This window comes from Dyadobacter sandarakinus (assembly GCF_016894445.1).
Taxonomy (GTDB): domain Bacteria; phylum Bacteroidota; class Bacteroidia; order Cytophagales; family Spirosomataceae; genus Dyadobacter; species Dyadobacter sandarakinus.
This window is the reverse complement of sequence record NZ_CP056775.1, coordinates 115,343-173,013: the sequence shown is the minus strand read 5'-3', so window position 1 is coordinate 173,013 and position 57,671 is coordinate 115,343. Positions and strand designations below refer to the sequence as shown.

Genomic DNA, 57,671 nt, shown 5'->3' with positions numbered 1-57,671 from the left:
GTACGTGCGCTATGACATGACCATCGATTGCGCCGATAAGCTGCTGAACATCCGCATCAGCAACCTCGACGGTGTGTCGACCACGCACAGCCCCGAGAAGCTCGGCGTGAAAGACAATGACCTGATTACGGCCCGTGAGCAGGCGTTGAAGATTGAGTCCGGCCGCAGAAAAAAGTCGGATATCGAGGATGAAATAAAAGCGCTGAAAGCTGATAACGAATCTGTTAACAATGCGATGTACAAGCTGCTTGCCGATCTCAAGCTATATGTCAGCGAGGGCGAAACGCACTAAAGTCCTTTCCATTTTTCGGCCAGCATACGTGCGATCACTTCATAACCCTTGTCGGAAGGATGCAGGCCGTCGTAGGTCATATTCACGGCATCGGCAGGATACGGGTACTCATCTTTTTCCGGATCAAATGGTACGTCAATGTAGCCGGGATAGCGGTAGTTTTCGTAGCTGCCAGTCCCCGGCTGCCGCAGCCTCTTAAAGTTGACCATATTATCCTGCGTGATGCCGCTATCGTGGTAAAGATCCACGATTCCGAGCTTTTCATGCCTGCCAATTTCCACAACAGCATTGACGAACTCTTCGAGTGTCCTGCCGTTTTTAGGCTTGTATGAGCCAAATGCATTATTTCTGAAGTTATTTATATATACAAAATCACCCCGCTGCATGGGCGTGATCAGGATTACTTGTGCTTTTTTATTGAGTGTTTTAAGTTTATCCAGAATAATCCTGAAAGAGCCATGTACAGTGCCTGTACCCGTATTTTCCTCAAAATCGCGGATTGTGCCCAGCGTTTTTCCCTGCCACCAGTCATTGGTACCCAAAAAAACCGTATATACATCCGCCTGAACCAGACCGATGGAATCAATGCGTGTGGCAATGTTCACCGATGTCCACCCATTATGCCCCTGATTGATGTATTGCACATTCGGGTGCTGCCTGGTGATGCGCGTAAGATAACCTTCGGTCACGCGGTTGCCCGTTTCGTCCTGGTGATCATTGAGATAGGTTATGGAGTCGCCGATCGCTACCCAGGTTACTTTTCGCGGAGCCGGTGCGAGGGCTGTCAGGAGCAGCAATAATAATGGAATGAACTTGCGGAAACGGTGCGGCATGGGGCTGTCAGGTTATATCCTGCAAAGGGCACCGCAGGCTCATTCTAACCACAGTCCAATGGATTCGGCAAGAAAACTGGCATTATTGTTGATCGGAAAAGGGAATTTGAAGCATTATGCCGGAAGGTCCATCTATTGTCATACTTCGCGAAGCTGTTGAGAAGCTGCACCTGGAAGGTCAGCTGATCCGGCTTGTGGAGGGTAATACCACAGTTGATACGAACGAATTGACCACTCACCCGGTACGGGAGTTCAGGTCATGGGGCAAGCATTTTCTGGTGTGCTTTGATGATTTCACGCTGCGGATCCATTTTATGCTTTTTGGCAGCCACCTGATCAATGAGCAGAAAAAGTCACCGCCACGCCTGAGCCTGATCTTTGACGATGCCGAGCTCAACTTCTATTCGTGCTCCGTCAAGATCCTCGACGCACCTGCGGAATCGATTTACGACTGGTCTGCCGACATCATGTCGGAGCAATGGGATGGACAAAAAGCCTTCGAAAAGCTAAAACAAAATCCGAAAATGCTGGTGTGCGATGCATTGCTGGATCAGAACATCTTTTCAGGCAGTGGTAATATTTTTAAAAATGAGGTACTATTCCGCACCCACGTACACCCACTCTCGCGATTGGGCGACCTACCTGATGAAAAGCTGCACGAACTGGTGGAGGGTGAGCGCATGTACGCTTTCGATTTCCTGAAGTGGAAAAAGGAATTGACCTTAAAGCAGCATTGGGAGGCACATACAAAGAAAATCTGTCCACGCTGCCTGGTTCCATTCCACAAGGAATACCTCGGCAAGACAAAGCGAAGAAGCTACTTCTGCATCCACTGCCAGCACCTATACTAACCTGAAAAAACACTCACTCACTCACTCACTCACTCACTCACTCACTCACTCACTCACTCACTCACTCACTCACTCACTCACTCACTCACTCACTAATTCAGTCATTCAGTCATTCACTCATTCAATCATTAACTATTCCCCTCCCCTAAACACCCACTCACTCCCCATCCCTGCCTCCTGGCGCAAAAGCAGGTTAAGCTGCGCCGCATGGTGCTGTACGTGCCGCAGGTTGTAGATCAGGATTTCGAGTGCGGCATAATCCATCTCGCCGCCCGGCTCAATCCAACGCTCACTGATGTTTTCCTCAGATAGCCCGAAGATGGTCTCCCGGCATTTCGCCCGGACTTCCTCTACATACCCGAGCATTTCGGGCTGGGTGTAATGCTTATCGGGCACCATATCCCCTACAACACCGTCCGGAATTTCGTCAGGCTCAGTAAAGGAAAATGGTAAAATGGCATGAAATGTTTCCGGTGCAGGGATGGTCAGATAGTATTCAGCAAGGATCAGCGCATGATAGGCAATGTAGAAAAAGCGCTTTTTCGTATTCCACAATTGCTGCGGACACCGTTCTATGGCATTGCCCAGCGTAATAAGCCCCGCTTCAAATTGCTGAAAGAGGCTGGTTTGGATGGTCGTGATGAGCTGGGGATTGTTGTTGGACATTGGATATTGTGCTAATTAGTTTGAGATGGTACAGGGTATCAAACATCAACCCTCTGGTAATATGAAGCGACAATCCTGCAAAGCCAAATAGAAGAGAGAAAAAACATCGTCAGTAAATCCACATGAAAGCAATTTCAAAAGGAACGTCAAGCAATTCACTCACTCACTCAATCAATCATTCAGTCATTCAATCATTCAATCATTAATCCCTGCCCCTCTTCTCCTGAAAGAAAAACAGCAAATCCCGAAAAGACCAGAATACATCGGCAGTCTGGGCATTGTAGCCGAGTTCTTTCTGGGCAAGCACGTAGCCGCCGTACATGGCCCAGAGATGCTCACACCAGGTATCGGCCGGGCTGGCACTCAGCAACTCCTTGACCTGCCGGCCATAAGCGAGAATTTCCGCATCGTCGGACCGGGCGTCGGCAGAGTCGGCTTCGGTTGTTTGATTGTACATAAAACGCGTTTTTTGGGATGGATAAAAAAATAAATGCCCTGTCTTAGGTGTCCCGCGCTCGCGTAAGCGCCTTGGGGCTTTCGCCTGATCCACACCATAACAGGGCAATACTTCTGAGCTTTTTCATTTTACGCGCATTTTTTGGGAATGCGCATATTCGGGAGAAATGTTTTTCGATGCAAATGGGGATGGGGGTATTTTTCAGGACTGTAACGACTATCTGAAAAATTCAATAAAGATGGCTGCTTAAACATGAGTTGCCCGAAAATATCGGACAACTCATGTTTTGCATTTCATTTACAGATCATACCAAACTCAGGTGATAATCTGGTGCATTGAGGGAGTAACTGCGGGAGTAAACGAAGGAGTAAAAGGTATTCCGGTAGACAAAATGACTCAGATCCTTTTATGTGAGAAAATTCATTTTAACTAACCATGCACATCAGATACCTCTCCTTTGCGGCTCTGCTGGCTTTAACTGCCAGCTGCAACTCCAAGCCTGAAACCGGCACCACATCCCAACCACAAACCCTCGCCGGTACCTGGTTCCTGCATTCCAGCCAGATCATCGAAAAAGGTGATACCGTTGACACTTTTCCGGTGAAGGACGAGGAAATGATCAAGACGTTCACCGACACGCATTTCACTTTCATGAAACACGACACCCGGCAGGGAAAAGGCGATTCAGCGGTATTTTCTGCGGGTGCGGGGACTTACACCTTAAAAGGAGAAGATTACACCGAAAAGCTGCAGTACTGCAACTACCGGGAATGGGAAAACCATGACTTTCAATTCAAGCTTCGCATGCATGGAGATACCATCATCCAGACGGGCGAGGAGAAGATCGACAGCCTCGGCATCAACCGAGAGATCCGGGAGGTATATGTGAGAAAATAACCCGCAACAAAAAAGCCCGCTGCCAGAAAAATCCGCAGCGGGCCACTATCGACACTATTCTCGTCACTCTCCCTTCCTCCTTTTCCTCCTACTCCCTTCTCCCCTCAATCCACTTCCTGGCATTCACAAATGCCTCCATCCACGGACTTACTTCGTCCTTGCGGCCAGCCGGGTAATGCGGCCAGTGCCACTGGAAGAGCGAACGCTCGATGTGCGGCATGGTTACGAGGTGACGGCCGGTTTTGTCACAAAGCATAGCCGCCAGGAAGTCTGATCCATTGGGAGCAGCCGGGTAGGTATGGTATGCATATTTGGCTACAATGCCGTAATCCTCCTCTTCGTGAGGCAGGTAAAAACGTCCTTCTCCATGCGATACCCAAACGCCCAGCGTACTTCCCGCCAGGGTCGACAGCATGACGGAATTATTTTCCTGAACAACCAGCGAGGTAAAGATACTCTCGTGCTTCCCGCTCTCATTGTGCAGCATTTTGGACGGATATTCGTGCTCGGGATTGATCAGGTTAAGCTCTATAAACAGCTGACAACCATTGCATATCCCTACCGAAAGGGTATCGTCCCGCTTGAAGAAATTTTCCAGCGCTACTCTTGCCTTTTCATTGTACAAAAACGCGCCCGCCCAACCCTTGGCTGACCCGAGTACATCGGAGTTGGAAAACCCTCCTACTGCACCCAGAAACTGGATATCTTCCAACGTCTCACGTCCGGAAATAAGGTCAGTCATGTGCACGTCTTTCACATCAAAACCTGCCAGGTACATGGCATTGGCCAGTTCCCGCTCGGAGTTGCTGCCTTTTTCACGAAGGATTGCAGCTTTCGGGCGTGCATTGGTTTCGCTGATCTGAGGTCTTGCTCCGTCGAAATGCGCCGGGAAGTTATATTTCAGCAGGTGATTTTTGTAGTTATCATAGCGTTCCTTGGCCAGCACATCGCCACTCTGTTTTTTATCCAGCAGGTACGATGTCTTAAACCAGATATCGCGTAGCTTCTCTATGTCGAAAGCCCACTCTTCGGAGCCATCTTTAAGCTTAAACTCCGCGGTCGTAAGTACATTTCCCAGTTTATGAAACTCAATTTCCTTTTCGGTCAGCAGGGCTTCAATGTCGCTTCCGGCCTGGAATACGATGCCGATGTTTTCCGCAAAAAGCTTCGTGATCGTATCTGCGCTGCCCAATGTGGTCAGATCCACTTCAAGGCCAAGTTCCCTGTCTGCAAAGCACATTTCGAGCAAGGTAGTAACCAGTCCGCCGCTGCCGATATCGTGTCCGGCCTGAATCTGACCATTTTTGATCAGGTCCTGAATGGCGTTGAATGTTATTTTAAACTTCGCGGCATCGATCACATCCGGTGTTTCCGATCCTATTTTATTGACGATCTGTCCCAGGGACGAACCGCCCAGTTTATAGCTGTCGCCGGATAGATTGATGTAGTAAACCGCGCCTCCGTCTTTTTGCAAAACCGGCTCTACCACAGCCCTGATGTTATCGCAATGTCCGGCAGCCGAAATAATGACGGTTCCCGGTGCAATCACCTCGTCGCCCTTGTACTTCTGCTTCATGGAAAGCGAATCCTTTCCTGTCGGGATATTGATGCCCAGACTAATCGCAAAATCGGAGCAGGCCTGAACGGCCTGGTATAAACGTGCGTCTTCACCTTCATTTTTACACGCCCACATCCAGTTGGCCGACAATGACACACTTTCCAGGCCATCTTTCAAAGGAGCCCAGATAATGTTGGAGAGTGCCTCTGCGATGGCGTTGCGGCTACCTGCCGCAGGGTCGATCAATGCAGAAAGCGGCGCATGCCCGATAGATGTGGCAATACCATCCTTTCCCCGGAAGTCAAGGGCCATCACACCTACATTGTTCAGCGGTAACTGAAGAGGTCCCACGCATTGCTGCTTGGCCACGTGGCCACCAACGCAACGGTCAACCTTGTTGGTAAGCCAGTCTTTACAGGCGACGGCTTCCAGCTGCAATACGTTTTCCAGAAATTCATTGACCTGCGTCGGCAGGTAAATGATGGCTGCATATTCCTGTTTTACCGTTTTATCCTGCATAATAACCTTGGGCGAGCTCCCGAACATGTCGCTCAGATCCAGGTCCATGGGCTTTACGCCGGTACTTGCCGATTCAAAAGTAAAACGGTGATCCCCCGTAACCTCTCCCACGGTATACAGGGGAGCGCGCTCGCGATCAGCTATGCGTTTGAGTGTTTCAAGGTTTTCAGCACTGATCACCAGTCCCATACGTTCCTGGGATTCATTGCCGATGATTTCTTTGGCAGAAAGTGTGGGATCACCAACCGGCAGCTTGTCCAGGTCGATCTTGCCGCCTGTTTCCTCCACCAGCTCCGACAAGCAGTTCAGGTGCCCGCCTGCACCGTGATCGTGGATGGATATAATTGTATTATTATCGCTTTCAACCAGTGCACGTACGGCATTGGCCACGCGCTTCTGCATTTCAGGATTAGAGCGCTGGATCGCATTCAGTTCGATACCCGATCCCAATGCCCCGGTATCGGCTGATGATACGGCCGCGCCGCCCATCCCGATCCTGTAATTCTCGCCTCCCATCACTACAATCTGGTCTCCGGGTTGAGGCGAAAGTTTTTTGGCCTGATCGGCTTTGCCGTAACCAATGCCGCCTGCCTGCATAATTACTTTATCGTAACCCAGCTTGCGGCCATTTTCTTCATGTTCAAATGTGAGTACGGAACCGGCAATCAGCGGCTGACCAAATTTGTTACCGAAGTCTGTCGCACCATTGGACGCCTTGATCAGGATGTCCATCGGTGTTTGATAGAGCCACTTACGCTCCGCCATGCCCCGCTCCCAGTGCCGGTCATTAGTGAGGCGCGAAAGGGCTGTCATGTATACGGCTGTTCCGGCCAGCGGTACAGAACCCTGGCCTCCCGCCAGCCGGTCGCGGATTTCACCGCCGGACCCTGTGGCAGCACCATTGAAAGGCTCTACAGTAGTAGGGAAATTGTGGGTTTCCGCTTTCAGGGACAATACCGATTCAAATTCCTTTTTTGCATAAAAATCGGGAACATCAGCGCGTTTGGGCGCAAATTGCTCCACAACCGGACCTTTCACAAATGCCACGTTGTCCTTATATGCAGAAACAATGGAATTGGGATTGGTCTCGGAAGTTTTCCGGATCAGCTTAAAGAGCGACAATGGCTTTTCTTCCCCGTCAATTACAAATGTGCCGTTGAATATCTTGTGCCTGCAATGTTCCGAGTTAACCTGGGAGAAGCCGAAAACCTCCGAGTCGGTAAGCTTACGGCCGATTTTTTGTGAAAGGTTGTTGAGGTAGTCCACCTCGTCCTTGCTCAGGGACAATCCTTCCAGCCTGTTATAAGCGCCGATATCGGCGATTTTCTGGATCGGCTCCGGCTTGATATCGATGGTAAAGATCTCCTGGTTAAGCTCGCTGTACTTCTGCGAGAGCATCGGATCAAACTCATCGTAAGTGAAGTTCACCCGCCTGAACTGCTCTATCCGGATCACACCCTGAATGTCCATATTCTGGGTGATCTCTACGGCATTGGTGCTCCATGGCGTGACCATGGCAGCACGGGGACCAACAAAAAACTCCGTGATGACAGTCTCATCCCGGAGTTCAGCGCCGCCAAAAAGCCATGTAAGTTTCGACGTGTCTGTGGCAGTTAGCGTTCGTTCTATTTGGAGTGCAAAAACAGTATCCTGTTCGTCAGCAAAGAAGTAAATCATAGTATCGAATTATGGTGCAAAGTTAATTCAAAAAATGCTCGATGCCGAGCTACACCATGTAATTTGTGGTTTTTCAATACGCAAGCAGCCTTCCGCAGGCAATTACAGCAATCCAGGCGGTCAGGGAAATTACAGCGAAAATCTTTGCAGCGGCGGGAACATTCCCGGCATGCATGGCTTCCGCTTTTTTAGAAATAACCTGGTGAAAAACGGCTGCATTGATCCCGGCTAGTACGATGAGCAGCAGCTTGGTCCAGAACACCGGGTCATTTCCGAGCGATTGTGCATTGGTAATAAAAAGCAGCAGGCCCGAAGGAACGATCAAAATCAGTCCGCGCGCCGACCATGGCAGCACATGCCTTGCAAGTGCAGTTACCGGGATGTTCCGGGAGTAGCCCAGCAGGCGAAGGTCAAACAGGAAAGCGGCGCCAGCCAGCATGACAATACCGAGTATATGGACGATCTCCAATGCCGGGTACAGCCAGAGTGACTGCCTGATGCCCACTGCCCAGGACGACTTTTCGAGCCAGGTGAGCAGCTCGGCTTCCACTACCGGAGTTCGTATTTGTTGCCGTCGACAAATATGCGTTCGGCCCGCATTTCATTTTTGTCGGTTTTATGAGGATATGCAACAAGGCGCACAGAGGTCCCTTTTTTGATCATATCAGCAGTTAAGCCCCGGTCAGACATGCGGCTGGTGGGTGCAAGAAAGACGGTAACTGTCTCTTTTTTGTACTTCACTTTGGCCAGTACATGCGGATTTTCATAAACCGATTCGTCAATTTTTGTTTTGAAATCAATGGGCTTGGTTTGATCGTAATCGGCCCAACCGTGGTGCAAAGCGGTGAATGATCCCAGCAACAGAACCGCAGCTACCAGTGAAAGTTTCTTTAAGGAATTCATATTCAGCCGTTTTTGATGATCATGTAAGTTAACCAAATCCGTAAGCCTAGCAAACTAAAACAATGGTAACAAACGCCTGAAAACAACAAAAGGTCCTATCAGGACCATTTGCTGTCTTTTCCCACATAACTCTTTACCTCGGTATCCTATATAGTATAAATTTCGCGCCTAACTGATGTAATTCTACAAGAAAATATTCAGATGTAACCTGTAAGTTGCTGATGCTTACCTGCGGAATAAGTTTTTTTTTAATAAATATTTAAAAATGCAGTATCTGCCAACCAAAATGGTCTAATAGTTAAAAGATGCCTGTTTATGCAAAAACCTAACCTGTTTATGAGAGAATTCTCCCTGCCCTTTTCATTATTACTGCTTTGTATTGCCTCGTTCGGTGTAATTGCACAGCCTGCTGTTCAATGGGACAAAACCATTGGAGGAGATTACTCTGATATTCTGAGATCAGTCATTCAGACCCGGGACGGAGGATACATCCTCGGCGGAAGTTCAGAAAGCTCCATTTCGGGTAATAAAACGGCTCCATACAAGGGCCGTTTTGACTATTGGATTGTAAAGGTAGCACCCGATGGCTCCAAAAAATGGGACAGATCGCTGGGTGGAACCAATGAAGAAACGCTCTATGCTGTTAAAGAGGCGGCTGACGGCAGCTTTTTTGTGGCGGGACAATCATTCTCCACCGTCAATAGAGATAAAACGGTACCTAGCAAGGGTCTGGGAGATATCTGGATCGTTAAGCTGAGTGCCTCAGGACAGATCAACTGGCAAAAAACGATTGGCACAAGAGCCAATGAGACCATGAGCACCATGGAAATTACGCCCGATGGCGGATTGGCTATTGCCGGTACAACTTCCCCACCCGATCAGTACGGCACTCCTACCAACAGAGGGTGGTTTTTGAAACTGGATTCCCTGGCAGAGTTACAATGGAGCAAAGACATATTTGTCGATGGAAAAACACCCAGCCTTAATACAGTAACACTTACACCCGACGGAGGATATTTGCTCGGCGTAGGTACCGGAACATTACAGGACTCAGGAGGCACCTATTACCTGGTAAGATTGACATCCGCAGGCAATGTACTCTGGACCCGGGAGTTTAAGGGCACTTATAATAGCAGCGTCTTACAGTCGGTGATTGCTACCCCGGATGGCGGATATGTATTGGGCGGAACCACTAATGCCGCCGCAGGTTTCGACAAATCCGAAGAAAGCATTGGTTTCGACTATTGGATCATCAAAATCACCTCCAATGGAATAAAGGAGTGGGAAAATACCATCCAGGGTTCTGACAATGATCATTTTGCAGGGATGCAGCTTACGAAAGACGGAGGTTATCTGATTGCGGGCAGTTCCTTGTCCGAAACGGGCCTGGATAAAACGGTAGCTAATAACGGATATTCAAATATCTGGCTGGTAAAACTTTCAGCAACCGGAAGCATTGTCTGGAATGACGTGATCGGAAGCAACAACCGGGAATATGGCGATAGAGCTTCGGATATCATTGCAACCCGTGATGGCGGCTACCTGCTTGCAGCGACCTCAAGCTCCCTGACTGGCGGAGATAAAACCGAAACTTCACGCGGCCAGGAGGACTACTGGATCGTCAAGCTTGCCCCTGAAAGTGCAGCACTCCCGAAAATGCCCATCCGGATCAATGCAGGCGGGCCGGCTTTCACGACTGCTACCGGGAAATTGTTTACTGCGGATCAATATTACGCCGGCATTGAACGGCCAAGTACAGTTGCTACCGGCGACATTCTCAATACAACCAATGATGTGCTTTACCGCTCGGGCCGGATCTCGCCTTCTTTCAGCTACAATATCCCGATTATGAGCGGAGAAGTGAATGTAACCCTGCATTTTGCCGAAACCTACTTTGGTACACCCGGTAAAAAGGGAGGAGCAGGCAGCAGGCAGTTTCATGTAAACATGGAAGGCAGCCGCAAGCTGACCAACTATGACATCTTCGTTGCTGCCGGGGGAGCCATGCGCGCAGTTCAGGTAACCTTTCCTGTCACGGTTACGGATGGTTTACTGAACATCGACTTTCTGACCGGAGCTGCCGACATGCCCAGGATTTGCGCCATTGAAGTGATGAGTGCCGGCCTGACCCTGAACCCGATTGCCGATTCCTATGTGCAGGGCGGGATTTATAGTTATAACAACTATGGAACTGCAAACCTGCAAATCAAATCCTTGACAAATGATCCGGACGTAAGCCGCGCTGCTTACCTGAAATTTCAGTTGCCGGCTACGGGCGTGATCACCTCGGCCAAGCTGCGCATTTACGGGCATAACCATGAAAACAGCAATGGTATCAATCTGCATGCTTTTGGCGTAAATGATGACAGCTGGACAGAATCGGGCATTAACAAAACCAATGCGCCGGCTGCCTCGACACCTTCGCTGGGATCTGTGGCAGTCAATGGTCAATACCAGAATTATGAAATTGATGTTACCAGCTATGTGAAGGCACAGCAGCAATCCGGCGATGGCATGGTGAGCCTGCTTTTGGATGATCCCAGCAGCCGCAATATCAAACTGGTTTTTAACAGCAGGGAAATGAACAGGGCTCCGCAGCTATTCATCCAGGCTTCGAGCAGTGGTGCGCGGGTTAGTCAGGAAGCAGTTGTATCTGAAACACCGGAAAAGGAGCCGTCGGCTATTTACCCCAACCCGGTTAAAGACCAGCTGACAGTTTCGCTTTCGGCTGGCCATTCCGGACCGATTTCTTTTGAGCTGATCAATGTATTCGGAAATGGGTACAAGCTTACGGCGCCTCAAAGTGCCAGACCGGGAGAAAGTACAGCATTGAACATCGCCAATTTGCCTGTTAATACAGGCATTTACCTGCTAAAAATTGAATCGGAGACATTCACGGAGCTTGTCAGAATGGTTATTGAAAAGTAGGTAGCTCATGTTTCAATTCTGAGATTTGCACGATCAATGCGTTTTTTCAAAAAACACTATTCCTACCCGGTTAATATGGTTAATCAAGTCCTGATTCTCAATTTTGTGGAGGGCAAAGAGGTCGATCTTGTACGGCAGCATCAGGTCGTCCAGCTTTATTTCAATCTTGAATATTTGAGACAGATCAAGCTCCGGCCCTACCAAAACCAGATCAATATCGGAGCCGTTTCGGTAATTCCCTTTTGCGCGCGATCCATATAAAATCGCCTGCTCTATTTGAGGATGCTCAGCAAATACGCCCTGAATGCCCTTTATTGTTTTTTCTGATAATCCGTACACCATTCGTTTCTTGCTCTGATATGCTCCATCGTTTCCTGAAACGTTACAAATAGCGGGTAAAACTGACCGACAATGTTTGTGTAAATCTCTTCAGAAATTTCCTCGTTATAGGTGTGGCTGGTGAGCTTTCTTTTTTTGATCATTTCCATCCAGTTGTTCCCGTCTGAGATCAAATTAACACTAAAAGCCTGCCGCGTTGCATTTCTTAAACCTCTGATTTCCGTATTGCCCTGGTAAATGAAAAAATCCTGCATTACTTTCCAGGCCAGCTCGTGCGTGTATTCGAATGCTTGGATAACGCCCTGTCTTTCGAGTTCACTCAACGAACGTTCGGCATCAAGCTGCAATGCTGCACCCAGCTTTTTAAGAGCCTTTTTATAATTTTCAAAGCGCTGCTCCCAGCGGATATCCTGCTCGCTCATAGGTTCTGTTTTGTGCTAAAATCAAATCTTACTTCCCGATACATTATCTATTATTAGCTAAATAACAGTCAGTTACATCTATCGAGGTACAAAATGGGTACAAAACCCGATTGATTAGGAACAATCAATTTAAGAATTACCATCACTTATTTGTATCGAACATCTACCCAAACCGGTTACAAACGTCCTCAAAAAAGTGCTTCGTACCTTACTTCAAGCCGAAAATACTTGATTTCAACCTAACCTTCCATTTATCAGCTGTTACTTAACTTCGAAGCAAGGAATCTTGGTATGGAGAATCTGATAGAAACTTACATAAGCAAGGACGACAAAGACTCAGACCGAGCTAAAATTTGATCAGTGAGACAGTTTGGCTTACGCAGATAATGATGCCAGACCTGTTTCAGACGACCGTACCCAATATCAATATGCACCTAAGCAATGTATTTCGGATGGTGTACTGATCGAAGAAGCAACTATTAAGAATATCTTGATAGTTCGAATGGAGGGAAAAAGAGAGGTAAAACGGAACCAGAAGGTTTACAATCTTGATGCAATTATCTCAGTGGGCTACCGTATCAAATCTGAGACAGCTGCAAAATTTCGCCAGTGGGCTACCCAGCGTTTAAGGGACTATCTGATACAGGGTTACGCCATAAACGAGAGGCGGCTAGCCCAGAAGCAACAGCAAGTTCAAATCCTGAAAGACGGAATTCGTATTCTAAGCAGAGCCATCGAAACGAAGATCGGAGACCTAGATATTGCATGGCTTGACCAATTTGCAAAATGTCCTGAGCTCCTAGACGACTACGATCACGAAAATCTTGACCAGAAAGGTCGAAACATGCATCCAGCTGCATACCGGGAGTTGCCAGACTACCAAACAGTCATCGAAGCAATAAGAAGCGAATTCGATTCCTCTGTTTTTGGTAAAGAGAAGGATGATAGTTTCAAAAGCTAAGTAGCACAGATCAGCAAAGATTCGGTGACGTCGACTTCTGTCCCTCAATCGAAGAAAAGGCAGCCACCCTACTCTATCTGATAATCAAGAACCATTCATATGTGGACGGCAATCAGCGCATTGCTGCCGCCTGTTTTTTACTTTTTCTATCCGTGAATGGATTGTTAAGAGCAACCGACGGAAGTGTGCTAATCTGTAATGAAACACTTGTCCCTTGATGTATCTTGCAGCTGCTAGCCAGCCGGATGAGATGGACACGGTAAAAAAGCTAATTGTGACAGTGCTGAAACGAAACCAAGAAAAGTTGCAAAATTACTTACAAAACAAAGCTCTAGCGCAAATCTAGCCATATAAAATCAGAGACGACATATCACCATATTACCCAGTCGGAACGATCGATTCATTGTAAAATATAGACCCCTAAACTACATATAATGAGAGATTACTGAACAAATTAATAGCTTCGACTTAATTTACAACGTCCACTAGCAGAGAATAATCTACACAAAAAGAAGCAGAAGATCTACGCTATCACGGGAATATCCAGTGATAGCGATAAAGTACTAACATGCCAGAAGAGAAAATAGAAAAACATTAAAAATAAGTCTGAAGCCTATCAATTTGGTCTGATCACGAGACTACAAACTTCGAGCGTCAAAGTTATAAAAATTCAAATAAAGCAAATATGGAAAATAGAAACCGTGAACTTGCAACCTCCGCCACAAGCAAAATTTACGAAAAAGTCAATAATGCTTTGGCAGAAAAGGACGGTGACAAACGATGGTTTTGGGAACTTCTACAAAACGCCAAAGATACAGTTGCAACATCAAATGGCATGGTTGACGCAAGGGTTATAATTGATTATGATCAGCATAAAGAGCCGTTTCTTAGGTTTGAGCATAACGGTACGCCATTTCGATATAGTAACCACAGATTTAAATTTGATGACCCCAAATGCTTGCTTCTTGCTGACTCGGGAAAGATTGAAGAAGATGAAATAGTAAGGGAGGACATTACCGGACAATTCGGAACTGGATTCCTTTCAACCCATATCCTGTCTCTAAAAATACTCGTCGAGGGCGTATACTTAGATCGTGACGAAAGATATTATACCTTTTCCTTTGTTCTGGATAGAAAATATAACAGTAAATTTGAATTAGCTGAGAAAGTAGAAAACTCACTAAATGAGTACGACAGTAATTTCAAACCAACCAATCAACCTAACCCAAACGGCTTCAATACAAGGTTTACCTACTACTTAAATGAGAATAAGGATGGTCTGGCCAAAGGATTTGATATTGTAAAAAACGGCATAAACGGAATACACAGTCTCATCCCCTATGTTTTATCGTTTAGTAAGGAAATCAGATCTATCGAAATTTGTGATAAAATAATTTCTCATAATATTGCCAAATCCTCACACTACAACAACTCAAGTAATAGGGAAAATCACGTAAAAATAAACCAAATTTCAAAAGAAGTATATGATTTCGATAGACGATTACAACAAAATTTCACTATTGAAATTGCAACTTGTTCGTCGCTTTCAGAACAAATTGACATCGCTATCCAGCTCAATCGAACTGATACATCCTTCAAAATTGTACCGCCTCAAAATGAACTACCCGTTCTATTTTGCACCTTTCCGTTAATCGGAAGTGAGCAATGGCGATTTCCAGTAATTTTAAATTGCAGCAAGTTCTATCCAAAAACGGAAAGAAATGGTATACTGCTTTTAACCGGCAAGGATAATGGAAACCAAGTGCGTGTGGAAAATGCAATTATTCCATTCAAAAAACTACTAGAATATGCAATTAAAGAAAAGTGGATGGATCTATTTTGGCTTGCCAAAACAGACTATGAAATTTGCCCAACTGAATGGACTTCAGAGGATTGGTACAAAAGCGTTCTTAAAACTATTCGGCAACACTTAACTTCACAAAAACTCGTTCTAACTTCGAACGGCGACTATATACAGCTCGGACAGGCATTTTTTCCCAGTGAAAAGGGAAACGAAAAAACAACTGATTTTTGGGAAATATGCAAAGATATAATTGGCCATTCAATACCGCAAAAAGAAGACATTCATTTGTGGAATGAAATTATAAAACATGACTACTCAACATGGGGGTTTGATTTAAGATATGATTTAAGATCGCTATTAAAAGAAATCGAATTTAAAAATAATTTATTACAATTGGCAGAAAATAGATTTTCATCCAACAACGATGAAGCCATTAATTGGTTGAATAAAGTATTTAACTACATTTTTAACGAAGCCGAGAAACCCGAACTATTGCAGTCAATATCATGCCTACCGAACAAAAAGGGTATATTTATGAAAGTCGGAGATATGAAAAATTTGTTACATTCTGATGTTGACTCAAAAATACCAGATTTAGTTATTGATATTTATAAAAATCTTAGTACAAAAAATTGGGCAGATTTTTTGCTTCACCCAAGTATTCTAATTTCGGAAATTGCTGAAATACCGAAATACGGAATTAAACACATCTCCGAAGACATCGATAAAATAATATCTGATAGACGGAGTGATCAAGATACAGTAAGAGAGGCTGTTAATCAAATAATTTCATATGCTTCTCCGCCCTCAGACAATGATGATGAATATGTAAATTGGCGTTTGGGGCTTTGGCAGCTTGCCAAAGACTTAGATGATAGTATTACTGAAATAAAAATAATAGATGGCTTAACTCCAAACTTTTGGAACTCCTCAGATAATTGGCTACTTACAACATTGGTGCATGACGTTCAAGCAACAAAGGACATTGAAACCCTAAAAGCAAGATTAAATTCTGAAACAATTGAAAACACTTTAAATTGGGTAAACCGTTTCATTAATTTTTACCTTTATAATAAGAAAGAAACGTACTACAGTGAAAAAAGTGTCTTCCCAAATCAAAATGGAATACTGAAGAAAAAGCAGGAAATCTTCTTTGACAACGGGATTATTAAACCCTTGAAGGATATTTTAGATAGGTTTACTTACCTATTAGAAAATCCATTGTATTGGTCTTTCACAAACATACTTTTAGATCAAAGTATAAGAGGCTTTGAAAATCACCAATCCAAGTCGACAGTAGATATTTCCGCAAAGATCAATGAGCTCATAAAAGCTATTGAAAAAAACTATCTAATAAATACAAAAGACGATATAAACGGTGCTTTTGAAGAAATTTTCTTCACACTGGTCTCATTAAGCTCAGAGCAGCAAAAAAAACACTATGGACATCGAGAGAAATTATTGACTTTTTCCTATTCAGTATTTGATAAAAATGTCGAAAAAGAATTGCAGATATTTTCTAATTTAGATGATTTTGATTTCACTCTTTCCAATGAGTATATTCTAACACTTATTGCGGAAAAATTGCAGAGATTAAACGGATTAGAAAACTTACTGGAATTCAATGATATATTCAAATCCAAAAGCAAAAATCAGGTTATTGAATGGCTTGACGATCTGATACTTTTTATTGCCAGTTTTGAAGATGAAAAACACAGAAATTTATTAAATAAGTTTGCATTCATTCCCAATCAAAGAAATAATTTTTGTACTCTAAAAAATCTAAAAAAGGACGATAACATTCCCGACGATTTAAAAGATATCGCCAACGCCAAATATCTTCGCCAAGATTGGGATGAATGGCTGTTACATAAGGATTTGAGAGGTGTTAGTGAAAATTTATTTGATGAAACAAATACATATTGCTTAAAGCATATCGCAGATGAAATAGATGGCTGTGTGAGAGATTTTAAAGGCGATAAGCAAGAGACAGCTTTTTCCGAACTTGTATTTTTACTTAATCAATCCAGCTCCGTAAAAAAAGATGTAGAAAAGAAATACTTCCCTTTCTTCTTAAACAACAAGGATATGCTCATTGTGGGCACATTGGGTGAAGGGCGAGATTTAGATAACGTTTCTACAATATTACAAGATCGTGAAAAGCTAGATATTCTGGCAAAAATAGCTAAAAGTGGAATCGCGATAGAACAGTTAATGAATTTCAACGATGCATTGAAGTTGGTGGGAGCTGCCAATATTACAATTCTGGTTAAAGAAGCAAAACTGGAGCAAGAAAAAGTCAACTTTCAAACAAACTTAGGCGATCTTGCTGAACAAATTTTTAAACTGGAAATTGCAAGTAAGGGAATTGTGGTAGAACGAACAGGCTACGGCTCAGATTTCATTCTAAAAAAGAACAAATTTTCTTGTCTCGTTGAAATAAAGTCCTTTGTTATTGGCACTGATAGCTCAGTAAAAATGACCTCCTTACAAGCACAAACGGCGGTTTCATCTGACAGCTACGCGTTGTGTGTCTTCCCAAAATCTACTACTCTGCCAACTGACAGTGATTTTCGGGAAAAAGTACTATTTGTGACTAATATTTCAGAAATTTTAAAAAATTCAGTTGTATGTGCAAAGGAACTCGAGGAACACAGACTCAGCGCGACAAAACAGCCGATTGGTTTAGAGTTCGAGAAATGGGAATATAAGTATAATGTGGCTTCGTCTATCTGGCAGGAAGGAAAAAACTTAGAACAATTTATTCACCACATAGTTATAATGGCCGAGGCATTGTAAACTTTCCTTTTCAGGAAAGTTTACAATTTCGGGAAAGCCTACACATGTACATGCGGTTCATAGTCCTTCGAATTACAGATTAGGTGCCATATATTAGTCGCAATATTTCTATTTAGCCCTCTCTCACCTAATACAGGTAGGGTACAGAGCTGGCAATGATGAATGCCGCCGGCGCCAGCCAATTTGAATGGGCGTGAAATCGTATCTTGGTTCTGGTCAGCCGCCGGATAGATAAGTAAACTCCGGGAGGCTCGGTAATGATGGTTGTAAGTAAACATTTGCTTCAAGTCATCACTAGACGGAACAAGCTGCGTATTCACTTTCCACTTGGTGTCCACAATAATATTAGGCCACTCTTCGTCCCTAACTTCTTTCTTTTCCAAATAGATGTCTGGCTTGATACTATGATTTCCCCAAAACGGCTTTGTGTTTTGACAGTTAATAGTATAGGCATTAAAAAGATCAGACTTTCTGATTCTCTGCCAGACATACTGCTCCCAAACCCGATTCATGTCGAATAGAAGCGCTAACACCGGCTTCCACCCAGCCATTAAATCAGGATGGTAGTTTAGAAGTAATAGTTCACAGAGTTGAATAGCGGACCGATAGACGCTCGTCTTTCTATTATAAACCAGCTCATCGAATCGGTGTGAGCTAGTCGATATGTCTGCTTGTCGAGGAAAATTGAGTAGCAGCGTGTGGGTGCGGCCGACAAGTAACGTTTGATAGGTTAGCGAAGGAATAAGTCTCAACGTTTTATAAAGAAGTTGATTGAGTAGATTATCGTTATCATAGGTGGGATAGTCTACACAAAAGCGCTCCTGATGGGCGTAATTTTGGGTTATTTGCCGATGTACGAGTAATCTGCCTTTACAAGCTCCCCTATTTTCCTGCACCCGCCGATAAGCCTTCAATAAACCCTGATGTTGTAATAATTCAACCTCATCCAGAAAAAGGGCGATATACAACTCAAGGATTGAATGTGACTTGACACGAAGGGAAGCTTGAGTGGGGCTTCGAACGTCTAGCAAACGGCTTTCAATCAACATGCCGACCAGTACTTGCTGCCACAAATTAGCATCACCCACGTTTCCCACTTTCGGTAAAATTTCGATCGTTAGTGATCCAACCCGGATTATACCCACGTATTGACTAAACTGTACACCCTGGTGGATCAGTTTGAAGTAAGGTTGGGGCTGCTTCTCATAATATCGGGTCAAAGCCGTTAAATGCTGTTGGGTAAAAGTCGATGACTCGTTGGCGATGACTCGTAACTTATCGTGCTCAAATACCTGAATAATCGTATCTCTGTTCATACAGTTCACAAAACCCCCCTAATAGCGTCAAGGGTTACCGGTTTTAGATCCCATAGGACAACTTCCTCATACTCGCTGGCTAAATCGGCGTCAAAGTCAGCAAACGAGGCTATTGATATCCGCTCCTCAACAAATCCTCTGCCAAGCACCAAGCCGATTTTTCGGTAGTCGTTATAGAAGTACTCCTGTAATAAAGGAACAATGCTGTAGCTAAAGGCATCAACCAGCTGCTGTTCGGTCTCCACGCTAGTAAGAAAAGCATGGCCAACACGCTGCTCTCTATTTCCCAATCGTTCCAACCGGTGATTTATGGTCGTTAGCAGTTGATGCAGCGGAATGTCTGCAATAGAACGGTTTAATAAAGAGGGGTCAGGTGAGATCTCTCGGAAGATGAACCTGCGCCGTAATGCAGTATCGAGGGCTTCAATACTCCGATCAGCCGTGTTCATCGTGCCGATTACATATAGGTTCAAGGGAACACCGAAAGGTTTTTTGGAATAGGGTAAGATCAGACTTGTTATTTCTTGATCCGCGCCCAACCGCTTATTGGTTTCCAGCAGCGTTATCAACTCACCAAACGTAGCTGATACATTCGCCCGGTTGATCTCATCAATAAAAAGTGCGTAAGGGGGAGCTTGTTCAAACCGGGTTTCGCGTTCCTCCTGAGTCACTGCCAGAGCCTGTGACAAGGAGTCAAATCCCGCTAGCTTAGCCGCTTCATCACAAGCCTTGTAGAAAATGCCAGGTTCAATAGTGTAGCTAATTTGTCCACCCCCAGTTTGGCCCACAATTGGCTTAAGCCCCTCGATGAAGTCTTCGTAGGTAAATGCCTGGTGAAAGGTGACGAATGAATAGCGTATGGGTTTGCCCTCCTCCTGGAAGTAATCGAAAAGTTTTGTTTGTAGATAGTAGGTCTTACCCGTTCCCGGTGGGCCATAAAGCAAGAGGTTTTTACTGGGTAAGATAGACGAATCGATTTGCATCGTGACCGGAATGGGAAGGTCTTCAGAAGAAAGATCGGACTCTTCAGAAGCACTATCAGTAGATGTTTTATACCGATCCTGACGAATCTTCATTTTTGCAAGCATGTGTTGAAATGCAGCCAGTTCAATCCGTTTTCCAGAAAAGTCAGGATACTCTTTTTTTGTATCTGTAATAGCAGCATCAACAGCAGGCAGAATCCCATCGATAAAGCTTTTTAGTTCACTAAGAGCAGCCTCACCACCAGAATTTGACTTAGATGATTTAGGATAAATACCAAACCAAAGCATAGCATTAGACTTAATAGATTGTCTAAACTCTATTCCATGTTCAGTTAACTGAAACGCAATTTGATTTGCCAAATAATGGCATATCTGTAAGGCGGGATTTTCCTCAAGGGCTTCTGCTGCGTTAGGCGTGAAAACTTGAAATTGGTACTCAAATCCATTATCTAACGGTTTCACTATAAAGCTGCAAAAATCAATAGAAGCGCCCGGGTAGTAGATAGGTACGTGCCAACAGGTAAATCCCAAATAATTTGACGCTTTCGTGCCGATGAAGTAATCGGCTTCGGCTCCCTTTGATGCCTTTTTGCGAACGGAGAAGGTAAATGAAGGATCTTGTTCGTGTTTATGCCAAAGCGTCTCATAGACGGCACTCTCTAGTTCGGGATAAGTCATAGTCGCGTCTGCCAGGTATAAATAATGGGTTTGTAATCCCAGAAGTAAATCTAACTTTTAAAAAAATCAATATTTGTTTCCAGGCAGGGGCGCAGACCATAATCATTGGTGCCAATCTGGAGGTAATTTCCGGCTGGAGACTGGAAATAGTCGAGGCCGCGACCCAGGCGAACACGCCAGCCGTTACTGAGCCACACTTCCCGGTCGTGCAGCGTCTCGCTGAAACGCAGCGTTAAAAAGACTCCCTGTTCTTCCAAGCTATCACCTAGCTGCGCAAACAATACTTTGTTTTTCTCCTGTTGTTCAACAGAGTCTGCCCCGGTGACTAAAGTGACTTTCTCGCAGTCGCCCAGTTTTACCAACAGCTCACAAAAACGGAGAAAGTTACCAATCTGGTGGGACGTCCGGATAAAAGGGTCTTCCACTACAACCTCCACAGCACCAATCAGATACGCACCAAACACAGTCTCATAGCTAAATCCTCGGTCACCGTAATGAATTTTAACATGCTTCTCAGTGAGCGCTGGTGGAGTTAACTCAATAATCGCATTTTCATCGATCTCTGCATTTGTCAGCTCATCGGCTGTTGACGGTCGAACTGATTGAGCCGGCTCGTCGATAAGGACTCGCTTAATGGCTGCTGGCTCCTCAACTAACTGCTCTGCGCTGCGCCGTGGATTTTGGGTAGCCGTTGCATATCGGCTTTCCGGGCAGTAGATGATCTGCTCGATACCAGCAGAATCCACGAAGGAAAGGTCAATCAACGCAAACTCGTCATCGGGTTTACGCTTGTTCATTTGCTCTTTAACCCGTCTGCGCCCCTCAATAGCATAGGCTACTAACTCGTCTAGTTCGACCGGGCTGGGTTTGCCATCAGGGTGGATAATTTTGAGCAGACCACTAATTGTTTTACGAATAGCCAGTTCGTCGCGGCCCTGTACGTTAGGGCCTAGCTGAACCCGGTTTACAATATTAAAGTACTCCGTATTATGCTTGAAGAGGTAATGGAAAGCCTCGGCCATGTAGTCGGTGATGAGTCCGAACTGGTTGGTCAAAAATTTCTGGTCGGTTTTAGGGATTTCCCAACCGGGCAGGAAGAAGAAAAACCGATCCTGTACGGCAAGGTCAAAAGCTTTTGGTAACGTTATGAATAGGTCGTGCTGATAGGAATTTACCAACTGTTCGACAGAGTGATCGATGTTACCCACGAAAGCAAAACTGGCCGAAGCAATGACTTCCTGACCACGCGAAAACCGTCCATTAGCCATGTAGTCCTTCATGATCTGGATCGTATCGCTGTCTTTGATCTTCATATTACCGACTTCATCAAACCCGATATTGTCCCAGAAACCGACCGCGCCAACCTTCTTGCGGGCGTTATTGTAAAGCAACGTCGCCGTACTGGCCTGGCCACCACTAAGCAACGTGGAGTAGGGCGAAAACTCAGAATAGAAATACGATTTCCCCGTGCCACGCGGACCTAGTTCTAAAAAATTGTAGTTGCTCTGCACCAACGGAATCAACCGGGCTAGAAAGTGCAGTTTTAATCGCAGGCCAGAAGGGAATTTTGACTTTATTTCGGGGGGTGGGTTGTCCATGATGGCCGGATTCAGCCCTACACTCCGCAAAATGACATCAATCCACTCGTCGCGCGTGAATGCCGAACGGCCTGTTAAAAACTGCTGCTCGTTGAACCGGGCTAGTTGGATAGGCTTTAACTCCTCGATATAAAACGCGTAATCGTCTTCCTCTACGTCGTTATGGGCTACTTTCACCTCAGCCCAGATACCACCTTCCAGCAATTTCTCATTCTCAGCGTAGAACTTCTCATTTATAGCAATGTGCGTCGAGTTGAAGTTCTCCATGGCGGCCCAGTGCCGTCGCTCGCGTTCGTAAAATTTAACGTGTACTTTGTCGATAAATTTATGTCGCCCTTTCTGGTGAACTATTGACTGCGCCCGGTTAGCCTCGTTAGGCCGTACGTAATTGCTCTCAATCACGTTCAACACGGCCTTCTTGCCTGCTTCAATTTCGTCGGGATCGTCGGTTGCGCAGTACTTGGAAAGCAGAAACTCCAGCACGAACGAGGGTACGTTAGCCGCTTTCTTTATCTGGTGGACCAGATCCTTCCGGACTACTTTGCCCGGAAACTGTTCATTCAATTTGTGATCGAGCGCGTCCATAAGTTAAAACGAATAGTCAGTTCTGAGCGATAATGTATCGTATTGTTTGCCCGTGGCAGGATTGATGGCTACGACATCGAAATTGCCTTCGAAGTCCTCCCCCATTTCCAACGTGAGGCTGCTGGTGGTTCCGGGGGTTAACTCGACGGTGCCCGCTAGTAGATTCACCCCGGTTTGATCGGCCAGTGTGCCCACGACCTCTCCACTGGCCACGGCTTCGATGCGGACGATGAGTGGCTCGGCAAAAAGGCTCTCCGAAAAAGCCGCCACCTGAATAGATGGACGCAGGCCTGTAATAAAGCCTTTTTTGTGACTAAGCGTCACATCAGCCTTCGATTCCGTTTTGACGACTGCCAGCCGCACCGTCAGCACCGGCACAATATTTTCCTGGAGAGATAGGCCTTCGTGGAAATAACGGGTGTTGGCCTGGTAGACACCAAACTGCCGGGCGAAGATGAACTGAGTGGCATCACTGCGAAGGGAGAGCCGCTCGGGCGTAAAACCAAGGCTGGCATCACCGGGGGTACCGATGCCTGCCAGACAGCGTTTTTTGGCCAGCCACCAGTCGCCGGGTGGTTTGGGCATATTGTCGCCCGGCTCGTAGTCAGGGTGGAGCACAAAGCCGTGATCAGCGGCAATGATGACCTGTTTGTAGCCCACTTGCTTGAGTTTATTGACCGCCCGAACCAGCTTTTTGGCTGCTTCCTGAATGGGTAACAGGGCATTGCTGCCCAATGATTCGCCAGAGGTATCAATCTCCGTGAGCGATAAACACAGCAAGTCGAAGGGCTTCTGCTTAGGGCTATTAAGGAAGTTGTCCAGCGAATGATGCTGCATTCTGTCGCCAAGCCGGGTACGTAGCACGCCCACTCGGTCCTGTAGGTTCTTGAGTACCACCCCATCAAGTTCGGCTTCCATGGACTCGCCAACATGTCTTAGGTAAAGCTTTTGATCCGCATCAGGCAATAGGGCTGCCATAGCCAATTTAGTTACCGTCGGAATGAATGCAGCGGATGGGATCAAATCGACGATATGCCCGTTTTTGGTCAAAGCCGTACCCACTTCCTTGCCTAGCTCGAAGCGTAGTGCATCGGCCCAGATGTAGGCAGTAGGCACATGTGCCTTAAGATTAGGTTCAATGTACTTGTTCCAGACCGAGGTGTTCTGAAACGGTATCGTACCAGGCCAGCCCTCTCCTACAAATAGCGATTGATACCGCTTTTGCAGCAACTCACTGCGGTTGCGGTAGGTTTGTCGCACGCGTTTGATATACGTTTCAATCAATTCGCTGCGGTCAGGCAGAATGTCGGTGTATTGTTCGAATGACCGTTGAAACTGGTCGAACCGGTACCAGTGGTTGGCGTACTGCTCAACCAATTGAGCTAGGGTCTCGTGACTTTGGATGGCCTCGTCGGTCAGGGTACCAGCGAAATGAAGTAGTTCCGCTCCGCAGCGGGCTACCTGCCAGTTGGCCGCCCGCTGCGGGTCGTGCCCCTCCCAGATGTTGCCCTGTACTAGTGACCACTCCTCGGCAGCTTCTGCTAGTTTGCCTGCCAGAATATCGTTGATGTAGCGGTGAAAATAGGTGTTGTCTTCAAAGGCGAAGGTGATGATCTCGCCGAGATCCGTTTCCTGAGCAAAAACTTCTGACAGGCCCAAGTCTTCGTCTACTTTACCAGCGTTTTCAACGTACAGTTCCTCCCATCCTTTTCGTTGCCGCAGCGTTTGACCCAGTTCCAGTATAAGCTTGCGCTGATTTTCTCCGCCCCGAGGTACGTTCGCAAATTGAACCGGCAGTGGTACAGGCAGGTCATAAACAAATTCGCTGAAGAGCACATACCGCCAGATTTCTTCCTGCACGTCTGGCAGCGCACTGCCGCTGCTTGCTTTAAGCCCCAACTGCTGTTTAGCGAAAGTCTTCCATTCGGCAGTGATCCCTCTTTGTTTTTTCCAGGCGGTCGCCATATCAGGCGATCCCGTCATGATGGCCAGCACCATTTCTGCGTCGGAACGAGTTCCGCCCGATTTCCCCCCGGTGAGGGTTTGCAAGAGCGCGTAGGTGTTACCGGCTCCCAGCGCATCGACCGTCTCGAAGGACGGCTCGCTATCGACAAAAAGGGTATCAATCTTCGATTCCTGACCAGGGTAGCAAGACTTGCACAGTTCAATATACCGGTCGGCGGGAGTGAGGGGAAAGATGGCTCCTCCAAGGCCAAACATAAAGTAGGGGTCCTTAATGCGGGCCTGATTGTCGGTTGGCGACTTGAGCGCCAGGTACAGCACCAGCCGGGCCTGCTCATTGGCGGGCAGTTCGACAGTATAAATTCGCTGGGCCTCTTCGCGGGCTTTGATGAACGATTTGCTGGCATCGACTACGTGCACCAGGTCGGAGGCCAACGTTGGCACTAGGTCATGGTAGCGGCCATTAGGGTCATAGACCAGCAGGGTTGGTGAATCTACGAGCTTCTGCCGCAGATAATCCGCTATGTACTGGTTGATGGTCATGGCAGTATGGTCGTTTGATCAGTGGTCGATTTCTTTTTCCCTTTTGGTCCGCTACCGGAGACTTTGGGGGTACGTTCCTTCTTCTCCCTGGGTTTTACACTACAAGTATCTTCCAGACCGTGAGCGATGGCCATACTCAGGTCGGTTTTGCACTTGTCTTTTACCCGATCCGGCCAGATGGGCAGCGTTAAGTGTGCCCAGTCGTAGTCGCCCCGCTGTAGTTCTTGCCAGGCAGCTTCGGTGGCCTGCTGCCACTTGCGGTTACGGAAAAAGCCGTGCAGCGGAGCGGCCGTGAGCAACACGCCATCGTCGTGGTTGGGGCGATACGGCAGGTCGGCAATGCGGAGCAGGTCGGCTTCCATTTGAGCTAGTTCAGCCCGGAGCGACTGCCAATCGGCCAGCAAACGGCGGTCTTTGTCGGTGGGGGTGCCCGATGCTTCCAACCGACGAATATCATCGGTGAGGGCGGCTTGTTTGGGCTTTAAGTACTCGCCAACGATGCGGTAAAGGGTTTGGTCGTTGAGCCGTGGGTAATACATCCAAATGGTGTATCTGCCAGATGGTACTGACAGGGGCCAGTAAATTGGCGCTGTGCGTTTGTTCTGGGTGTATTGGGCCAGATGGGCCGCAAAGAAACGATTGGGTTGACTCAGGTAGTCGGCAAGATCATTAGCGCCTAACAAAGCGGCCAATTCCCGTTCGATGGCATCGGCCTGCTCATGGTACAGGTAACGCAGCGTGGCCCGAATGCAGCGCATCAGATCGGCGGGGTCGCCGTCTTCCACTACTGCTAAGCCATCCATACGAAAGGGAACGGGGTACTCCAGCAGCCCATCCATGTTTAAACTGGCTGGACTTTGGGCTGGTAGGGGGGCAAAAATATCCTCACGAATGGGAATGCGCTCCGGGTGATGGGCCAACATAACATTCCAGCGGCCAAAGGCGACGCCTACGAGCCAAGAAAGTACACCCTCGGCCAGTTCGAGCTCCGATACATTGAAGACCGTACCCTCCGGACGAGCTTCTTCACTGTTAGTTATTTCCCGAATGTGGGCCTGATCTTCGGTAGTAATACCGAAATTGGCGTATACCTGCTCGTTAATCTGGACCAGCGAAGTCAAATGTGCGGTTTTACTTTGTGCAAATTGGCTCAAAACGGTTTCAATACTCTGGCTTATCGACAAACCTGATTTTAACGCTGGGCCAGTGAAATATAAACTCGTTTCTTCTCGCTCAAAAACCTCCTGAATCAGTCCATGATTGAGTAGCGTTTGTTTGGCAAGAAACGTCTCTAAGCTTTCGGGGAGGGTTGGATAAGGTGATTTGTTTATTACTCCATTTATGAACTGAGGATGGTTTGCTCGCTCCATACTTAGTTTCAACACATAGTCGAAGTAATCAGAGTTCCATAAGGAGCACGCGGGTAAGACGTCCAGCATGTTTGGAAATACTGTCAAAAATCGTCTTGCACTTGGAATACAACTTGCTGGAATAATATGTGGCTCAAACTTAGCTGTACGGACAGACCAACTCAAACCTACTCGAAAGTAGTATTCTTGACTGGAAATCTGTTTCGTAACAGATCCATATAGTTGCTCCGAATAAGTTTTAACGACCAAGCCGTTATTTTGCCAATTAATAACGGCTGTACCAGGAAAGACGTACCGTATACTACCATCTGTCATCAGAAAAAGTGGCCAGTCTCTACCTGACTTTTTGTCACGAGGTACTTCCCAGCAATTATAGACGAACCGAAAATTATCAGATGTACCCGCACCCTGTTTACATGTTCTTGACAGACCTGTTTCAAAAGAACTGTAATCTTCATGTAATGCGAATGTTTTATTATCAATCCAGTAACAAAGCGGTTCATTAGGGATCAACCGAAATCGACTCGTTTTTTGGTTAAAACGGTTTTCTCCAGTTGTAAGAGCATTGAAGAGCATTGCTTCCTTCTGGTCAGCATTTGCTTTGGTGGCTCTCAGAAATACGGAAGTAGGATTATCCTTTCGCCCCATAACGTAAGCCGCTGTCTCCACCATCGCGTCCAATACGCCCATGCCGAGATCGGCCATGTATTTTAGGTATGTATGGTGAATGATGTACTTCTTTCGCCAATTCAGATAAGAGCCTAGGAAAAAAATGGTACGTGTAGAGATAGCTCCCAGCAAACCCACGTCTGTCAGCATCTCGTGCATACGCTCCACAAATACAGCGGCTAAATCGCCCTTTCCGTCGGGGTATGTCCTATCCACGTAGGCTTTGGTAGCCACGGAGGTTGCGCCAAAGGGCGGGTTCATTACCACTACATCGTAACGCTGTCGGCAGAGCTCAATGAAGGCAAAGCCCCGTGCGGTGTCATCAGCAAAGAGTAGCTTCTGGTAGGCATCTTCCGTGGTCGACGACTCCGCCAAACGGCGCAAGTGGTCCAGTACCTCATGCTCCGCCTTCTCGAAGAACTCTTCGCGTTGTTGCCGGTCGTTGAGATTGCCGATTTGCTCGGCCTCGGCCTGCGCTTCGGCGTCGAACAGATCGCCCTGATTGGTTTTAACCAGTGTATTCCAGTCGCGTTCAATCCGGCCAATTTCCTGCCGGATCTCGTGCTCAATACGCAGCACCACGCCGGTTTCGCCCGCTAGCTGCATCTGCTGCCAGAGGTGCAGCACCAGTCGACGCATGGGTTTGCTCAGGCCCTTTACGGCCTCGCTCAACAACTGCGGATTTCCGGGCATAGCCTCGGCCAATACCAGGTTGCCACGCGTAATGGCCGGCCGGTTGGCGGGGGCCAGATTCATCTCGGCAAAGCTGCGTTGAGCCCGCAGCCACAGGCTCAGTCCGGCCATTTGCAGCGCCCGAGGGTCAATGTCTACCCCGTGAATATTGTGCGCCAGAATCAGCGACGGTACCTTCTGCAAAAACTCGGCGCGCGTCATCACATCACGCAGATCACCCAGAAGATGGGGGTATTTATCCCATGCCTCGCGGTAGATAATCTCCAACAGATCAAAGGCGTACAGCCCAAAGTGCATAGAACCGCAGGCCGGGTCGAGCATCCGAATGTGGCGGGGGTCTTTGGGGTTTGGGATTTCCGGTGCGTCCACGGTCGATTCCTTCACCATAAACAGGCAACGGTCGGCCAGTTCGGTCTGGCCACCCGTCATATCGTACCAGATGCGGCCCAAAGTGTTATCGATCAGAAACTGCACTACATAACGAGGTGTAAAGAACTGGTTCCGCACGGCCAGTTCGCGGCTGTTACGGGGAGCCTGCGCTTCGCGCATTTGCTTACGCTCGTCGTCAGCATTGTAATACTGGTACATCCAGCCAATAGTTTCGTCTTCCTGCCAAAGGTTCAGCACAGGCCGCCCTATCTGCCTAAACGCTTTGATGTCTTCGGCATTAAGCAGTTCAAACAGTTTTAACAGTGTCGGTTCGGTGGGGAATAGCAGCGCGTAGGGCGAATACCTGTCAAAGACGGCAGGTAGGTCTAGGGCCAGCTCGTCGAACACAGCATCGAGGTACCAGCTGTAGCGCGTAAACTGGTCGGCCGACATACCCTGGCCAGTTACCGAGTCAAACACCTGAAAGCCTGCCGAATTGTAGCCCTGTCGAACCGTTTCAGTAATGATGGTCCGTTCCTCGGCCATACGCAATGCGGCAAATCGGTTCAGGACCGTGAAGGCCTGTTCTCGCACCAGTTGCTGCACGGCGTTTTTCTCTTTGTCCTTGGCCGTAACGATATTGCCGTAGAGGTATGTTAGGCGGTCACGCAGTAACCGCGCCCGATAAAGCCGGTCGGTATCGCGGGTGGTGAGTTGTTCCAGCGGAAGAATAGAGCCGTCAGGCCGGATGCCGTAGAACTGCTGAAGCTGACTTTCTACATCGGCAATCAGCAGCCGTTTCACGGCCTGTACAAACGCGTATAGTTTATTTCGGGCGTCTTTGGTTAGGGCCATTGATATGTCAGAAACCGGTAAGCCGGTGTGATTAAAGAGTGAATCAGTTTACCAGATCAGTTCGATGACCTCGCCATCAGTCAGACCATTTTTCAGAGACTGTAACTCCTTGATAATGTGGTCGAGGTCTGTCTTTTTTGTGATTTTTCGGGGTAAATGTACTAACCGAACGGTGCGCGTTTTCGGCAGGGGCGTTCCAGGGTCGGCCACCACCGGACGAGTAGTATCCAGATTGCGGTAGGGCAAGGGATCGGGGGTCGGGGGCGCGATGTTATTATCGGCCGCCATCTGGTCTATCTCCGTGTGCAGGTTGCTCAACTGCGTCTGCAACTGAAAGCCTTCGTTCACAATATCCTGAATACCCTGAATGCCGCTCTTGTTAGTAATTTGGGCTTTGCTCAGGCGCTGTTCAATCTCATCGCGCTGTTCGTCGGTCAATTGGGAATATGCCGACCGGTTTCTCACGTCGGCAATGGCCTTATCGAGCCGGGCGTTCTCAGTTTGTTCAAACTGCTGGCAGGCCAGCTCGATGCTTTGCTGCACCTTGCCCAACGTATCTTTCAAGTCGGGAATCCGGTCGTAAAATTCATCGATGCTCAACATCTGATCGGCAACGCCCAGTTGTCCGACCACCTCCGTCCGAAGTAGCTCAATAATAGGTACGTTCGGTAGGGTTTGTACGCTTTTCTGAACCTCACGCAGCGCCCTTACTGTTTTTTCAGTCGCCTTGTTGTCCAGGCACTCCCGCACTTTTTTGGCCCATTGCAGATCTACGTACAGTGTGGCATCGGCTTTTCCTAGTCGGAAGGTAGCATCGGAGCCATCACCTTTCAGGATCTCGGTGATACCGTCCTGCAAACTCTTTATACGGTCGGCCCCCGGCAAACCCAGCGTTTGCAGTCGAATATCCAGGCCTGCGTATTTATCTTTCAGGTCGGGGAAATGTTTGATTACCGTTTCAGCTATTTTCTGCGGCAGGGGCAATACCGATACGCCCGTCAGGGCAGTCAGGTTCTGAGCGGCTACTTTTTTCTGTTCGTTGCTGGGTTGATCGCCCGTTTGCAGGGTAATGCCGATCTGTCCAAAACCAGTAGCATTGGCCAATTTTTCGATTGACGTAGGCCCTTTCACCGTCACGTATTCGCCCCCAATACGGAGCTTTACCATGGAGGAGAGAAACATCACGGCCACCAGATAGCGAGTGGTATCTTTCGACCAACCAAACTCCGGCTCATTGAAGCGGTCGAGCACTTTCTTGCCTTCGGCCTGTCCGTCGCGGCTCAGGAACTCCTCAATCGACTTCAGGGCCGATGCTTTCGTGTCGATGCTCCCGTCTGCTTTGATAAGGCCAAAGGGGTTCAGGGATTCGGGCAGGTTTTTCAGGTCGTCGTACTGAAGCAGTTTCTTGGCTGCGTCACTTTCAATGTTCTTGGGTGCCTGGTCATACTTGTGGTACACGGTCCTAGCCACCGCTTTCAGGCAGTTGGCCATTGCATCCTTGTACGAGGTCGCGCTGTAGGTCTTCGTCGTTTTGGCGGCTCCCCGGAAAATGAGTTGACCGTTTTCCAGAGCGCGGACCATGCGTTGCCGCAGCCGCTGTTTCAGTCGTTCGGCATCCTGCCGCTGCCCTTCCATGTAATCGGCTATTTCCTTGCCTTCATGCTGGTTGCGTTGCTTGTAGATATGCTCACATCGCACAATCTCTTCCAGATCAGCCACCCACGAGTCATCAAGTTGCCCTACGGCGTAGTAAGTATTCTCGGCCGTTTTTTCGGTGCTCAGGCGTTCCAGTTCCGTCACCGTCCGATTATACGAGTCGGGTGCTTCAAAATGCAGTTGAGCCTGAATGGTTTCGTTGATTTCCAGCACCGATTTCGTGCGCTCCTCAAAGGCAAGCTGTACGCCGGTGTTAACCGTTTTCTCGAGTACTTTTGCTGAAGGCACGCGTGGAAACAATTCCTGTACCTGCGTGTCCAGCAACTGACGCACCTCAGAACTGGTTGGAATGTGCTGGACCTTATTGTCGTCGATGCGCAGAATAGCATCGGTCATAAACCGAAGCTGCCCGTCCACTTCTTTTAGGGTCAGACTGCGATTACTTTTTAATTCATCAACCTTTTGTCGAACCTGATCTTTTAGCGATGGGCTGCTTACCGATGGGTGCATCATCACCGCCAAGTTGTTCACCGTCAGTGGAAAATCATCCACGATCTGCAACACCGCCACCGATTTAGCAATCTGGTGTTCCAGACTATCTTCGTTGTAAATCATGCCCACTTTATCGACAGCTTCTACTACGTACCCGTACGACTTTTGAATGTCGGCACGCAAAATATTGAAAATGCTGACGGTAGTGGCCAGCGTACCCACTTCCATTTCGGCCAGGGATTGGTGCGACCGGTCTACGAGTACATCCTGCACTACCCGGATTACGGAACGCAGGCCAATACCGCCCCGTCGTGATGCCAGTTTGCCCAACAGTGTTAGCAGGAGGGTAAAGTGATTGGGTAGAAAGGGATATAAGTCAATAAAGTCTTTCTCCGTCAGGTCGGCTTTGAAAATGGTTTTCTCCGCATTTTCGAGTTTTGTCCGAATGCGCAATGACTCGCCATGCTGGCCATACATGGCTTTCAGAGTGCTGTTACCGGCCGCCGATTTCCCCAGCAATCGTTTGGTTGCAATCTCCTTAATGTCCGAGGCCTCAATGTCAATCTTGATCGGAAAACGGTCATTGAGTTTGTAGAGCTTATCCGAATTATAGCGTGCATTGGCGTTGTCTTCCGTCAGCGTTTGCTGGGCGGTGGCCAGTAGCCACGCCTTACCCTGTCCAATATCTTTCAGGTTATGCAGCGTACCTTGCAAGGCCAGAATCAGATCTTCTTTGGCGGAAATGTACTGCCCTACCTCATCGACAATAAAGATCACGTTGTCGTGACCTGTTCGCTTACGGATTAAGGCCAGCATCTTGGTCATACGTTCCTGTTCGCTCTCAATACTGTCGATCTGCATGATCTGAAACGAGCGGGCATCGGCCCAGATCTGCGGATACAGAACCGGTGCCATGTTTTGGGCCATGGCCTTTGCTTTCAGCGGATTGTTATGCTTTACTTCATCCCAATCGGTGTCTTTCTCATTTCGGAGCGTCTGCTTGAAGGTATCGAGCTTGCCATCCATTTCCAGCATGCGCTCAAATAGGGCCATCTTCTCTTCCGAGGGGTAACCGGCCCATTTCATCACTTCGTTGTAGATGATTGTACCCACGGGAGCCAGGTTGTAGCTGCCAATCTGCTGGGCCGACAAGTCGATTAGAAATACGACCGGATCATACTTCTTCACCAGTGAATTAAGCAGCGGCTCGATGGTGGGTGAGTTGATGCGGTTGGCCAGCCGGTCGCGCAGGGGTTTCCCCTCGATAGTTCGCTTGTGGTCCAGGGCCAGACCAATATATTTGGAGAATGAGCTTTTGCCCGAACCGTAAAAGCCCGATACCCAGACGCCGATCTCGTGGCTGCTGTCCCTCAGGCCGGCATCAAGGGCCTCTAGTAAGGTTTCAAAATTATCCCGCAGCCTATCTGTGACCACATACTCGCCAATCTCTTTGGCTAAAGCTTCCTCGCTGAGATTACCAAACGTAACAACTTTTTCAATGGTCCGGTAAATATCTTTCGTCTCGTCGAATAATGTTTTTATAGAGGGCATTTCCTGGTATGGTTAAAGGTGTTTGGACCGGTATGAGCCGTCGGGCGGATAAATCGATAAAAAGTCAAGACTCGATCCGGTTAGCTGACCTGGATATAGGACAACCATCGGCATTAGAATATCACTGTACAGCTGCTGTTCAATCGGTCCAAAGCGTGAGTAAGGGTGCAGGCATTCCAGATCGGTAATAAGCAGTAACGCCTTTTTCAGGTGACTTACTTCAGCCTGTTTGGCTAAAATGGCCTGCTCAATGATCCGCTGGCTGCGAACCGACGCACCAAGGTCATCAAAAAGGCTCGCGATGGTCAGTGCGTCATAATACTGCTCCTGGTCCAGCCAGATTTCCCGATCAGGGCTATTGCCAAAGAAGTCGTTGATCACGTTGGCAATTGACACTAGGTGAACCGTCCAGCCTTTGAACTCAGCGAGTTTGGTCAACGTCTCCGTTTTTCGTTTAACGGACAGTGCTTGATCGGGAGGAAACGTCAGGTAGTAAATCTGTTTATCTCCCGCATAGTGGTTGGTGGACGGTCTGCTTAACTCGTCCAGCATGGTGTTGAATTTATGCTCTACTGATTCCATCGGCTGTAGCTTCTAGGGATTGGTAAAACCAGGAAATAGTCACTAACTCACCCGAATATTGGGCAATAAAGTGGCCACGCTGCGCCAGTTGTTTAATGCGACGGATCAGATCATTGGTCGATAGCCCCAACACCGCCCAGTCTGGTAACTGGAGGAGCTGCATATCTGACAAGCCCTTGAAATGGCCTTCATGCAACAGAAAGTTGACGGTGGCATCTGCGGGTGAAAAGTATCGAATAGCTTTGTTTTTTTCAATCAATCGAAAATCAATTAAACAGGCAATCAGGTGCTCTGCGACTTTCTGACTGGTTGAGGCCGACCAGGCCGTTGTCGTACGCCTTTCTGCAATAGCCTCCTGTATAAACTCAGCAGGATCAGTGGTTTGAACCCGACTCTCTCCAGCGGCCACCTTCGGCCAATAAACCTGCCGGATAAAATCGCTCAAAATGGTATTAACCCGGCAGGTGAACACCAGAAATAGTTGGTTTAGCACCTCAAAACCTATTTGATTCACCTGCAAGCTTTTCAGAGCCGCCACCGTATCGGAACCAGCGGCCACGTAACGCCGGAAAAAGTTGGAGCGAAGAATGTCGTCTACTCGGTTTTGGGTAGCCTTACCCAACAGGTCCGTTTCTTTTACGAAGCGACTAAACGCTTCTTTAGGCTGACCGGGTTGATAGGCTTCGAGCAGGACTAATGTCTCCTGAACCAAACCCGTAGCTTTCAGTAAGTCTGTAGTATATGCCGACGTCATGAGAAGTAAGGATAGGTTTGATACCCCTGTTGGTAGGCCAGCAGGTAATGTTTGGCCACGCAAATAAGTGCATCCATTGGATTGTCCGTCAGGTCGGTGTATAAGCCCGTCCGAACAGGGCCCGGCTGCGCGTCGATGGCCATGCCTTCGGTGATATGCGTCAAGTACGCCACTGCTGCTTCCAACCCAGCAAGAGGCAGGGGTTTTGTCGCTGCTGCTATGGCGCGGCTCAGTCGCTCCTCAACAGGCGTCGTTAGCCGGAACAAATGGTAATTTCCAGCTCCTACTGCCTCATCATGTTTGTGGCAGGCGATGGCACAGCCCAATCGGACAGCGGCTGCGGGGGCGGTGCGAGGCAGCACGAAAGCCAGCATTTCGGTCTCACCGGCACCGATTGGGGTTACCCAACCAGCTGCCTGGCTTAATGTAAGAATGGCCAATCTGGTGTGTAAAAGGTTTTCTATAAATCTCATCGTATTTCGTTATATCACGATTAATGCCACTAACAAACTGCCTACTATTTTGAGGCTAACTAACGTTAAGCTAGTCAGCTCTGATGTATCTTTATGGTAGTTGAGGTAAATAACTATCAAAGAGTGATAATTTATGTCGACGTCTGGCGTACCGTCGGAGTCGATCTTGATTCAATAAGAACCGGTGGCTGAGATCAGCAAAAAGAGATGGTAACTCCTCCACGAGGAAACCGAAAACATTGGCATCTGCGACCAAGTCAACTATAATTTTTTCGGCAGTAGGTACATTCAATTCATCATCATTTTTCCTCAGGGGCGCTTCGCTAATTAGTGGCTTCACTAGAAGCATGATCGACCGGCCGTGCGTATAGCGCTCCATCAGGGCCAAGTCATCAGATCGAATGATAGGAATTGACAACCCGTTAATGAACAAGTCATTGAGAATAAAATTGAAGATAGCGTCAACCTCGTCTCGCTCAACTTCAACCAACCAATAAGTAATCGTGGGTTGTTGCATAACAAACGAATGCAAGACAGACGTCGTCCAGACACAGGTAGTTATCAATGGGAACTTACGACCCAGACGCTGTCCGATTTCGCTTAATTCCTCTGGCAGCGTTGGGGTAAAACTGGATAAAATGGACTCATTACTGGCAACAGCATAGGAGCCACGACCTTTCCTTACTAGTTTTCCTTGCACAAGAAGAGTGTGAATATGCCAATCGAGCGTATTCAACTTGGCATGAGGATATTCCTCTCTTAGCAGAGAGAGCAATTTAAGCCTACTAATCGTTTCGTTGGGTCGTACTTGCTCTATTATCCTTTCTCGCTGCATAACGGTCTACCAAGTTTTGGCAAATATAGTGACAAGTGCCAAAACTTGGCTAATTTCAAAATACATATAAGAAAGACTTAAAATGACACTGCGAATAGGTTGATCAACTAAGTCCACACCTTAGGAAGAAGTAGTATCATACTATCGCACGTTTTCAACAAGTCGCTGATAACCTCGCTAACTTCAAGATCCATTAAATAAAACAAAACTATTGCCTTGCTGTTCATTAGCTATCTCATAGAAACATTCCGAAATCCACAGAATAGCCCTCGATCGCCAGCAGTTACTATATTGCCTCGTTGTTAAAAATTCTCTTTTATAGCTAGCTATGCTGGGCAGACCACCTTAGAACGAAACTCCCCTTGTCATCATTCTTTACAATAAGCCCTCCGGCGAATTGACTCCCGAAGGGCAAGCCGTTTTTCCATGGTCGAAGATGCGAAGCAGCATTTCGACCATGGAAAAACATAGCTTGCTACTAAGAAAAAACACCACAAATTCGAAACAGGTAGAAAACGGTTGAATTTGGTTGAAAAAGTTAGAATTTGGTCGATTTGGATAGAATTGGCTTGAATTTTCCGGGACATATCCATCAACAAGGCGCATTAGGATCGAACTACCGATTTTAACTCGGTGATTCGATCCTAATAGCAAACGGGAAAATCAGTACAACATCCCAAACATCCAAAGCGGAATCTTATCTCCATACCCCACTTCAAGCCCATCAGCACCTACATACGCATTCTCAACACCTGCGAGCTGTTGCCTGGTTTTGTTCGCCCCTCCTACTTCAACCGTCACCTTCCTATCCAGTTTGAAGTCTCCCTTCTCCGTGTACTCAACTTTATGTAGCGGCTGAACCTGGCTCAGGAAAAAGCTTTCACGCAATGTTCCAATATCCGGACGACTCTCGTGCAATGCATATTGAAGGTTTGGATGACTTAGATACACCTTCTCAGGTTTCTGCAATCTGGTGATGCCAAAGCTGTCCCTGTGTAACAACATGAGTACACCCAACTCTTCCAGATAATGCATGTACTCAACCACAAGTGCCCTACTCGTATTCAGCGTTTCACTAAGCTTGCTGATGTTCGGTTTCATGGGAACGCTTTCGGCCAGCACAACGAGCAGTTGTTTCAGCTTGTCAACAGAAGCATAACTTATCCCGTAAACGGCTGGCAAATCCAGCTCCAAACTGAGCTGAATTGTCTCGGTCAACTTCTGTGCGTAGACATCTTTATTCTCCAAAAAGTAGGGATAGTATCCATATTGCAGATAGTCATTCCAGTGAGCTAATGGTTTGATTGTCTCCGTGATATCCAGCGCTATTTGCGTGTGATTGTTCAAAAGATCTGGCAGAGTTACCGCAGACCAGGAAGCAATCTGCTGGATTTGAAGAAACTCACGGAACGAGAGTCCATGTAAATGATACATGACAGCACGGCGACTCAAATCACCTTTGCTGCGCTCCAAGTGCATGATGGATGAACCCGTAAATACGATTCGTAAATCAGGAAAGTCGTCGTAAAGGTTTTTGATTTCCTGCGACCAATTGATATATCGGTGAACTTCATCCAGTACCAGTAGCCGCCCGCCAGTCCTGACAAAAGCTTCACCTAGATCATAAAGTCGATGCGCGCTAAAATAAAGATCATCCAGGCTGACGTATAACGATTGGCCGGTTGGTAGCGCTATTTGCTTTAAATATTGCAGTACGAGGGTTGTCTTTCCAGCACCACGAGCGCCTTTAATGCCGATCAATCGATTTCGTTCCCAGTCGATTTGATGGATAAAGTCACGCACGAACTTGGTTGACGTGCGTTGTAGTTTCGGTAGATATTTTGTGAACAGTGCTTCCAAATTGCTATTTGTGAGTTACAAAAATAACACATTTCTGTAACTTACAAATAACATTTCTATTACAAAACAAAGTGGGAAGAGTATCTTGCTCCCAATCTGTCCATTGCGCTCAGCTAGTCGATGTCCAAGCCATTACTTGTGCAAAACGCTTCCAGTTCGGCCACAATCTCGGTAAGATACAGATTCCATCCAGAAACGTCCTTCAATGTTACCGTCGCTGTTTGATGAGCTGAAATCGCATCCTTCAAACAGGATAGCGAACGTGCAACTTTTGGTAAGATCGCTTGACTTGTCACTACCTCGTTGATTCTAAAACGTACCTCCCGCACCATATTCTTCAGCCCGACAGTCATATCAAGAAAATCTTTGCTAACCAGCGCATTATATTCGAGCCGCTTCGCAATCATGATCAGCGCTCCGCTTACTTTTAATAGGTTGGCTATTTACAATCTTACTTCTGGATCGACTGCTCTCGATAAGAGCACTGTTTTCGTGGTAAGCAACTTCTGCCGCAAAAACACGCCGAAAACAGGCACATAATCCTGGCATTCGCTTCGTAACCGCTTTATTTCCGTAGGAGTAAGCATCACAGTCACATTCACGCGCTTTTCATACTCGGGCAACCGCGGACGGCCTCCTTTTTTTCTAAATTTCTTCTTCTCCATATCCATGATTATCTGCCCAAGGGTACAAGTATGCGTTTCTTTTTACCTTCAAATACATATTCCTTACCGATCAGGATGTCGCCAGCTTTCTTGTTCGCTAATGACAGAGTTAGATAATACTGCCCCTCACGTTGCACAACCTCGCCCTCCTGCATTAGGATTCGGTACACTCTCAAATTCTCGTATGATTGAGCAATATCCTTGATCGATTGATACTCCTGAGTACTTGTCTTGTACCAGAAAAATAACACTGCAACCAGGCTACACATTCCGGCAAAAGGAGCCATCAAACCTAGGCCTAGCTTAAAAGCCTCTTGCGACGAGTTGAAGCTGACTGGGTAAGTTTTGCCCTTGACGCTGCGTGCCGCTTCCTCAATTTTATCCGCTGACTTCTTCACCGAGTGGTTGAGCACCATAAAACGCTCACTTATTTCGGCCATTACCATCGCGGACCAATCATCCATCTCAATTCCATACTTCGCCGAAAATTGTCCTTTAATTTTCGTTACGAACTCCTTGATATTGCTACTCATGCCCGAAATTTTCGTTAAGTTCTTTCTTTAATCTAATGCGCGCGCCAGGTGTGTAGTCAGAAAGCGCAAAGCCTTTCCTGATGCCGTCCAGCACCTGGCCACCTAGCAAGGTCGAAGGCTCGAAATCGCCGAACCGGCGGTATCGCAATCCCATCCGTTTGCAGTTCCCGGCAAGCTCCTTGGAAAGTGCAGGGAATTGATTGAAGCTGGTAATGTTTTCCCAAACAATTGTCTCGAACTTACTATCGACGACAGATACAAGCTTTTGGAGGTAATCCACCGATGCTTTGTACGCTCCCCCACCGCCAATGATGATGTTGAACGCCACAGTAAAGCCCAATTCGTCGCAAAATTCTTTAAATGGTATGTCACGCTGGATGAGCGCAGGAATTTGTTCTGACTCAGGTGCGCCGAAATCCATGTAGATCCGCTCAAAGTTACTTTCCGAAAGGCTTTCCATATAACCCAGGAACTTATCACGCACGAGAACATCACGGGCATCTAAAAGTGAATTGGTCTCCAGTCTTTCCGGGCCCAGAAATTTTAGCTGCCTTGTTGAAGTCTGCGTCGAGCTATCCACATCGACAAAAAGTGAATGCTCTTCTGGAACAGATAATGAACGGCAATAGGTATGAAGACTCTTCCCTACCCCGCCCTTCGATTGCAGGGTAAATTCGATAATGCGACTCATGCTTTAGAAAATTTAGATTTGACAATTTGATTTTGAATAGCGTCCAAATCATCCGGATCTGACCATTGGATGGGCGAATTGGGAGCAGCTTGTTTTTTCGCAGGACTCGATGGGCGACGCCCGTGCAGGCGGGAGCCGTTTGGTGACTTTGGCTCTACCCTTGAAATAGAACAGACAATTTAATGTCTTCTGCCGACACCAAATCTGGGCTTTGCAAGTCATCGTTCACCAGGTTTGCGATGAAGTGTGATGATAATCCCTGGTCGAAATAATCTTGATAAAGGCTGTATAAAAGCCGCCTGCGTTTACAATACTTTTTCTCACGCACACCTATAAACGTCGCAAAAAATCTTATTCTGTAACTTACATGAATTAACCCTGTAAGATATCCGCGCACTTCCCGGCAGATTTACATAAATTGCCTTTTTTAACTAAACACCCATTTTACATGGCACATACTACCTCCAACCCGAAGATCCACGAAGGCCGCAATTTGAAACGCTTCCGCGAAATGCTTTCCATCAAACAAGATGCCCTCGCGTTCGAGCTTGGCGAAGATTGGAACCAGCAAAAAATTTCCCTGCTCGAACAGAAGGAAAAGATTGAAAACGATATTTTAGAGCAGGTGGCGGTGATTTTGAAAATCCCGGCTGAGGCGATTCGGAATTTTGACGAGGAACAAGCGATAAATGTCATTTCAAACACATTCCAAGATCAGGCTTTCTTCGGAAGTTCATTCGAAACTTACAACAACAATCCGATTGACAAACTAATGCAACTTCATGAGGAGAAGATTGCATTGTATGAGAGGATGTTGAGGGAAAAAGAGGATATGATGGTGCGGTTGGAACGTTTGATATCAAATGGATAAATAGCCCAAAATCGACACAGCCCAGTATTCTCAACCATCACCAATCATTTTGTCAACGATTAAAAAATCTTCGGCTCATTATCTATGTTGAAAATTGAAATCAAAGAGCATCAAAGGAATATAGATGAACCAAGCTCATTAACAAAAATCTTAGTTGTAAATTCAATCGAAGATGTATATTCCTATTATTCAGAACATAGGAAACACAGATCGGGACGACTGTCTGATGAAAATGTTATAGAAGAGCTTTTTAAATATACACCAAAACAAATTAGACTATTCCTTGATGAGATAACGTTCTCAATTGATTTAAGTACTGAGCAGGTGTTTTATGCTGATATTTCGATTCTTTGCCGAGCCAAAGAAAATGAACCCTCTCTCACTGCAAGTGTAATATTCCAAACAGACTTCGTAAACTGGAATAAGCCGTACAGCATCGCAGAAATGGCAGAGGAAATATCACTTATAATTACAAGTGATAACAATCCTATGTATAAATATTTTGAATATGACGATGAAATAATTACGAATGGATTTGGATTCGTGCTAGGCTATATAAACGAAGATAGCACCATATTTGAATTAGAAACTGAGATTCAAGAATATATAGAAAACCTAATTGATAGAGCAATATCCTCCATTAGCAACAGACTCTACCCCGACGTTTTGCTGACATCTTTTATATTCCCTGAACCTATTAAAACCTCGTGTAAGCAATATCTAGTTTATTTTGCTCAATTTTTAGCGGATCTAGGTGTTGATGCTAGCACTGAGATTAAAGAAGACGCTCACGGAACGCTCTTCAAAATAATACCGAAGGACAAAGATGCATCATTGGAGCAAATAAGGGATGCTTTGTCAATCTATTTAAACGCACCTACGGCAGATAACTTAGTTTTAATTCAGAAAGAGACGAATTACGATATCTCCGTTATGCAGTGGCAAGCAAACATCCTCCACCTCCAATCACACCTTTTAATAACAAACTCTCTTTTGCAATTAAAAGACGCAACCATTGAGCAGCTTAAACTATCAAATTATCAATATGAGAACATGATTAAGGCAAGGCCGGCGATAGAGAATGTGAAAGAGGGAGGAGAAGAAGAAGTAATCAAAGGTGTTTTAAGTGTGACAAAATATGAGGGCCAAGGATTCTCCATCAACCTACCTGAAATATTGAGAATAATGAAACGTAAATTATTTAGAGAATCAAATGCTTGATGACCAAATAGATATTCCTTGGTCTACACTTGTAAAGCAGATACTCTTTACAAGATCTTATTCAAGGGAATTAACAAGTTATCCCTATGGAAAATGATTGTTCGATGTTAGCATCTTTTATTTAATCCGCCGCAATCCTTATAGATTTTAAATCTGTATTAACTAAAAATCAAGCCCAGAAGGAATAGTTTCAATGAATTTGAAAATTGCTTTTTTCTTTACTTCACTTGGCTTGCTAGTAGCGTCGCTAACATTAACGTTACCATCGTAAGAAGTAGGGAGAGAGGTAATTTCATCCACCTTTTCAACAAAATTATAAGGTATTAGTTGTTTTTTACTATCATAGAATTCGACATCTAAATCTTGAATAATTTTGAAAAACAAATTACTATTCAATAGATTAGAATCGGCAGGAACAAGCCAGCCCTTTTTTACAGCCTCATATGCAAGCAACCAATTACTGGAAAATAATACATCATCTTTAAGCTCAATTTCTAACTGATTGATGTTAGCATTTCCTTGGACAAGTGATGTTGTATTTAGTAGGTCAAGTAATATAAGATTTGCAATACAATCTTTCGTATTGATGACTAAATTAGCGCAACTTTCTTCTATTTCCAGGTTAAAGGACTTAGCAAGCCAGAGTGCCCATGAAACCTCGAAGTTATGATTTACTTGACTATGTTCCTTAATAATAATATTTATCAGCGATCTCCATTTATCTTTCGACTTATAATCAACATATGACGTATATGTAAGCAATATTCGTGTCACAATGTCTAATATTGACGGATCAATTTGCACAGTCTTCAAAAGCAGATTTTCGAATAATCTCCACGTTTCCTTCGATATCTTAACCGTTCCAAACTCAAATATTCGCAGTGAATATTTGAATATCCAATCCGTCCTTTTCGGGTTTTTTTCAGCAAAACCCCAAATCACACTGAAATAGTGCTTTAAACTATTAGCCTGATTAGTCTTTTTAAAATCAAATAAAAAAAGCGTTGTTGTAAACTCGTCTTCGAAGGAAAATGGAAATTCTCTTATCTTTATTTTGCTTTCATTTATTTCAAGTTGAAAATCTGATAAGATTAGTTGTAGCCCCTTCAAAACGGTATCCGCCTCATCTTTTGTGGAAACATAGAGATAGTAGTCATCATAATATCGGCAAGCTTTTAAACCTAAGCCACCGAACTTAGCTTGAAGCATACTGTCTATGCGACACGCAACTGCCTCAGCTATAACATGCGATGTGTCGGGCCCAATAGGAATTCCGATTGATTGCCTCTCCTGACAACTTCTTAATGCATTATCTATGTCCTCAGCATTTTTGTAAAGGGCAGCGTCTAGATCGCCTGCTGCGATAAGCGAGTCAAGATCGGATTTCTGATTGAAATAGCTTTTTGCCTTTTCTTTTCCCAACAAGGCCCAAGCAATCGTATGAGTATAGATTGTTGGGTAGAATTTTGAAATATCAACCTTCACTTCAATTTTTTTCTCAATTGAAGTGCTTAGCAACCTATTGTGAAAATCAGACACACTCTTACTATAAGTCGAGACAGAGCGTTTTTTGGAAGATGTCTCAGCAATAGGATAGCTTTCTGAATAATGAGAAAGCGCAAAGACTTTTTCGAAGTCTCCCCATCTTGAAACTATCTTGTCCGATAATAAGATAAAATGTTTAGGATTAGGAATTTGCAAGAATCGCCGAGATAGTTTACCTTTTGATATTGAAAAAGTACATCCTTTTGAGGAAGAGTACTTAGAAATAAAGGTATCTCTATAAAGCTTTTTTCGCTGCTCTAATTTCTTCTTCGATTCGCCAGGAAATGGAGGAACTACTGCCCCTAAACTTGAAATTGTTGTATTATTCTTGAACTCTAAGCTCCATTTTGATAAAATTGTTGTAACATGCTTAGCAAGAATATCGGTAGTAAAAGGTGGAGGTAACTCTTTTGGAAAAAAGCCTCGATTGATAATGTCAAACAACGTCATGCTTGCTGTATGTTATGTTAATAGTATCAATAAACCCTATGAATAAAAGGCTTTTGTTACAAAATTTTACTTGTAATTGATATCATATGCTGTAATACATGTACGTATGACTGCTAAATGAAATCTTTGCCTACCATTTACTTCTTGTAATCTTTCTTTTAAATTGGCTCGTTCTCCCAGTAGAAACACTTCTTATAATTCCTACAATTTCATTTTGTACAAACTTTGGTCTGCGTGGTTCTTGCTGTGAACCGCTTATTGCATTCTTTACAAATTCGGACAGTTTCAATTGTTGAGCTCATTTCAGCAGTTTTTTGAATTGTTTTAGCATGTTTCTTAATGTTTCAGTATGTTTCATAATTTCCCCCCTAAAAGCCAAAAATTTGTACCTTTTTTGTACCTCGGACTAAATATACCAGAAAAGGTACAAAAAGGTACAAAACAAATCGGTAGCAAGAAAAATCAACGAAAAACAAAAAACCGCATCAGATTTCTCTAAATGCGGTTTTTATTCATTTTACTTATGAGTTCTTATCAGTATTTATGCCTTATTACTTTCCGATACAAAACTTCGAAAAAATATTATCCAGCAAATCATCCGTCACGATCGTGCCCGTAATCTCTCCCAAATGATGCAGCGCCAGGCGGATGTCCTGCGCAAGGAAATCGCCGGTGATGCCGATAGAAAGTCCGTTGATTACATCGGTTAAAGAATTGTGTGCTTTCAGCAGATGTTCGTAATGCCGGGCATTGGTCACCACCGTGTCGCCTGCCGACTGCCGGTGCACGAGGGAGGCGAGTTTTTTGGCCAATTGAGGAAGACCGTGGTGCGACTGGGCTGAAATAGGGAGCAGCTCAGGATATTGGTCCAGTAATGCATGTTGGCCGGGCAGGTCCATTTTATTCATCACAAAAATGACTTCCTTATCGCCGGAAATGGAGCGGGCCAGTTCCTGGTTTTCGTGCAAAGTGGCTTCACTGTCGCAGAGCAGGATCACAATATCCGCCTTTTCCATCGCCGCTTTCGAGCGCTCAATGCCAATTGATTCCACCACATCGGTCGTTTCACGGATGCCGGCGGTATCGATGAAGCGGAATTTCAATCCCTCCATCACCATCGTATCCTCGATCACGTCGCGCGTGGTGCCGGCAATGCTCGTGACGATTGCTTTTTCTTCATTCAATAATGCGTTCAAAAGCGTCGATTTGCCCACATTCGGCGAGCCGATGATGGCGACAGGCACACCTTCTTTTACCACATTCCCAAAATCAAACGATTCGATCAGCGATCCTATCGTTTCCAGCAGTGCCTCAATCAGTTTACGCAGATCATCACGCTGGGCAAACTCCACATCTTCTTCGCCAAAGTCCAGTTCCAGCTCGATCAATGATGCAAAATGGATGAGTTCTGCGCGCAGGGCTGTCAATTTTTTAGAAAAGCCGCCCCGCAGCTGGTTCAATGCGGTTTTATGGCTCGCCTGATTGTCTGCCGCGATCAGGTCGGCGACAGCTTCGGCTTGCACTAAGTCGAATTGTCCGTTCAGAAATGCGCGCTGGGTAAACTCGCCCGGCTTCGCGATGCGGGCACCTTTGAGTACGAGCAGTTTGAGGATCTGCCGCACAATATAGTCGGATCCGTGACACGATATTTCAATGGAATCTTCTTTGGTAAAAGATCTGGGAGACTTGAAAACGGTCGCGAGCACTTCGTCAAATACTTCACCGTAAGCCTGTATCGTTCCAAAATGCACGGTATGACTCTCCGCTTCTTCGAGATTTTTACCCTTGAAAATTTCATTTACAATACCAATAGAACCTATACCGGACACCCGGATAATGGCAATTGCACCCACTCCCTGAGGTGTCGCCAGCGCACAAATAGGCTCCTGCTGTTGAATCGGAATATTATTCATGTTGCAAATATGCTACTAAAACGCCGACGTCGCGGCAAATCCTAATTTCGTAACTTGCGGCATTTTTCACCGCATTTGGTTGTTACAACATTTATAACACCTCTCGATCCGATTTTGTTAACTGAAACATTACCCATCGTTACAACGCAGCTTCCGGTAATGGAGGCTTTCTACACTTTGCAGGGCGAAGGTCAGCATAGTGGCCGGGCTGCTTACTTTATCCGCCTCGGCGGCTGCGACGTAGGCTGCCACTGGTGCGACGTCAAAGAGTCGTGGGATGCATCTATTCACCCCAAATTTGATATTACATCCATTATCAATGGTGCATTGCAGTTCCCCGGCCGGCTGGCGGTCATCACGGGTGGCGAGCCGCTCATGTACAATCTGGATGCATTAACGGGCAGCTTGCAGGAGGCGGGTTTCCAGACCAACATCGAAACCTCCGGCGTGTATCCATTCACAGGTCACTGGGATTGGGTGTGCTTTTCTCCCAAAAAATTCAAGACGCCCCATCCCGACATTTACGAGCGGGCCAATGAGCTGAAAGTGATCATTTTCAACAAGAGTGACTTTGACTTTGCAGAAGAGCATGCAGCTAAAGTAGCTCCCGGCTGTACCCTGCTACTGCAACCTGAATGGAGTAAGCATGAAGCCATGCTGCCTTTGATCATTGAATATATCAAGGACAATCCTAAATGGAAAATGTCGTTACAGACTCACAAATACATGAACATTCCATAATGCGTGCAGGCCTGCTGACCCTGATCTTTTCCCTGATAACCCTTGTTTGCGGATTTGCCCAGGACGCTCCATTGTCCAAAAAAGCAAAGGATAATTTTGAAAAAGCACAAAAGGCCTGGCAGGCCAGACAGGTAGGCGAAGCAATTACTTACTTTGAAAAGGTACTGGATTCCGATCCCGGCCACTACGAAACCAATCTCCGGCTGGCCCAGATTTACGAGCTGCAAAAGAACATTGATCTTGCCCGAAAGCATTTCACAAAAGTGACCGTCATTAAACCGGATGCTCCGCAGTCTGCGCCGGCGTACCAGTGGCTGGGCCGATACCACTTCGAGGCTGCACGCTATGATTCGGCATTGATTTATTATCAGAAATCACTGGGACTGCTCCCTCCCAAATCCAGTCTTTTCCGACATGCTGAAAAAGCGGTCGCTTCGTCAAAGTTTGCCATGGAGGCATTGAAAAATCCAGTAAGCATTTCCAAGAAGTCAATGGGCGATACCGTCAACTTTTTGGAAACCCAATACTTCCCCGTACTCACCGCCGACAATGAAACCCTGATCTTCACGGGTCTTACCCCAGCACGGGACGAGAACATTTACATCACACACCGACAGAAAAATGAGCGCGGGACGGACCACAGCGCGGCTGACCGTTGGGACGTGCCGGAAGAAATTTCGGCCAGCATCAACACCTCCAATAATGAAGGTACCTGCTCAGTATCTGCCGACGGCCGTACCCTGGTATTCACGGCCTGCAACCGGCAGGATGGCTACGGGAGCTGCGACCTTTATATTACGCATAAAGAAGGCAAAACTTGGAGTGCGCCGGTCAACCTGGGTGAACCTGTGAACTCGCGCGATTGGGAATCGCAGCCTTCACTTTCAGCCGACGGGCGTATGCTCTACTTTGCTTCGGACCGGAAAGGCGGGCAGGGAAAAAGGGATATCTGGGTATCGAACCTCGACAGCAAAAAGCAATGGAGCTCCCCAAAAAACCTCGGTCCGTCGATCAACACACCGGATGAGGAAAATGCTCCTTTTATTCATGCCAACGGTCGTACACTTTTCTATGCGTCCACCGGCTTTCCGGGCATGGGCGGGTTTGACATCTTTATCAGCCAGCGGACAGATACCACGTGGGCCGCACCCAAAAACCTGGGTTACCCCATTAATACGGTTGCAGACCAGGTTGGGATGTTCATTGCGTCGGATGGTTCCCGGGCTTACTATACCGACGATAGCAAAGGCCGGTCACTGCTTTATGCATTCGACCTGCCCCAGGCTGTAAAGGAGTTGTTCGTACCTACGCATTATGCCAAGGGCCGGGTTTTTGATAAAATTACGGGTAAGCCGCTGCAATCGGATATAGATCTTTTTGATCTGAAAACCGGGAGTAAAGTAGCAGAATTCACATCTGATGGCACCAATGGTTCTTTTCTTGCCGTGCTCAATCATGGGAGCGAGTACGCCTTTTACGTTTCTAAGGAGGGGTATTTGTTCAAAAGTCTTTCTTTTTCGGTCAATGATTCTGCTTCGTCTGTGAACCTGGACATCCCGCTGGAAGCGATCGAGAAAGACCGGGCAGAGATTCTCAATAACATTTTCTTTGAAACAGGAGCTTACCGGCTCGATGAAAAGTCCAGGGTAGAGCTGGACAAGATGATTGATTTCCTGAAAAAAAATCCCGGTATCCGGATAGAAGTCTCGGGACATACGGACGATGTAGGTTCAGATAAGGTCAATCTTGACCTGTCGCAAAAACGGGCACAATCCGTGCTGGAATACCTTGAAAAGTCAGGGGTGGCCACTGCCCGCCTCACGGCAAAAGGATACGGAAAAACAAAGCCCGTAGCTCCGAACGACTCTGACCTTAACCGTCAAAAAAACAGGCGGATAGAGTGGCGCATACTTTGAGCAGTTGCATAAGGCCGCATAATTTCGCACTTTTGTCGGTCTGCCAATGTTCTACGAACATGCAACGCGACGCATATTCCGGTCAGCGTTTGCAATAATTTTTACTGATAAAAACATGACAACAGAGAAGGTATCGTGTCTGATTATAGGCTCCGGCCCTGCCGGTTACACAGCCGCCATATATGCTTCAAGGGCCGGGCTTAACCCGGTATTGTACCAGGGCGCGCAACCCGGAGGGCAACTTACCATTACTACCGAGGTTGACAATTACCCGGGCTATCCGGATGGGATCACAGGTCCCGAAATGATGATCAATTTTGAAAAACAAGCCAAGCGCTTCGGAGCGGATATACGTTACGGATTGGCAACAGAGGTCGATTTTACCTGTCTTCCCCATAAGGTTATCATTGATAACAAGCACGAAATCCAGGCGGATTCGGTGATCGTCTCAACGGGCGCCTCAGCGAAATGGCTTGGCCTGGAAGGAGAAGAAAGGCTGAACGGCCGGGGCGTGTCGGCCTGTGCCGTTTGTGATGGATTCTTTTTCCGCAACCAGGATGTGGTGGTAGTAGGTGCCGGCGATACGGCTGCCGAGGAAGCGAGCTACCTCGCAAAACTTTGCCGCAAAGTGTACCTCCTGGTGCGCCGGGAGGAAATGCGTGCATCCAAGATCATGCAAAAACGCATTGAAACGCTCCCGAACATCGAGATACTCTGGAATACCGAGGCAGTCAAACTGAACGGAGAAGAAGGGCTTGAATCGGTGGTGGTGAAGAACAATAAAACGGGCGAAGAACAAGTTCTGGATGTCACAGGTTTTTTTGTAGCGATCGGCCACAAGCCCAATACCGACATTTTCAAGGGTTACCTGAACATGGACGAGACAGGTTATATCCAGACTGTCAAAGGAAGTGCCTGCACTAACATCAAAGGCGTGTTTGCCTGCGGTGATGCGCAGGATAATGTTTACAGGCAGGCTATCACCGCTGCGGGTACCGGATGTATGGCCGCACTTGATGCAGAACGCTACCTGATGGAGCGTGAGGTCGAAATCATCATCGAAGAAACCGCCTGATTTTTATAATAACCTACCTATTGGTCAGGCTACATGCAGTTGCGTGTAGTCTGACATATTATTTATAAAATATGAGAGTAAAGCTTATTGTTTGTTTGCTAATGATCGTGTGTTTAATCTCCGGGAACACGCAAGCGCAAGAGCGAGGAAAATTCAAGAAGAACCCCAAGATTAACCAATCCGGGAACAACGCCAACGAAGGACCTACTTCCATAAGCACCCCTCAGCCTGAAGACGAATACCAGGTTGAAACTTCCAATCTAAAATTCCAGAGTCAGTTTGAGCCGGTTAAGCCGCTCAACCCTGTTGTACATGAAGATACCACAACCATAGACGAGGGTGAAACCGAGGTGGTGGAAGTGGTGGACTCCGTGCTTGTGGCTGACGAATGGGTTAAAGCGGCAGAATATTATGTGATCTGGGATGCGCGTACCATCAACCCCTATGGACTTAGTCCCCTGGAATTTGATGAGCCGGTAGACCTTACCCTGTACGATCCGGCTGTGAACCGCATGTGGAGCACGCCTCTTACCGATACCAAACCTACTTCCCAATTCGGCTATCGCTGGGGCCGCTGGCACAACGGATCTGACCTCGACCTGGAAACGGGCGATTCGGTCCGCAGCACTTACGACGGTATGGTGCGGATTGTGGCCTGGGATGGCAGCGGCTACGGTCGGTTTATCGTCGTAAGACACTATAATGGGCTTGAAACATTGTACGGGCACCTTTCCAAGCAACTGGTAGAGTCTGGACAACTTGTAAAAGCAGGTGAAGTCATCGGGCTGGGCGGAAATACAGGCCGCAGTACAGGTTCACATTTACATTATGAAAACCGGTACGAGGGCAATCCCTTTGATCCCCGAAATATCTTTGACTGGGATAACAAGGCAATCCGTGCGGAGCACTTTATGCTCACCAGCAATGTCTGGAATCACCTGCGCGGCAAATCCAACCGGAGCGAATTCGAATCGGGCGATGCGCCTGCCTATACCCGCTCAGTGCTTCACCGCGTACGGTCCGGCGAAACCCTTTCGTCTATTGCGTCGCGCTATGGTGTAAGTATTTCAACCATCGCGAAGCGTAACCGCATCTCTGCCCGCTCTACCCTGCGCATTGGGCAAAAGCTTAGAATCAAATAACAGGAAGTTATGAAACTCGATATACTCGCCATTACCGCACACCCCGACGACGTGGAACTGTGCTGTGCAGGAACACTCCTTTCTCAAATGGCATTGGGCAAAAAGGTGGGGATCGTAGACCTGACCCGTGGAGAACTGGGTACGCGCGGTACGCCTGAGGGACGCATTGCAGAAGCACTCCGCGCTGCCGAGATCATGAACATTGATGTCCGCGAAAATGTAGGTTTAGCCGACGGTTTTTTCCAGAACAATGAAGCACATCAAAAAGCGATCATTCCTTTTATCCGAAAGTATCAGCCGGATATTGTGATCACCAATGCTGCCTCCGACCGCCACCCCGACCATGGACGTGCGGGCCAGCTGGTCGCCGAAAGCTGTTTTTATTCAGGATTAAGAATGGTAAAAACGCTGGATGAAAATGGCGTGGAGCAGGAAGCGTGGCGCCCGAGGCAGGTATTTCATGCCATACAGGACCGGTACATCAAACCGGACTTCATTGTGGACATTACCGACGTGCACGAAAAAAAGGTACAAGCCATGCTGGCATTTCAGAGCCAGTTTCACGTTCCTGCTTACAATAGTGACAGCAATGAGCCGCAGAGCTACATTTCAACGCCGGAGTTCCTCGAATTTGTTATAGCCCGGGCCAGGGAGTTTGGTCATGCGATCGGGGCAACATTCGGTGAAGGCTTTACTACCGCACGCGCACTGGGTATCCGGGATCTTTCAGCCATTATTTGATCTTTTTGTTTACGATTTTGTTTAAAATAAAAGAGGGAAACGTATCCTTTTTGTTCGTCAAAATCGTATATCAGTAAACATCAAACTAAAACGCATGAAAAGTTTCACAGTCGCTCTGGCGATGGGCATCTTTACCTGCTGGCTACAAAGCTGCTATGGACAAACTGCCCAGCAGCCCAAAGACCAGAAAAAGGCGTCGGAATACAGCCGCACCGATTCGCAGAAAATCAATAAAAGCAATAGTGAATGGCAGAAAGTCCTGCCATCGGACGTGTACGAGGTGGCCCGTTTGAAAGGGACTGAGCGGCCATTTACCAGCCCTTATGAACATTCGAAGGAAGTGGGCACGTTTTACTGCGCCGTGTGCGGCAACCCGCTTTTTAAGAGTGATGCCAAATATGAAAGTGGCTGCGGCTGGCCGAGCTTTTTTGAGCCGATTTCAAAAAAGTCAATCGTAGAGGCGTCGGACAATTCGCTGGGCATGAGGCGCACAGAAGTAATGTGTGGAAGGTGCAAGTCACACCTGGGACACGTTTTTGAAGACGGCCCGCCCCCGACCGGATTGCGGTACTGCATTAATGGAGTGGTATTGGATTTTGAAAAGGCAAAAACTGCTGAAAAAACGTACAAGGCCAAGCACAAGCCCGAAACAGGCAGCTAGGTAGTTTCAATTTTGAGCGTAAAAAAGCAAATGCGGCCTGATCGGCCGCATTTGCTTTTTTATAGTACCGGTATTTTGCTGAGCAGTTTCAGGCTGTCGGTACTGTTGAATGTATATTGGTACAGTCCCTTATCACCTGTTACGATAAGCCGGTTTTCTATCGGAATTACATCATAAGAGGTAACATCCGGGTAGTTGTATTTTAAAACAGGCTTGCGCGGATCTTTGATGTCCATGACCTTCAACCCTTTATCCCCTTCACAAACAAATAGCAAACTGTCGGTCACGCCCAGTCCATAGGGTGATTCCATAGCCGTGGAGCTGATCATATTGGGCGTCGTCAGGTTGGAAATATCAATCACGTCGAGCGAGCTGAGCGTATTGCCCGGCCGGCAGCTGACACCGTTGCGAAGCGTGACGAATGCATAGCTGCCCTGCACCACCACGGGATCGCAGGACTGAATGTGCCAGTATTGAGACACGAGCGAAGGATTTTCAGGAGCAGAATTATCAAAAATGAACATGCCCGTCGTGGTTCCGATGAACAGATTTTTCTGATACGGGAAAATGGTTTCGACCCCTATACCGAGCTGTTTATTCGTTTTTTTAACCGGTTCTGCCCCATTTTGAATGTCGTACACTTCGAGTGAAGTTTTGGAGACAATGTAAAGTGTGTTGCCTGTTACAGCAAAGCGGGCCATTGAACCACCCTTACCCGTTTCGGGGCTCGGGCTGTTTTCAGCAGACTTATCGCAGCCAAGCAGCATGATCAGCAGACCAGCCAGGGCAAGTGAAAGAAAGAATATGGGTATTAATTTTTTCATGACAAATCAGTTTTAAGATCAGCGGTAGCATTTAGGTTTGTCCATAGAAACTTTCTCCCAGGCGATCACGTACCCTTTGGTTTTGTCGACACATTCAAAATAAATGTTTGAAAATGGCGGATAATCCTGGACCGGGATAGCGTTAGGCAAAGTTTTGGCGAGCGTAGGCGCCTCAGGATCCCTTATGTTGAAGACAATCAAATTCGAATAATTATCAGCGTACAGGAACTGTCCTTTTACAGCCATATCATAATTGCCCGGTATGGAAATGAACGATTCGAACTCAGGATGTGCCGGATCTGCATTGTTGATAATATGTATCCCTTTTCCGGTGTCATTCACAAAGAGGTAAGGATCGCTGACATACATTTTGCCTGGCTTCAACAAGGGCTGCGGTGCGCCAACTTTCACGTCGGCAACCTCTGCTGCTGATGCATAAACAGGACGATAGCCGGTACCATCAAATTCAAATCCACCAAAGGAAGGTTCACGATCGGGAGGAAAGCAGGCAGAAAAGGCCAGTACAAGGCAGGCAAAAAAGACAAGGTGTTTCATAGCGTGGCTTTGGTGATGGTTTCCTTTCGGACAAGCTCGCTACGCGAATGGTTGTAACCGTTTAATCAGTCTATTAGCCGTTGGATAAATTGAGCGCAGAAAGCGTACGACGGAATTCGGGCTGGTAGCCGGCCTGGATATGAACCGGAGCCTGGGTAAGCGGATGCAGGAAATCGAGTGCGGTCGCATGCAGCATCATCGATTCCATCTGAAATTGCTCTTTAAACAGGCGGTTTTGTTTATTGCAGCCATAAGGCCTGTCACCAATGATCGGGTGAAAGATATGCGCCATATGCTTCCGCAGCTGGTGCATGCGGCCGGTTTGGGGTTTGAGCTGCACCAGAGAGTACCGGGAAGTACTGTGTTTTCCGAAAGGTATCGACACTTCAGTACGTTGCAGGGTCAGGTAACTGGTAAATGCTTCCTGGATTGTTCCGTCTTCTTTTTTCAGCGGGTAATCAATGTCGCCCGAATCATCGGTACTGCCCCGTACGATGGCATGGTATGTCTTGGAAATTTCGCCGGTTGCAAACTTTACCTGCATGGTACTGTTCATGTATTCACTTAATGCAAACAGCAGCACACCGGCCGTTTTGCGGTCAAGCCGGTGCACCGGATATACCTTCCTGCCAAGCTGGTCGCGCAGCAGCTGAACCGCAAACTCATCTGCATCCATCGCAATGGGTGAGCGGTGCACCAGTAATCCATGTGGCTTATTGACTGCCACCAGGTGGTCATCCTGGAAGATGATTTCCAAAAGTTTCATGGGAGACAAGCCAGATCAGGCCTTTTTTGTATACCTGATCCTGAACCTGATAATGGACCAGAGCACCAGGTACAGGATGCCGAGTAACACACCTATTTCCATGCTGAACACCAATGCAGTGCGATCCATGGCACTTTCAAGCAGGTTTTGGAGGATAGCTCCGGGGTCGTGGAGAATGTCCCAGCTGTTCATCCGCCGTACCCGGCCCAAGTACACTCCGAAGCCCGCAAGCGGCAAACTGGCTACCAGCAATAACCAGGTAAAGCTCCGGTTGAAAACCCGCCGCCAGGCGCGGTGTATCCAGTACAAAGACACAAGTCCGTTGAAAAGACTGACTTCTGCATAAAAGAAAAGCATGATTACATCGTGCCATGTAAGGTCACGGTCGTAGTCTACCGTCAGGTGGGCCAGGTCGGTGATCATGTAGGGTGCATTTGGAAAAAACAACACCCATATAATGCTCAGCAGGATCACTCCCACCGGAATACGGCCGAATCGTTTGGTAAGATTATCGGCAAAAAAAGCAATAATCAGCGGGATCCAGCTCAGGAACAAATTCCAGTCCATCGAAAAATCGACCGGCGCATTGAAAAGGATCCGTATCAGGTGAAAGAAGACAGCGACTAAACTGAGTATCAGCAGCAGCAGCAGCGAAAACAGTCCCTCCATGGTCAGAATGGGCGGATCGGAGACGCTGAACTTATAGTTTCTTATCCAATCTATCAGACGGTCCAATAGTATATATTTTAAGTGAAAGGTACATTTTCCAAAGTATTGTTGCGAAAATGTGACAAACGCTGATCAGGCTCCTGCCTGGCTTGAATTCTGCTGTTCTTTTCTTGGTTTACGTCTCTTGTTACGGTTGGCCGGCTTACCTTCCGGTTTACCTGCTTCTTTACGCCGGCTGCCGGCCGCACGTTGCCGGCGGGGATCGAAGGCAGGTGCTTCGCCAAGGCCTAGGTCCTGGGTAATAGCAATTTTTTCTACCTCTTTCTCAAAAAGCCTCTCGATCTTCAATACATATTTCTGATCGTGCTCATTGATAAAAGTAATGGCGGTACCCTTTGACTCAGCCCGGGCAGTGCGGCCGATACGGTGCACATAGTCTTCCGGATCTCTGGGTACATCATAATTGATCACATGACTCAGATTGTCAATATCTATGCCGCGGGATAGTACGTCAGTAGCTACGAGTACCGGAAATGTCCTGTTTTTAAAATCACGAAGGACGACCTCACGCTCCGTTTGCTCCGAATCGGAAGAGATACCCCTTGCATTCAGCCCGAGTTTTTTCAAAGATCTGACAATGGGCTCTACCGTCGACTTGCGTGAGGTGAAAAGTACCATGCTGGCACTTTGTACCTGCGCCAGTAAGTGCAGCAGCAAAGGCAGCTTTTGTTCGTCCTTAGCAAGATAAAACTGCTGATCAATGCGGTCCGCAGGGCGCGACACTGCAAGCCTGATTTCATGCGGCTTGTGCAAAATGCGCTTGGCCAGCTCCCCGATTTTGGGCGGCATCGTGGCTGAGAACATAAGTGTCTGCTTTTCGGCAGGCAGGAAGCTCATAATTTTTAGTATATCGCCCAGGAAACCCATGTCGAGCATCCGGTCGGCCTCGTCGAGCACGAGATGGCGAAGGTTGCGAAAGTTTACATAACCCAGCTGTAAATGCGCGATGAGCCTGCCCGGGGTCGCAATGATAATATCTGCACCCTGCGTCAATGCCTTTTTCTGCTGGTCCCACTCAGGACCCTTGTTGCCGCCATATACCGCAATGCTGGTAGCACCCACAAAATATCCGAGTCCCTGGATCTGCTGGTCAATCTGCACGGCGAGCTCGCGTGTAGGGACTAATATCAATGCACCTGTATGTTCATTGGCTTCGTGGGCCACTTTATCTAAAATCGGGATCAGGTAAGCCGCGGTTTTGCCGGTACCCGTCTGCGCACATGCGAGTAGATCCTGTCCGCTTAAAATCTGTGGAATAGCCTGCTCCTGAATAGGTGTGGCTTGTTGGTAGTTCATGGAGTCCACGGCGTTCAGCACGTCCTCGTGGAGTTCAAATTCGTTGAAATTCAAAATTCAGCTTGTAAAGCCGGAGGTATGCACCGGCATGTTTTGTTGTAAGAGCTGACTTTAATTTCCCAGTCAGCAAACCGCTTGATTTGAACAAATATAATAATATCCTCTCTCAAACGAAAAGGTCCCCGGGCAGGAAGTTCAATCTGAACCATCCTTCCGGGGACCTTCGTACAAAAATCATGCAGCTAACAAGTCTCGATTTGAGTGAGATTTTCAGCTTCATCGGGCGTATAAAGCCTTGACCTGGTAATAAATCGCACCCCCAGTGGGATTTCGAGTGAAAAGCTGGCACCTCTTCCGGGGGTGACGTCAATGATCAGCTGGGTATGTTTCCAGTATTCAAACTGGTCGCGGCTCATATAAAATGCACAATCCGCAATTTCGCCCAGCATTACATCACTTTCCGACACCCGGAACTCGCCTTTTTCAAAACACATCGGCTGTGATCCGTCGCAGCAGCCACCGCTCTGGTGAAACATCAATGGTCCGTAACGATCTTTCAGTTGCGCCACAATCTTCTCAGCTTCCGGCGTGATCAGCACTCTGGGAGTCATACGCAGTTGGGGTTTATCAAAAAAAGCCGAGCTTATTTTTATCGTAAGAAATGAGCATGTTCTTGGTCTGGCGATAGTACCCAAGCATCATCTTGTGATTTTCTCTGCCGAAACCAGACTTCTTATACCCGCCGAAGGGAGCATGCGCCGGATAGGCGTGGTAATTGTTGACCCAAACGCGGCCTGCCTGGATAGCCCTCGGAACCTGGTAGATTTCATGTGCATCACGGGTCCATACACCTGCTCCCAGACCATAAAGGGTATCATTGGCAATCGCAATGGCTTCTTCAGTTGTTTTGAATGTAGTGACGCATACAACCGGTCCGAAAATCTCTTCCTGGAAAATGCGCATTTTGTTATGTCCCTTGAAAATGGTAGGCTGGATATAGTAACCTCCTGAGATACCATTTTCAAACTTCCGGGCTTCACCACCCGCCAGTACTTCCGCACCTTCCTCTCTGCCGATCTTCAGGTATGAAAGTATTTTTTCATACTGATCATTGGATGCCTGCGCCCCCATCATGGTCGTACTGTCGAGCGGGTGGCCCATCTTGATTGCATTGGTCCTTTCGATGACACGGGCAATGAATTTTTCGTAAATGCTTTCGTGGATCAGCATTCTTGACGGACAGGTACAGACTTCCCCCTGGTTTAGTGCAAACAGCACCGCGCCTTCGATGGCCTTATCGAAAAATGCATCGTCTTCATCAGCCACAGACGGGAAGAATATATTGGGTGATTTGCCGCCCAGTTCCATGGTGACGGGAATCAGGTTGTCGGATGCATACTGCATAATGAGGCGACCGGTGGTTGTTTCGCCTGTAAATGCCACTTTGGCTACGCGGGGTGAAGATGCCAGCGGCTTGCCTGCTTCCACCCCGAAGCCGGTCACCACGTTTAGTACACCAGCCGGTAAAATATCTCCGATCAGCTCCATGAGTACCATAATGGAAGTAGGCGTCTGTTCTGCCGGCTTCACTACCACGCAGCAGCCC

46 protein-coding genes (2 of these 46 running past the window's edge) are annotated in these 57,671 nt (G+C 46.9%); 15 read left to right on the top strand and 31 right to left on the bottom strand.

What is annotated here, in order from left to right; all coding sequences use genetic code 11:
* On the top strand, positions 1–292 hold the 3' portion of the coding sequence (locus tag HWI92_RS00620; protein ID WP_204660282.1) for a DUF4468 domain-containing protein. It extends 266 nt beyond the left edge of the window; only the last 292 of its 558 coding nucleotides appear in the window; the start codon falls outside the window, past its left edge; it ends in the stop codon at positions 290–292.
* Here the strand turns inward: HWI92_RS00620 and HWI92_RS00615 are convergent.
* Positions 289–1,125, bottom strand: a complete 837-nt coding sequence (locus tag HWI92_RS00615) for an SGNH/GDSL hydrolase family protein (protein WP_204660281.1) — start codon at positions 1,123–1,125, stop codon at positions 289–291. The genes HWI92_RS00620 and HWI92_RS00615 overlap by 4 nt on opposite strands.
* 116 nt (positions 1,126–1,241) lie before the next feature.
* Here HWI92_RS00615 and HWI92_RS00610 point away from each other — a divergent pair, with 116 nt between their 5' ends.
* Positions 1,242–1,976, top strand: a complete 735-nt coding sequence (locus HWI92_RS00610; RefSeq protein WP_204660280.1) for a DNA-formamidopyrimidine glycosylase family protein — start codon at positions 1,242–1,244, stop codon at positions 1,974–1,976.
* Between the two features lie 132 nt (positions 1,977–2,108).
* Here the strand turns inward: HWI92_RS00610 and HWI92_RS00605 are convergent, their stop codons facing one another.
* Positions 2,109–2,642 carry a DinB family protein gene (locus tag HWI92_RS00605; RefSeq protein ID WP_204660279.1) on the bottom strand — a complete coding sequence of 178 codons (534 nt, stop codon included), beginning with the start codon at positions 2,640–2,642 and terminating at the stop codon, positions 2,109–2,111.
* A 202-nt stretch (positions 2,643–2,844) separates the two neighbouring features.
* Positions 2,845–3,099 carry a hypothetical protein gene (locus HWI92_RS00600; RefSeq protein WP_204660278.1) on the bottom strand — a complete coding sequence of 85 codons (255 nt, stop codon included), beginning with the start codon at positions 3,097–3,099 and terminating at the stop codon, positions 2,845–2,847.
* Between the two features lie 435 nt (positions 3,100–3,534).
* Between HWI92_RS00600 and HWI92_RS00595 the strand changes: the two genes are divergently transcribed.
* Positions 3,535–3,996 carry a lipocalin-like domain-containing protein gene (locus HWI92_RS00595; RefSeq protein WP_204660277.1) on the top strand — a complete coding sequence of 154 codons (462 nt, stop codon included), beginning with the start codon at positions 3,535–3,537 and terminating at the stop codon, positions 3,994–3,996.
* Between the two features lie 88 nt (positions 3,997–4,084).
* Here HWI92_RS00595 and purL read toward each other — a convergent pair whose 3' ends face one another.
* The 3 genes from purL to HWI92_RS00580 form a co-directional block, all read right to left on the bottom strand.
* Entirely contained in the window at positions 4,085–7,750 is a 3,666-nt protein-coding gene (purL, locus tag HWI92_RS00590; protein WP_204660276.1) for a phosphoribosylformylglycinamidine synthase, read from the bottom strand.
* 73 nt (positions 7,751–7,823) lie between these two features.
* Positions 7,824–8,300: a DUF6644 family protein gene (locus HWI92_RS00585; RefSeq protein ID WP_204660275.1), complete on the bottom strand. Its 477-nt coding sequence runs from the start codon at positions 8,298–8,300 to the stop codon at positions 7,824–7,826.
* A complete protein-coding gene (locus HWI92_RS00580; protein ID WP_204660274.1) occupies positions 8,300–8,653 on the bottom strand; it encodes a DUF6152 family protein in 354 nt (117 codons plus the stop codon). The genes HWI92_RS00585 and HWI92_RS00580 overlap by 1 nt, the downstream gene beginning before the upstream one ends.
* 336 nt (positions 8,654–8,989) lie before the next feature.
* Between HWI92_RS00580 and HWI92_RS00575 the strand changes: the two genes are divergently transcribed.
* Positions 8,990–11,581, top strand: coding sequence for a CBM96 family carbohydrate-binding protein (locus tag HWI92_RS00575; protein WP_204660273.1), 2,592 nt, complete (start codon positions 8,990–8,992; stop codon positions 11,579–11,581).
* 33 nt (positions 11,582–11,614) lie between these two features.
* Here the strand turns inward: HWI92_RS00575 and HWI92_RS00570 are convergent, their stop codons facing one another.
* Positions 11,615–11,923 carry a nucleotidyltransferase domain-containing protein gene (locus HWI92_RS00570; protein WP_229248646.1) on the bottom strand — a complete coding sequence of 103 codons (309 nt, stop codon included), beginning with the start codon at positions 11,921–11,923 and terminating at the stop codon, positions 11,615–11,617.
* Positions 11,893–12,342: a nucleotidyltransferase substrate binding protein gene (locus HWI92_RS00565; RefSeq protein ID WP_204660272.1), complete on the bottom strand. Its 450-nt coding sequence runs from the start codon at positions 12,340–12,342 to the stop codon at positions 11,893–11,895. Before HWI92_RS00565 ends, HWI92_RS00570 begins: the two co-directional genes overlap by 31 nt.
* A gap of 370 nt (positions 12,343–12,712) precedes the next feature.
* On the opposite strand from HWI92_RS00565, the gene rhuM reads away from it, so the two are divergent.
* The 3 genes from rhuM (at position 12,713) to HWI92_RS00555 (ending at position 17,906) form a co-directional block, all read left to right on the top strand.
* Positions 12,713–13,303 carry a RhuM family protein gene (rhuM, locus tag HWI92_RS25225; protein WP_229248644.1) on the top strand — a complete coding sequence of 197 codons (591 nt, stop codon included), beginning with the start codon at positions 12,713–12,715 and terminating at the stop codon, positions 13,301–13,303.
* 47 nt (positions 13,304–13,350) lie between these two features.
* Positions 13,351–13,521, top strand: coding sequence for a Fic family protein (locus HWI92_RS25220; protein WP_310589533.1), 171 nt, complete (start codon positions 13,351–13,353; stop codon positions 13,519–13,521).
* A 467-nt stretch (positions 13,522–13,988) separates the two neighbouring features.
* The gene (locus HWI92_RS00555; protein ID WP_204660271.1) at positions 13,989–17,906 is read left to right on the top strand and encodes a RagB/SusD family nutrient uptake outer membrane protein; all 3,918 of its coding nucleotides are present in this window, start codon (positions 13,989–13,991) and stop codon (positions 17,904–17,906) included.
* Between the two features lie 38 nt (positions 17,907–17,944).
* Here HWI92_RS00555 and HWI92_RS00550 read toward each other — a convergent pair whose 3' ends face one another.
* The 14 genes from HWI92_RS00550 to HWI92_RS00485 all read right to left on the bottom strand — a co-directional run bounded on the left by HWI92_RS00550 (position 17,945) and on the right by HWI92_RS00485 (position 39,619).
* On the bottom strand, positions 17,945–19,222 hold the full coding sequence (locus HWI92_RS00550) for an McrC family protein (protein ID WP_204660270.1): 1,278 nt from the start codon (positions 19,220–19,222) through the stop codon (positions 17,945–17,947).
* Positions 19,223–19,227: 5 nt separating this feature from the next.
* Complete coding sequence (locus tag HWI92_RS00545; RefSeq protein WP_204660269.1) at positions 19,228–20,883, bottom strand: McrB family protein; 1,656 nt, start codon at positions 20,881–20,883, stop codon at positions 19,228–19,230.
* A 50-nt stretch (positions 20,884–20,933) separates the two neighbouring features.
* Entirely contained in the window at positions 20,934–23,066 is a 2,133-nt protein-coding gene (gene brxL / locus HWI92_RS00540; protein ID WP_204660268.1) for a BREX system Lon protease-like protein BrxL, read from the bottom strand.
* Between the two features lie 3 nt (positions 23,067–23,069).
* Complete coding sequence (locus tag HWI92_RS00535; RefSeq protein ID WP_204660267.1) at positions 23,070–25,571, bottom strand: PglZ domain-containing protein; 2,502 nt, start codon at positions 25,569–25,571, stop codon at positions 23,070–23,072.
* Positions 25,568–29,527, bottom strand: a complete 3,960-nt coding sequence (pglX, locus tag HWI92_RS00530; RefSeq protein ID WP_204660266.1) for a BREX-1 system adenine-specific DNA-methyltransferase PglX — start codon at positions 29,525–29,527, stop codon at positions 25,568–25,570. Before pglX ends, HWI92_RS00535 begins: the two co-directional genes overlap by 4 nt.
* A gap of 48 nt (positions 29,528–29,575) precedes the next feature.
* Entirely contained in the window at positions 29,576–33,226 is a 3,651-nt protein-coding gene (gene brxC / locus HWI92_RS00525; RefSeq protein ID WP_204660265.1) for a BREX system P-loop protein BrxC, read from the bottom strand.
* 12 nt (positions 33,227–33,238) lie between these two features.
* Positions 33,239–33,808: a BREX protein BrxB domain-containing protein gene (locus tag HWI92_RS00520; RefSeq protein ID WP_204660264.1), complete on the bottom strand. Its 570-nt coding sequence runs from the start codon at positions 33,806–33,808 to the stop codon at positions 33,239–33,241.
* Entirely contained in the window at positions 33,789–34,562 is a 774-nt protein-coding gene (locus HWI92_RS00515; protein ID WP_204660263.1) for a BrxA family protein, read from the bottom strand. The genes HWI92_RS00520 and HWI92_RS00515 overlap by 20 nt, the downstream gene beginning before the upstream one ends.
* The gene (locus HWI92_RS00510) at positions 34,559–35,035 is read right to left on the bottom strand and encodes a BrxE family protein (RefSeq protein ID WP_204660262.1); all 477 of its coding nucleotides are present in this window, start codon (positions 35,033–35,035) and stop codon (positions 34,559–34,561) included. Before HWI92_RS00510 ends, HWI92_RS00515 begins: the two co-directional genes overlap by 4 nt.
* Positions 35,036–35,126: 91 nt before the next feature.
* On the bottom strand, positions 35,127–35,870 hold the full coding sequence (locus HWI92_RS00505; protein WP_204660261.1) for a DUF6577 family protein: 744 nt from the start codon (positions 35,868–35,870) through the stop codon (positions 35,127–35,129).
* Positions 35,871–36,533: 663 nt separating this feature from the next.
* Positions 36,534–37,730: an ATP-binding protein gene (locus HWI92_RS00500; RefSeq protein WP_204660260.1), complete on the bottom strand. Its 1,197-nt coding sequence runs from the start codon at positions 37,728–37,730 to the stop codon at positions 36,534–36,536.
* 113 nt (positions 37,731–37,843) lie between these two features.
* A complete protein-coding gene (locus tag HWI92_RS00495) occupies positions 37,844–38,137 on the bottom strand; it encodes a hypothetical protein (protein ID WP_204660259.1) in 294 nt (97 codons plus the stop codon).
* Positions 38,138–38,403: 266 nt separating this feature from the next.
* On the bottom strand, positions 38,404–38,928 hold the full coding sequence (locus HWI92_RS00490; RefSeq protein WP_204660258.1) for a hypothetical protein: 525 nt from the start codon (positions 38,926–38,928) through the stop codon (positions 38,404–38,406).
* Positions 38,921–39,619 (bottom strand): P-loop NTPase family protein, encoded by a 699-nt coding sequence (locus tag HWI92_RS00485; protein ID WP_204660257.1) that lies wholly within the window; start codon positions 39,617–39,619, stop codon positions 38,921–38,923. The genes HWI92_RS00490 and HWI92_RS00485 overlap by 8 nt, the downstream gene beginning before the upstream one ends.
* Positions 39,620–40,067: 448 nt before the next feature.
* On the opposite strand from HWI92_RS00485, the gene HWI92_RS00480 reads away from it, so the two are divergent.
* Both HWI92_RS00480 and HWI92_RS00475 read left to right on the top strand, forming a co-directional pair.
* Positions 40,068–40,490 carry a helix-turn-helix domain-containing protein gene (locus HWI92_RS00480; protein ID WP_204660256.1) on the top strand — a complete coding sequence of 141 codons (423 nt, stop codon included), beginning with the start codon at positions 40,068–40,070 and terminating at the stop codon, positions 40,488–40,490.
* Between the two features lie 84 nt (positions 40,491–40,574).
* Positions 40,575–41,711, top strand: a complete 1,137-nt coding sequence (locus HWI92_RS00475) for a hypothetical protein (protein ID WP_204660255.1) — start codon at positions 40,575–40,577, stop codon at positions 41,709–41,711.
* Positions 41,712–41,873: 162 nt separating this feature from the next.
* Here the strand turns inward: HWI92_RS00475 and HWI92_RS00470 are convergent, their stop codons facing one another.
* Positions 41,874–43,706, bottom strand: a complete 1,833-nt coding sequence (locus tag HWI92_RS00470) for an RNA-directed DNA polymerase (RefSeq protein ID WP_204660254.1) — start codon at positions 43,704–43,706, stop codon at positions 41,874–41,876.
* Between the two features lie 551 nt (positions 43,707–44,257).
* Positions 44,258–45,619 carry a tRNA uridine-5-carboxymethylaminomethyl(34) synthesis GTPase MnmE gene (mnmE, locus tag HWI92_RS00465; protein ID WP_204660253.1) on the bottom strand — a complete coding sequence of 454 codons (1,362 nt, stop codon included), beginning with the start codon at positions 45,617–45,619 and terminating at the stop codon, positions 44,258–44,260.
* 159 nt (positions 45,620–45,778) lie between these two features.
* On the opposite strand from mnmE, the gene HWI92_RS00460 reads away from it, so the two are divergent.
* From HWI92_RS00460 to msrB, 6 genes are all read left to right on the top strand, one after another.
* Positions 45,779–46,360, top strand: coding sequence for a 7-carboxy-7-deazaguanine synthase QueE (locus HWI92_RS00460; protein WP_204660252.1), 582 nt, complete (start codon positions 45,779–45,781; stop codon positions 46,358–46,360).
* Positions 46,360–48,276, top strand: coding sequence for an OmpA family protein (locus tag HWI92_RS00455; RefSeq protein ID WP_204660251.1), 1,917 nt, complete (start codon positions 46,360–46,362; stop codon positions 48,274–48,276). Before HWI92_RS00460 ends, HWI92_RS00455 begins: the two co-directional genes overlap by 1 nt.
* 115 nt (positions 48,277–48,391) lie before the next feature.
* Complete coding sequence (gene trxB / locus HWI92_RS00450; RefSeq protein ID WP_204660250.1) at positions 48,392–49,351, top strand: thioredoxin-disulfide reductase; 960 nt, start codon at positions 48,392–48,394, stop codon at positions 49,349–49,351.
* 71 nt (positions 49,352–49,422) lie between these two features.
* The gene (locus HWI92_RS00445) at positions 49,423–50,493 is read left to right on the top strand and encodes a M23 family metallopeptidase (RefSeq protein ID WP_204660249.1); all 1,071 of its coding nucleotides are present in this window, start codon (positions 49,423–49,425) and stop codon (positions 50,491–50,493) included.
* A gap of 9 nt (positions 50,494–50,502) precedes the next feature.
* Positions 50,503–51,234 (top strand): bacillithiol biosynthesis deacetylase BshB1, encoded by a 732-nt coding sequence (gene bshB1 / locus HWI92_RS00440; protein WP_204660248.1) that lies wholly within the window; start codon positions 50,503–50,505, stop codon positions 51,232–51,234.
* Positions 51,235–51,328: 94 nt separating this feature from the next.
* Positions 51,329–51,895 (top strand): peptide-methionine (R)-S-oxide reductase MsrB, encoded by a 567-nt coding sequence (gene msrB / locus HWI92_RS00435; protein ID WP_204660247.1) that lies wholly within the window; start codon positions 51,329–51,331, stop codon positions 51,893–51,895.
* A gap of 59 nt (positions 51,896–51,954) precedes the next feature.
* On the opposite strand, the gene HWI92_RS00430 is transcribed toward msrB, so the two are convergent.
* From HWI92_RS00430 to HWI92_RS00400, 7 genes are all read right to left on the bottom strand, one after another.
* A complete protein-coding gene (locus tag HWI92_RS00430) occupies positions 51,955–52,719 on the bottom strand; it encodes an LVIVD repeat-containing protein (RefSeq protein WP_204660246.1) in 765 nt (254 codons plus the stop codon).
* An 18-nt stretch (positions 52,720–52,737) separates the two neighbouring features.
* Positions 52,738–53,274 carry an LVIVD repeat-containing protein gene (locus tag HWI92_RS00425; RefSeq protein ID WP_204660245.1) on the bottom strand — a complete coding sequence of 179 codons (537 nt, stop codon included), beginning with the start codon at positions 53,272–53,274 and terminating at the stop codon, positions 52,738–52,740.
* A 73-nt stretch (positions 53,275–53,347) separates the two neighbouring features.
* Positions 53,348–54,040 carry a pseudouridine synthase gene (locus HWI92_RS00420; protein ID WP_204660244.1) on the bottom strand — a complete coding sequence of 231 codons (693 nt, stop codon included), beginning with the start codon at positions 54,038–54,040 and terminating at the stop codon, positions 53,348–53,350.
* Positions 54,041–54,055: 15 nt separating this feature from the next.
* Positions 54,056–54,775: a DUF1361 domain-containing protein gene (locus tag HWI92_RS00415; protein WP_229248642.1), complete on the bottom strand. Its 720-nt coding sequence runs from the start codon at positions 54,773–54,775 to the stop codon at positions 54,056–54,058.
* Positions 54,776–54,841: 66 nt separating this feature from the next.
* Positions 54,842–56,119 carry a DEAD/DEAH box helicase gene (locus tag HWI92_RS00410; RefSeq protein WP_204660243.1) on the bottom strand — a complete coding sequence of 426 codons (1,278 nt, stop codon included), beginning with the start codon at positions 56,117–56,119 and terminating at the stop codon, positions 54,842–54,844.
* 188 nt (positions 56,120–56,307) lie between these two features.
* On the bottom strand, positions 56,308–56,676 hold the full coding sequence (locus HWI92_RS00405; RefSeq protein WP_204660242.1) for a DUF779 domain-containing protein: 369 nt from the start codon (positions 56,674–56,676) through the stop codon (positions 56,308–56,310).
* 16 nt (positions 56,677–56,692) lie between these two features.
* Positions 56,693–57,671, bottom strand: partial view of an aldehyde dehydrogenase family protein gene (locus HWI92_RS00400; protein ID WP_229248640.1) — the 3' portion only. 575 nt of this gene lie beyond the right edge of the window; only the last 979 of its 1,554 coding nucleotides appear in the window; its start codon lies beyond the right edge, outside the window; its stop codon occupies positions 56,693–56,695.

Bases quoted from the DNA above. Each gene is read 5' to 3' on its own strand.
- HWI92_RS00615 (WP_204660281.1), bottom strand. From the start codon at position 1,125: ATGCCGCACCGTTTCCGCAAGTTCATTCCATTATTATTGCTGCTCCTG.
- HWI92_RS00610 (WP_204660280.1), top strand. From the start codon at position 1,242: ATGCCGGAAGGTCCATCTATTGTCATACTTCGCGAAGCTGTTGAGAAG.
- HWI92_RS00605 (WP_204660279.1), bottom strand. From the start codon at position 2,642: ATGTCCAACAACAATCCCCAGCTCATCACGACCATCCAAACCAGCCTC.
- HWI92_RS00600 (WP_204660278.1), bottom strand. From the start codon at position 3,099: ATGTACAATCAAACAACCGAAGCCGACTCTGCCGACGCCCGGTCCGAC.
- HWI92_RS00595 (WP_204660277.1), top strand. From the start codon at position 3,535: ATGCACATCAGATACCTCTCCTTTGCGGCTCTGCTGGCTTTAACTGCC.
- purL (WP_204660276.1), bottom strand. From the start codon at position 7,750: ATGATTTACTTCTTTGCTGACGAACAGGATACTGTTTTTGCACTCCAA.
- HWI92_RS00580 (WP_204660274.1), bottom strand. From the start codon at position 8,653: ATGAATTCCTTAAAGAAACTTTCACTGGTAGCTGCGGTTCTGTTGCTG.
- HWI92_RS00575 (WP_204660273.1), top strand. From the start codon at position 8,990: ATGAGAGAATTCTCCCTGCCCTTTTCATTATTACTGCTTTGTATTGCC.
- HWI92_RS00570 (WP_229248646.1), bottom strand. From the start codon at position 11,923: ATGGTGTACGGATTATCAGAAAAAACAATAAAGGGCATTCAGGGCGTA.
- HWI92_RS00565 (WP_204660272.1), bottom strand. From the start codon at position 12,342: ATGAGCGAGCAGGATATCCGCTGGGAGCAGCGCTTTGAAAATTATAAA.
- HWI92_RS00555 (WP_204660271.1), top strand. From the start codon at position 13,989: ATGGAAAATAGAAACCGTGAACTTGCAACCTCCGCCACAAGCAAAATT.
- HWI92_RS00550 (WP_204660270.1), bottom strand. From the start codon at position 19,222: ATGAACAGAGATACGATTATTCAGGTATTTGAGCACGATAAGTTACGA.
- HWI92_RS00545 (WP_204660269.1), bottom strand. From the start codon at position 20,883: ATGACTTATCCCGAACTAGAGAGTGCCGTCTATGAGACGCTTTGGCAT.
- brxL (WP_204660268.1), bottom strand. From the start codon at position 23,066: ATGGACGCGCTCGATCACAAATTGAATGAACAGTTTCCGGGCAAAGTA.
- HWI92_RS00535 (WP_204660267.1), bottom strand. From the start codon at position 25,571: ATGACCATCAACCAGTACATAGCGGATTATCTGCGGCAGAAGCTCGTA.
- pglX (WP_204660266.1), bottom strand. From the start codon at position 29,527: ATGGCCCTAACCAAAGACGCCCGAAATAAACTATACGCGTTTGTACAG.
- brxC (WP_204660265.1), bottom strand. From the start codon at position 33,226: ATGCCCTCTATAAAAACATTATTCGACGAGACGAAAGATATTTACCGG.
- HWI92_RS00520 (WP_204660264.1), bottom strand. From the start codon at position 33,808: ATGGAATCAGTAGAGCATAAATTCAACACCATGCTGGACGAGTTAAGC.
- HWI92_RS00515 (WP_204660263.1), bottom strand. From the start codon at position 34,562: ATGACGTCGGCATATACTACAGACTTACTGAAAGCTACGGGTTTGGTT.
- HWI92_RS00510 (WP_204660262.1), bottom strand. From the start codon at position 35,035: ATGAGATTTATAGAAAACCTTTTACACACCAGATTGGCCATTCTTACA.
- HWI92_RS00505 (WP_204660261.1), bottom strand. From the start codon at position 35,870: ATGCAGCGAGAAAGGATAATAGAGCAAGTACGACCCAACGAAACGATT.
- HWI92_RS00495 (WP_204660259.1), bottom strand. From the start codon at position 38,137: ATGATTGCGAAGCGGCTCGAATATAATGCGCTGGTTAGCAAAGATTTT.
- HWI92_RS00490 (WP_204660258.1), bottom strand. From the start codon at position 38,928: ATGAGTAGCAATATCAAGGAGTTCGTAACGAAAATTAAAGGACAATTT.
- HWI92_RS00485 (WP_204660257.1), bottom strand. From the start codon at position 39,619: ATGAGTCGCATTATCGAATTTACCCTGCAATCGAAGGGCGGGGTAGGG.
- HWI92_RS00480 (WP_204660256.1), top strand. From the start codon at position 40,068: ATGGCACATACTACCTCCAACCCGAAGATCCACGAAGGCCGCAATTTG.
- HWI92_RS00475 (WP_204660255.1), top strand. From the start codon at position 40,575: ATGTTGAAAATTGAAATCAAAGAGCATCAAAGGAATATAGATGAACCA.
- HWI92_RS00470 (WP_204660254.1), bottom strand. From the start codon at position 43,706: ATGACGTTGTTTGACATTATCAATCGAGGCTTTTTTCCAAAAGAGTTA.
- mnmE (WP_204660253.1), bottom strand. From the start codon at position 45,619: ATGAATAATATTCCGATTCAACAGCAGGAGCCTATTTGTGCGCTGGCG.
- HWI92_RS00460 (WP_204660252.1), top strand. From the start codon at position 45,779: ATGGAGGCTTTCTACACTTTGCAGGGCGAAGGTCAGCATAGTGGCCGG.
- HWI92_RS00455 (WP_204660251.1), top strand. From the start codon at position 46,360: ATGCGTGCAGGCCTGCTGACCCTGATCTTTTCCCTGATAACCCTTGTT.
- trxB (WP_204660250.1), top strand. From the start codon at position 48,392: ATGACAACAGAGAAGGTATCGTGTCTGATTATAGGCTCCGGCCCTGCC.
- HWI92_RS00445 (WP_204660249.1), top strand. From the start codon at position 49,423: ATGAGAGTAAAGCTTATTGTTTGTTTGCTAATGATCGTGTGTTTAATC.
- bshB1 (WP_204660248.1), top strand. From the start codon at position 50,503: ATGAAACTCGATATACTCGCCATTACCGCACACCCCGACGACGTGGAA.
- msrB (WP_204660247.1), top strand. From the start codon at position 51,329: ATGAAAAGTTTCACAGTCGCTCTGGCGATGGGCATCTTTACCTGCTGG.
- HWI92_RS00430 (WP_204660246.1), bottom strand. From the start codon at position 52,719: ATGAAAAAATTAATACCCATATTCTTTCTTTCACTTGCCCTGGCTGGT.
- HWI92_RS00425 (WP_204660245.1), bottom strand. From the start codon at position 53,274: ATGAAACACCTTGTCTTTTTTGCCTGCCTTGTACTGGCCTTTTCTGCC.
- HWI92_RS00420 (WP_204660244.1), bottom strand. From the start codon at position 54,040: ATGAAACTTTTGGAAATCATCTTCCAGGATGACCACCTGGTGGCAGTC.
- HWI92_RS00405 (WP_204660242.1), bottom strand. From the start codon at position 56,676: ATGACTCCCAGAGTGCTGATCACGCCGGAAGCTGAGAAGATTGTGGCG.